The organism is Vibrio sp. FE10 (assembly GCF_030297155.1).
Lineage (GTDB): Bacteria > Pseudomonadota > Gammaproteobacteria > Enterobacterales > Vibrionaceae > Vibrio > Vibrio apostichopi.
In genome coordinates, this window is record NZ_AP028067.1 from 1,441,785 (window position 1) to 1,499,455 (window position 57,671).

Genomic DNA, 57,671 nt, shown 5'->3' on the forward strand with positions numbered 1-57,671 from the left:
CGTCTGAGAATAATGTCGTAGAGAAAGGTAATAGCTGGACGATCTAATAGCAGAAAGCAAAAACATAAAACACATATAACGAGAAAGCTAAGCTAACTCAGGACAAATAAAAACGGAGCACTAGGCTCCGTTTTTCAATTCAACTGGTTATCAGTTCATGTGTTTTCAGTTCTGTCTTCGCAGATTAGAACTGAGAGTATTTCTCGTAACGTGAATCACGAAGTGACTCTTTCACACGCTTTAGGTTCTCTCTGAAGCCAGAACCACGACGAAGCGTAAAGCCTGTCGCTAACACGTCGATAACAGTCATCTGAACAACGCGGCTTGCCATTGGCATGTAAACGTCAGTGTCTTCTGGAACATCCAGAGAAATAGACAACGAGCTCGCTTTATCTAGAGGAGAATCTTTTGCTGTGATAGCAATAACGGTCGCGCCGTTTTCACGAGCCAGGTTCGCAATCTCAACTTGGCTTTTAGTACGGCCAGTGTGAGAGATAAGAACAATAACATCGTTATCACTGCAGTTAATGCAGCTCATTCGTTGCATCACAATGTCTTCAAAACACGTGATTGGGATATTAAAACGAATAAACTTGTTTTGAGCGTCTTTCGCTACGGCAGAAGATGCACCCAGGCCAAAAAACGAAATGCGTTTTGCTTGAGTTAGCAAGTCAACAGCTCGGTTTACTTGCATCGCGTCTAGACTGTTTTTAGCAACATCCAGACAAGCCATAGTCGATTCGAAAATCTTATGTGTATAAGCATCAGGGCCATCGTCTTCTTCAACATTACGGTTCACGTAAGGTGTACCGTTCGCCAAGCTTTGAGCTAGGTGAAGTTTAAAGTCAGGGAAGCCCTTTGTGTCTAAACGACGACAGAAGCGGTTAACTGTAGGCTCACTTACGTCAGCCATTTTAGCTAAGGTAGCAATGCTAGAATGAATTGCAGTTTGAGGGGAAGCCATAATTACTTCGGCTACTTTACGCTCAGACTTGCTGAAATTTTCCAGGTTTTTTTGTATTTTTTCTAATGTATTCATAGTGTTCACGAGGGTATAGAGAACAACTTGCTAGTTAATATCGTTTACCAGGGGGTATGGCTGAAGCAAATATCAGTAAAACAGAACCTAAAACAATGAGAGGTTTGTAATTACTGCTGCGTCAAATGGATATCAAGCTAACTAGCACCATAGAGTCAGTATAAACCCAACATACTATTAACTAATACAAAAACACGGCATGAATGCTTAAGAATATGACAAACCTCAACAAAATTTTAGAAAACTACAGAATTGGAAGAGAGTTTGAGCAAAAAGAATGCAAATTGAGTATGAACTGACAGCTTAGTTACATCAAAAAGAAAGAAATTTTCAAATTGATGCAACTAAAATTGAATGACTATGCGTTGATTTGCGTAACCAGTTTATTGATTTTGCCCATCAGGTTTGGTGCAAGTTTAGAGATTGCACGCTGTTCTTCAAGAACAGAGGTGAGTATCTCGTTGCCTGTAAGCGGGTTTGCCAATACAACACGGAAAACAATGATCGGCTGATGTGACCAAGCTTCTGGATTCAAGCGGGTTCTGGAAACAAAAGACTTGCCAGTTTCACGCTGTTTCTTCTGAATAAATTTAGTGAGCTCATTGAGTAACTCATTCAATTCAACACGTTGTTGAGCACCAGCTTTTAGCAAGGCGGCTTTTACTGATTCAGGGAGATAGCGATACGTCAGTAGGCACAGCTCTGGCTCGGACACTAACTCAAAATCACTTTGTTCTTTAATCAGGTCAGCGAAATAACGTGCTTTGTTGATGCTTTGGTCGATCAGCAGCTCATAGCCAGGGCGGCTGATGATATGCATTGACGCATAAACGAGCATCGCCATACCGGAACGAGAGCCTTCTAGAGTGTGGCTACCTAGGTCTTTCGAACCCTTACGCAATATGTATTGAGCATGATGTTCAATCGCTGTCATCGCGTCTGGCTTCTTAAACAAAACCATACCCGCACCCATAGGGATGTAGAGCTGTTTATGCGCGTCTATTGTGACAGAGTCCGCTAACTCAATACCATCAAGTAAATGACGGTGATTGTTCGACATCAGCGTTGCGCCCCCCCAAGCTGCATCCACGTGGAAGTGGCAGTCAGACTCGGCACATACCTCTGCAATTTCTCTTAGAGGGTCGATATTGCCAGTTTCGGTCGTACCCGCTACGCCAATCACGGCAAAAGGCTTAATCTTGTTCTGCTTAAGCTGCTCGATCTTGAGTCTCAGGTCGTCAGTGCAAATACGGTTATTGTTATCCGTTTTTACTGAAACAAGGCCTTCTTGGCCAATACCGAGTACATCGGCTGCTTTTTTCAAAGAGTAGTGACCGCGTTCAGAAACCAAGATAGCGAGACCTTCGTAGTCGTAGTGCTTCATGGCTTTGAACAAGCCTTCTTTCTCTACACCTTTGAACGAGCCTTGCGCTTTCAATGCATTATTACGAGCAACCCAAAGCGCAGTAATGTTCGCGATGGTACCGCCAGAACAAAACGCACCTAAAGAGTGGTTGGCGCTGTGCATCCAACGAGAATAAAACTGGTCGCTGTCTTGATAGATCAAACGGTGCAACATCCCCAAAACTTGGCGTTCAAGAGGAGTGAAAGCTTTTGACGTTTCGATTTTTACTAGATTCTGATTCAACGCAATCATGATTTTAGACAGCGGCATCAGGAAATAGGGTAGTGCAGACGTCATGTGGCCAATAAAACTTGGCGACGACGTATGTACAGAATGAGATACGAGAGAATCGAGGAGATGCTCGGTATGTTCTGAAACAAACTCAGGCTGCTCAGGGATATGAGCATTCGAAAAATCTTTCTCAATCTCACGCAATGGCTTTTCTTCAGCCACAATGTGTTCACGTAAGAATTGATTCAGGTTTCGTGAAAGTTTGTCTTCGATTTGAGTGAGTGTTGAATCTGGGCCTTCAGGTACTGTAAAGATACGTAGAAGACTGTCGAAGCTAACATCTGCTGTTTTTTGTTCCGTAACCATAGCAAGCGAGTTATTTTTCTTATATTGACGCGAGCGGGACAATTTAAACGAAAACGGGAACAATGTCCCGTCTTAATTATGAAATCCAACTTCCCACAAAAGCATAGTAAATCAAGGGTTATTTACACTTGATCGCTTCAAGTTTAGCAATCGACTGGTTGTAACGCTGCAGTGCAGTATCGATTTGCTTAGGGTGGCTCAGTAGCTCAGCAAACGCTGAACGTAGCTCGTAGTTTTGAGCGTGAGGGGTTGATTGACGGTCATCGAACGTCTGCTTAGCAATTTTGCCAAGCTCATCATCACGTGTTGAAAGCGTTTTAATATCGTGCTGTTCTAGTTGTAACCAACCTTCAACCGACTGTGCTGTCGCAACTTTGCTTGAATCATTCACTAAGTAGTAGTTTACCGCAGCGCGGTTGAGTTCAAAATGGTGTTTACGACCTTCTAGGAACCACTCACTTACTTCTTTGAGCTCTGGATATTGCTCAGACGTTAATGCAGCAAGATCAGCATACCAATTCAAAGAAGCGTCGATGTATGCATCATACTTTGTTGATTGGCATTGGTTTGTTTCAGACATTGAATCTGCTGCAAAAGAGAAAGTAGAAGTTGAAGCTAGCAGTAATGCGACGCAAAGGCGTTTCATAGTGGTTCCTTTTGTAAGTTTATTCTTTTTAGAACTTTGTCGTTACAGAGTACCGTGATCATTATTTGTTGAGCAATGACACTTAGTGTCTTTTTATTTCGGTAACTGTATCGGTATCTTGGGCTTTGGTACTAAGAAATGCATTCTAATCTAAAACAATCGCTATTCCTGCGATCTAGTTAGCAAGAGATACAAAGAACAACATCATAATCGGGACGAGAAGACTCAATATAAACCCGCTGACGATGGCGATAGGGACACATCGAACGCCGCCTGTTGTTTGAATGACAGGCAAGGTGAAGTCCATTGCGGTTGCACCAGCATAGCCAATAGAAGTACACGGATAACTGCGAATCAGCACCGGGATCAGCACTAGGGCCACCAACTCTCTTAGTAGCTCAAGCATGAACGATGCACCACCATAGACTGGGCCAAAAGCGTCACCCATTAGAATGCCTGCCAGGGAATACCAACCGAATCCGGATGACATTGCTAAAGCTTTAAAGAGGGGTATATCAAGTAAGTAAGCGGCAATCACGCCACCGATCATTGAGGTCACGATAATCGTAAGAGCGATCACCATGCCGTGTTTGTTCAGTAAGATTTGTCTGAGGGTCAATCCGCTATTGCGCAGTTGAATGCCAATAAAGAACAGAAGAACGAATAGAATCCATTCACTTGCAGTGTCGACCCAATCAAGCCCTATTGGGAGAACTAAGCCCGCAATGAGGCCAGAACCGACCACCAGAATCAATTTTGCAGATTCCATCGCCATTGATGATAGGGGGAGCTTTTTCTGGCTGCTGTCAGTTTTAAGCGGCAGTAATTTATCGATTGCTGGCAGCGCCATTAGGTTGCATACGCTTAAACAGACAAAGAAAGTGACAGTATAAAGAAGGATTGTCTGTAGATTACTGCCTAGGTTATCGAGCGCGGCTAAGCTCAGCCCCATAAGCGATAGGATTACGTAGATCAGCCTAGACGTCGAGCGATTAATGAACTCTAACGTCTGAGTGTTTGATATAGAAAAAAGATACCCCACGACGAGTGGCGCAAATATAAAGATCATCCCTGTAAACATGCTTTCCCTTTTGCATTTACTTACTATTACAACTACTTAGCAATTTTACGATGGCTTAGAAGCCGCTAGCGTTGATAACGTCGCTTAGCTTTGCATTAAAATCATTTTTACTCAAGTTGCTTAGTTTATAAAGAACTTCGGCACCCGTGACATTAAGCTCCACTTCATGTTCATCGATGTTTTCATCCTTGTTTCTAAACATCAAAAGGTGATTGGCAATTCGTGCAATATCAAGATAAGACACTTCGCGCTCTTCTTGCTGATTGATGGTGTTACTACACACATCAATGAAGTCACTGTCGAATCCCCAACGTCTAAGAACTAGCTTACTGGTTGCAGAGCATTGGCCTTGGAATATTTGCAGAGCGATATCGTGGTCTAGGTAGTTCCCATTTTCGAGATAGAGATGATACTCACTTACTAGGCAGAACAAACCAATATCGGCTAATAGCCCGACGAGTAGAGATTTCTCATGCTCGAGGTAGCGATATTCGATAGGGGACAGTTCTTTGAAGCTATTGGTAACCAGTACCATCGTCGCGCCAAGTTCTTTTGAGATAGAAGCGCTTTGCACCAAAACCTGATTACATTCGTGGTTTAGATTCACAGAATGCTTAAGCTGTTCGATAGCTTGGGCAGTGACGATATCTCTTACTCTCAATATCCCTAAGCGTGATACTGCCGTCATAATGTCGACACAGGTGATATTCCGTCTGTTAAATACCACAGAATTAGCAACGCGAATCACAATAGCCGTTAGGCCAGGGTCTTCAAGTAAGCACTCAGCAACCTCGGCAATGCCCGTTGAATCTTGGGTGCATAATTTTTGAATTTTTAAAACGACTTCAGGGATAGGAGGAAGGGTTATTTTTCCCGCTGAGATAGAATGGCCAACAAGTTGGGCAAACTCGGATTCTAGACCCTTTAAGAGAAGAGCCTTATTTTGTGGTAGCCAGAAAAACGATAAATGATTCATATAAAAAGTAAAAAATGTATGTGGACCTATTTTACAAGCCGCGATGCTGCGAGGCAATACTCATCGGGCCTCATAAACCTAGAAAACTTGAACCGATGTATCACCAAACATCAAAAACCATTCATATTTTGATGTTTTACTGTGATGTCAATCATGAAAAACCAGAATACTCAATTGATGGATGTGAACTAAGTCCAGACTTATTTTTCTTTTCAAAGTATCATTTATTTAAAGGTGAAAAACGAAATCATAATATTCACCTAAACAATAAAAAATAGATTTAACATTTTTCGCATAAAAAAGCTGCTTGTCTGGTGATCAACCTAATCGGGGTAATTTGATTAAGGATCAACGGATATGACCGAGACAGCATTTATTAATTACGTGAATCAATTTGGTGAGCATCAAAAACGTTCTATGTTCGGAGGTATTGGCCTCTTTCAAAATGACGCTATGTTCGCTTTGTTGAGTGAAGGTTGTTTATTTATTAGAGGTGGCAAGTCATTAGATAAAAAACTGACGGATCTTGATTGTGAAAAGTATCGTCATGTGAAAAAGCAGACAACAGCAACCGTAAATTACTACGATATTACGGATCTGTTTACATGTGAACATCCTGAATTGGATAGCATTATTCGTACTTCAATCGATAATTCAATTCAACAACGTAGCTTCAAAAAATCATCCGCTAGCCGTAGATTGAGAGATCTTCCAAACATGCAACTCACATTAGAGCGCATGGTGAAAAAAGCAGGTGTTGATGATGTTTCAATGTTTATGCAGTTAGGCGCGCCTGAAGTGTTTAATAAGGTTCGCGAAGCGTACGGCAATGATGTTGACCTAAAACTACTTTGGAAATTTGCGGGCGCAATTGATGGTATCCACTGGAAACTATTGCAAGAACCACGCAAGCAGCAATTATTGAAGAGCTGCCACTAAAGAAGTCATCCCTCTATGCTTAAGATTACTGTTAATAAATAAAAACCGAGGAATATCCTCGGTTTTTTTGTTTCTGTTTTAGCCGGATTTCTTAAAAGACTAAGTATCAAAAGGCTAAGAGCTCATGGAGAGCTTATTTGCTAGGGCTGTCTCGCTAAGTATTAGTACTTGAAACGAGCAGTGAACATAAGTTGATCACCGTAGAAGTCGTTGATACGAGCTTCAGCACCTAGAGAGAATAGCTCTGTAGAGTGGAAACGAGCGTAAACAGAACCTGTCCAATCATCGTTGTCATCGATTGAAACGTAACCACCTTTACCGCCCACTTCTAGTTGTGGACCAAGCCATTGGCGAACACCAACGTTGATTTCCATACCGATATCAGTAGAGCTTGAGTTTTCAGGCTGAACGATACGCGCTAGCATTTCACCAGTTAGGTCAGCCCAGTTGTTTAATGGAGCGTGGAAACCAAGTCCTACAGCTGAGTCGTAATCGCCTTCAAATTCTGAATCGATACGTGCTATAGCGTGAGCATTCGGGTGAATTGACTTACTGAACGCACCACCAAATGTTACTGGGCTAGCACCGATACGTGCTTCAAAGTAATCGTAGTTAAAGTTACTCATTACTTGTGGTTGTTCATCAACAGCTAGTGCTGGGCTAGAAGCCAATAGCATAGCGGTAGTAAGTAGAATTTTGCGCATAACGACCGTAAACCTTTAATTAGTGTTAATTCCTTTGGTTTGAGAAAAATCAGGCAAACCATAAACATTGAGACAGTTTAATCTAACTCACGGAAAAGTAATCCATAAAAATGCGAATCATTTGTCAATTAGCCAAAAAATGAGCAAATTATGTATCACTCTGTAACTGAGATCTCATGTTTTCGGGCGATTCACAAAAAATTAAGCGTTACTCTCCAAAACTTGTCCGTTTATTCGCCATCGCGGTAAGGATACGTTCGGTATCTAAGACTGACGTCCAGTTCAATAACTGCTTGTCATTGGCAATCACGAAGTCGGTTAGCTGTTGTGTGATCGTGTCTCTGAGCTGGTCGCCTCGCCAAGGCTTAGAGATATAGAAATCAAGTGCAGCATTATTGATGGCCGTTACTGTGTCTTCAAGCCCGGCTTGGCCTGTGAGCAGCAGTTTGCGCGTTGGTTGCGTCGAGTCGTGCTGGTTTAGCTCGATGAGAAAATCGATGCCCGTTTTGTCAGGCATGATGTGGTCACACAAAATTAAGGCGAGCTTAATACCATCTTGTCCCATTTCTTTAATCACTTGCTTGGCTTCATCGACCGATTCGGCTCCTTCAACAATAAAGTTTTCTTCAAATGGCGCTAAGTCTTGAAGGACACTGTTGAGAACTTCAGGTTCATCATCGACACATAAAATTAGGTACTTATTCATGAGGTGCTCCTTCTTGTTTGAACGGAAGCCACACTTGCATGTGAGTATGGCTACCTACCTCAGACTCGACCAAAATAAAACCTTGATGAGCCGAAACGATTTGTTGAGAAATGGATAACCCAATCCCTAAGCCAAAGTTGCCTTCTTTTTTGGTGGTGAAGTTTGGGTTGAAAATAGTGTTGATGTCTTCCTTGGCGATGCCGTGGCCAGTGTCTGATATTTGCACCACTAAAAAAGTGTCGTCTCCCTCTGTTTGTTGAGAGGTGGTGATAGAGACTGTTCCTCGCTCTGAAAGCGCATCCAGTGCATTGGAGATAAGGTTTGTCCAAACTTGTTGTAATGCGAGTGACTGGCACAATAAAGGCGGAAGGTCGGTGTCGTAGTGTTTTTCGAGTTGATGATGTTTAAGTCTGTTTTCAAAGATCACTAAGGTGTCTTCTAGTCCTTCATGGATATCCGCGTAGTGACGCACTTCTTCATCTTCTCGGGCGTAGCTTTTTAGGCTTTTCACCATATCGGCAATGCGCTTGCTGCACACTTGAATCGAACGAATAGAGTTTCCTACATAATGGTAATGCTCTAAGTCGTTAAGCAGTTCTTTGCCCGCAATAGGGGAGTCTTTTAAGGTATCTAAAACCACAGAGTCTTGGCTCAAGTTCAGTCTCACGGCTTTTTTAGCGAGCGTACGATCATCGATAGTCGATGAGAGGTGCTTAACGAGTTGTCTCTCTTGCGCCGTGGATAGAGGCTTAGCCAATTTTGAGTGTGCTAATACTTCCGTCCCTTTATTCGATTCTGGGAGTGACGAGTTTTCGAGTATCTGGTCGAGATGTTCAGATAAGGTTTCAATACTTCGCAAGATCGCTGCAATCGGGTTGTTCAACTCATGAGCAACACCCGCTACAAGCTGACCCAGCATCGCCATCTTCTCTTTCTCAATCAATTGTTGATGGGCTGATTCCAATGATTCCAGTGTTTGTTGCAGCTTGATCTTATTGGTGATGCTTCGTTGCAAACGGCGATTAAAGTGACGGAGTAACAGGTTAGTAAAGAGCGGGAGCAGGGTATTGTTTGAATGCATAACCTGAGCAAAGCTATCTTTATCGAGCTTGATCACTCGTGTCTGGGTTAGGGTGATCGCAGTAGAGAATGAAGGTTCACCTGTCACGAATGACATCCCGCCAACAATGTTGCCCTTAGAGTGACGCACAACTTCGCGTTGTTGCCCCAGCTCATCTTTTTTATAGAGAGCGGCTTCACCTTCAATGATTAACCAAAGAAAGCGATTGTCTTCACCTTCTACAGTCAGCAGATGTTCTGGCGAGTAATCACGAATGGCTTTGGTTTTGTCGTCTTTCGAAAAGACATCCTGCAAAGCATTGACGACACGCTCAGCAAGGGCGTTGTCAGAAAGCTGGTGGTAATCGTGAATGAACCCAGATTGGAACGAATGAATCTTTTGTTCGATGTGTGCTCTTAGTAAGCGTTGTTGATCCAACGCATCACTGTAAGACAAAAGGTTTTCTGGGTCGTACTCGATGACAAAAGAAGTCAGCTCTTTTTGTGCTGATTTGAAGAGAACCTGATCTTGAACCGGTTTGGTTAGGCAGTGGTTGAGCCTACCTTCGTTCACTGCGGTTAGAATGGATTGAATGTCTGACGAGGCGCTCACCAATATCGTTCTTGCGGTATTACTATGAGGCAGCTGTTCAAGTTCAATCAGAAATTGCACACCATTGAATTCAGAATGATGGTGAGAGATCACCAAGGCGACGGTTTGGTGATTGTCGTGGATATCTTCTAATGCGTGATGCGCGTCTTCTAAGTTCTCAGCAGTATAAATGTCGAATACATAAGACAACGGAGCCAGCTCCGAGCGTATTCTTTCAATGCTCACCGGATTATTGTCCAAACAAATAACAGCGTATTGATTCACGGTTCAACCTTAGTAGTAGCGACGCTTCTAGCCTACCAAGAAGCGCTTAATAAGGATGAGAGCTAGCCGTTAATTTGTTGAGGGAATTGAAGTATCGAGCAATAGACTGATTTAACTCAATGTTTCTTGTTTGCTACTGATGGGTTAGACTAAAAAAAACAGACTAGTGTAGAAAGAGAACTCATGGAACAGTTAAGAAAAATTGGCGCAATTGGCGGAGCAATCGCATTGGCACTTTGTTGGCCACTTGCGGTTGGGCAAATTGGACAAAACGCAATTACAGATGGCGTTGCAAAGCTTAACAATTCAAGCATTCAAGCTGAGATCGTGGAATACGATAGAGGTTATCTTTCTTCTAATGTAACCACTCGCGTAACTGTGACGGATGAGAGCTTGAAAGAGCAACTTGCGCTCGACGGCTTACCAAGTGAGTTTGTCATTAATAGTGCAGTTAGCCATGGTTTGGTGAGCTTAAACGCGCTGTCGACGTTTGAGAATACTGATATTTTACCTCTTACTCTGACTACCAGCACTGAGCTAAACGGCAACACGGATTTCAACTTCGAGTTAAGCCAGTTCAATCACCAAGGCTCAGAAGAAAATGGCACCTCGGTCTCTATCACGAAGTCGAATCTGTCTGGCCATGCCACTGTATTAGGGCAGGTCGATTACGAGCTTTCTATCCCATCGGTTCAAATTGATTTTGAAACGGGTGAAGAGGTGACACTATCTAACCTAAAAGGTATTGGTTCAGGCCAGCAAGCGAAAGGTTACTGGTTAGGCACGCAGAATTTTACTATTGATAGCTTCTTGATTTCAGATTCTGCAATGCAGCCATTCATGACCATCGAAAACTCTAAGTACGATTTTGAATCGCATCTAGATGAAGCGACTAAGCGCTTGAGCAGCAGCCTTAAGCTCGATATCGCCAACATCGAAACCAACGAAGGCCAGTTGAACAATCTAAACGTCGATTTTGAAATGTCGAAACTAGATAGCCAGTCGTTTGAGAAAATCTTTGAAATTTACCAGGCGAATCCTGTTCTGACGCAAGAAGATGTGGCTGAGATCATTCCGTTCATCGATGTACTGTTTGCTAAAGGCTTCGACCTTTCAATGAACAATATGTCGTTAGAATTAGGCAAGGGTCAGTTTGAATCTAAGTGGTTGGTGAGCGTACCGGAAGGCACAGAGAACATCAGCAGCAACCCTTCAATGATTGTTCCTGCATTAACCGGTAATGTTCAATCTAGCTTCTCAAATGAACTTGTCGAAGAATACCCATTCATCCGTGAAGGGATCGACGAATTGATCGTGATGGAAATGATCAAGCAAACAGAAAGTGGTTATGAAATCACGGCTGACCTAGAGAATGGAAATCTAGTGTTTGAAAATGGACAAGAAATTCCATTAATTGCACTGCTTATGCCGGCTTTTGTTCAATAAAAAGAGTCGGGCTTAATACTGATAGGGCGATCTAACGGGTTAAGTTAAACATTTTGTACGGTACGAAACAAAAGAGGTCTTAAGACCTCTTTTGTTGTTTTTATGTTGGGTAAAACATGGTATTACTTGCATAGTTATTATTTAGCAGGAGCAATCATCCCCATGGAACTTACATTAGATAACGTATTCAACTTTAGTGCTGGCCCAGCGGCACTGCCTAAACCGGTAATGAAACAAGCACAAGCGGACTTCATTGATTGGAATGGTTTAGGCACTTCCGTTATGGAAATCAGCCATCGCAGCAAAGAGTTTATTCAAGTTGCCGATGAGTCTGAGCAAGACCTACGTGATCTTCTGAACATCCCAGACAACTATAAAGTGCTTTTCTGTCAGGGGGGCGCTCGTGCTCAATTCGCTGCTGTTCCTCTAAACCTTCTAGGCGACGCGACGAAAGCAACTTACATTGATGCGGGTTACTGGGCTGAAAGTGCGGTGACTGAAGCAAGTAAGTACTGCGAAATCGACGTATTTAATGCTAAGACATCGATTGATGGCAAAGCGGCTGTTGTTCCGGCTAAAGATTGGAAAATTGACCCAGAAGCGGCATACGTGCACTTTTGTCCAAATGAAACCATCGATGGCATCGAAATCAGTGAGCTTCCGCAAACAGATAAGCCAATCGTTGCTGACATGTCATCTAACATCTTGTCTCGCAAAATCGATGTTTCTCAGTATGGTGTTATTTACGCGGGCGCTCAAAAGAACATTGGCCCTGCAGGCATCTGCATTGCTATCGTGCGTGATGACCTACTAGAACTAGCAAACGACGTGCTGCCGAGCATTCTGAACTACAAAGTGCTTGCTGAAAAAGACTCAATGTTCAACACGCCACCAACCTACGCATGGTACTTATCTGGCTTAGTTTTCAAATGGTTGAAAGCTCAAGGTGGTGTTGAAGCGATGGAACGTGTTAACCAAGAAAAAGCAGCGCTACTTTACAACGCGATTGATGATTCTGCTTTCTACAAAAACGACGTTCATACAGCAAACCGTTCAAGAATGAACGTGCCTTTCCAATTAGCGAAACCAGAACTAGACGCTAAGTTTTTAGAACTGGCTGACGCTGCTGGTCTGAAATCGCTAAAAGGTCACAGAGCGGTAGGCGGAATGAGAGCTTCACTTTACAACGCGATGTCTTTGGAAGGCGTGCAAGTACTAGTCAGCTTCATGAAAGACTTCGAAGATAAATACGCTTAATCAATAACAGAAGTTTGAACAATAAATAGCATCCTTGCTTTGGATTGTGTCAGATGTACTAAACGAGATGAATGCCGCTTTTGCGGCATTTTTTTTTTGCCTAAAAAAGCATAAAGGGTATGATATGTTGCACTGTGTTGTTCAGAGTTAAGCTGAACAAAAAGGTTTGGTTGTTATCGGAGGAGGGCAACTCGTATCGATAGAAAAATGAACAGATAGCTTGGTTTTTCTGTTTATTACTGACCTTTTACTATATAACGTCTTGCCCCAAAGTAACGACGAACCCCAACAGCCAATATCATCACCATTCTTGATGATTTCTGGCGTCATTCGAGACATGATACTTTTCGCCATGAGGAATTAGGTGTGAGATTTTTGAGTATATTAGCGGCGTTGTTCCCCGTGGTTACTTGCGCCTCTACGCTCGAAATATGGGCAGGTATCAATTACGAAACCGCTGATTATGTTAAAGAACACATCGAATCGATGACTGATCACCGTGTCGAAATACGACCATTTGATATCAACAGTATCCGCTCAGAGCTTCTTGTCGCAGACCCTCGAGACAATACCTTTCCTGATGTCATTTGGGTGCCTTCTGATTTCTTGGGGCTTACTGAGTATATCGAGTTAGCAACGTTACCTTCCGCTTGGGTCGATACTTCGCGCTATGAGAAAAAAGCCCTTGATGCAGTGGTGATTAATGGTGAACTTAAGGCGTTACCAGTCGGAATTGGTAACCAGTTAGTTCTGTATTCGAACAAGCCACAAGACCGTGCCATTACTTGGGAAGAGTTGATTCAACTCTCATCTGTTTCGAAGCGTGCCAGTGTTTTGTTCCCAAATCCAAACATGTACTTCTATCTGGCGTTCTTCCAACTGTTTTCTCAAGACATGCTTTCATCAAGAAACATTGATGGGGAAGGTTTGGTCTCAATTTTTGAGTTCATCGATAAGCTTGAGAAAGCCAAAACCATTGAAGCATCTTGCAATGAGACATGTGCGAGGCAACGTTTCATTGCTGGTGAAGTCGAGTTTTTGATTGATGGCGATTGGGCTTTTAGCGAACTAGATCTGGCGTATGGCGAGCACTTACATGTGAACTCTTTACCTACCTATCGCGACAAGGCGATGTCTTCATTTAGTGGTGCCAAGATTTTCGCGATCACAAAGAAAGGGATGAACAACCCAGAGAAAAGAGAAGCATTAAAAGAAGTTGTTCAGTACTTACAATCGAACAGTTTTACTTATTTGGCGCATTCAAACGCGATGATCTCGCCATTTCGTGAGGTGAACCAACGCCGTGTTGAAGAAGGGAACACCACTTTCTCTAATATGTACGATGAATTTCAATCATCGCAAATGATGTCGAGTGACTACAAAATGGCGATCGTATGGGAAGCTACGGCACGAGCGTATGAGCGATATAAGTCGGGAATGCCGAAGCAAGAGCTGAACAAATTTTACGATGACTTTGTAAGTTACTATTCAGCGAACATGAGGTCTGGCGATTGAAACTTTCATTGAAATACTCCATGGGTTTGGTGTTCTTGGCGTGTTCGTTATTCCCAGTTTATCTAGCCGGTCAACTGATACTGAATAAGCAGAATGAAAGCTCTCTCGAACAAAAAGAGATCAAGCTCGCCAACTCAACGGCGGGTATTCAGCAAACGGTGCAAGAGCAGCTCAACCTTACAGCCAGTCTCACGCAGTGGTATTCGCAAGATCGTTCATTGATTAAAGCGGGTGGGAATATCTTTTTCTCTAGTGTTGTGTGGGACAAGATGGAAAGCTTTAACGCACTAGCCGATAGCGTGTCCGCAACCTATATATTGGATAGTCACTGGAAGCCCATTTATGACAGCAAAGGTAGCTTGTATCATTTTGAACAAAGTCAGTTACTTGAGGATTTGAAGCGTCCTGAGTCTGCGTACAAGCAAGGTAAGTTGTTTCATGCTGAGTTTATCGAACCGGAAATCGCCGATAACGCGGATTCAGGTATCGTTTTTGTCGCGCCAATTTTGCCGTATCGGTTGATAGAGGGCTCAAGTTATACGCCGCAAGGCTATCTTGTAGTGCTGATGGGCTACGACCGATTAGAGTCTAAAGTAGCGCCTTTCCTATATGACAATGAGTCAGTGGAGTTTGATTATTTGGCTTCGGTTAGCGATAAAACTGAACAAACAGGCACCCAGTTAATCTCTAACGACAATAAGCTGTTTTCAGAAGCACTAACATTAGCGGTGAAACACCATGTATCGGACAGTGCTCGTTTACGGGAGATGCAGCAATCTCAGGTAGTGTTTGTTCGAATATTATTTGCGACATTAGCCGTCGCAATTGTCTTCGCGTTGATGTTGAATCGCGCCTTTTCGAGACAACTTAATTTGCTCACAGGTTCGGTGGAGTCCTACTCAAACAATCAGCCTCCTGAGCACAATCCAGATAAGCATCGTTTTACTGAGTTCACTGTATTTAGCCGTTTATTGGAAAAGATGTGGTCTCGAATACAGAGTCAATTGAGTGAACTGACGGTACGTAATGATCAGTTGAGATCCGCCTATCAACAGATCAAAGAGAACAACCACAAGCTTGAAAGTTTTAACACACAGCTAGAGCAAACGGTGGAAGATAAAACGAGTAAATTAACGCATTCATTATCCCGTGAAGAGTCTCAGAAAAACCGTATTCTTAAGATCGTTAAGTTTGCTTCTATGAGACAAAGTGTCGAGTATCGCTTGATTCCTGAGTTGGTGAATCAACAGCTGGAATCGTTACTTCCTGACAGCTTAATCCAATTCAGCTTTAACTCTGTTTCTGATGGCGACATTGCTCATGGTGACATTTCTCATGGCGATATTGCTGATAGCGACATGACTAGTCGCTACAAAGATTTAAAAGATTTAAAAGATTTAAAAGATTTAAAAGATTTAAAAGATTTAAAAGATTCAAAAGGCACCACGATTGGTTACTTCTCGTCTCAGGACTTTGGTTTACTGAGTGAGGAAGACTTATTGATTTTCGACCTATACCAAAAACAGTTAGCTGGTTGGATAGAGCTTGAGAACATTACTCGCATCAACATGCCAACAGGGTGCTATAACCGTAAAGCCTTCGACGAGGATCTGGATTTCTCTAAGCAACGTGCTACAGAGTACAAAGAGAGTTTGTCTTTGCTGATCATTGACATTAATGGACTAAAGAGCGCCAATGATCAGTATGGACATGCGGTGGGTGATGAGTTGATCAAAGGCTGTACGGATGTGATTCGTAATCGGTTAAGCCATACCAGTAATCTGTATCGATTAGGTGGTGATGAGTTTGCCATTCTTACTTTGAAGCCTGATGAGCAACACGCGCAAGACCCTCACCAACTCGCTGAGCAGCTGTACACGGATCAAATCGACCAGGCCGTCGAAACGCAAGTCGGCGTTAGCATACCGGTTAGATTCTCGATTGGCGTCGCGTCAACGGAATCGACAGAAGTCGAGCAGCTGTTCTCTCAAGCGGATGAAGATATGTATCGCCAAAAGCGTCGTTATTATCAAGATCTAGCTGAAGTCGCAAAGTAGCGTAAGTCACCCTGTAAATTAGAGTCAGGGCTTAAAGATAGGCTTTTACTACCTTCTTCGACCATTAAATCGAAACTGCTGTGGCGTGACATCAAAAGACGCCTTGAAGGCTTTAATGTAAGACGAGTCGTTTTGATAGCCGACTTGGTCAGCAATACTTTGGATTGAGAACTCTTCATCGAGTAAAGACAACGAATAAATCAGCCGGATTTGTTGTCGCCACAACTGAAATGATGTGTTGAACTCTTTTGAGAATAATCGCGACAAGGTTCGCTCTGATGCACCGACTTTCTCTCCCCACTCCTTTAGCGACAAATCCAATGTTGGCGTCTCTGTCAGCGCTTCAAATATAAGCTTCAAGCGTCGGTCTTCAGGAAGCAACAATTGATATGTCTGAATGTTGTCTTTGATGATCTGATCGTGCAATACCGAGAGTAATCGCGATACCTCTTCATCACTCACTAATCCTTCGCACTGTCTGCGAATTTCCTGCAATAGTGCATTCAAAAACGGCGTCAGGGTAATGGTTCGAACTTGAGGTTCATACTTAATACCAAAGGCTGGATTAAGGTAAATGCCGACAAACGTCGTATGGCTTAATGCGATAGATTCATGTTGAATCCTTGCAGGTACAAACAAAGCAGAAGTATGGGGCACAAGGTGTTGGTAGTGCTCGGTTTTCGTTTGCAGTAGGCCTTTGATCGGGAAGATCACTTGATGCCACGTATGTTGGTGCATTGCATCGACGTATCCCCTGGGCATGTCGATGGTCTTCACCAACGCGGGCGAATTCGGGTTAGCGACCATCATCTCATTTGAGGTGATGATTCCGGAGTGAGAATCTATTTGGCGGGTTGGCATGGTTAACTGTCTTTATATCCCTATTCTGACGTGGCGGGACTAGGCTATCATGCCCGGCAAAGTGAATGAAGTAGAGAGGGCACGCGTATGCGATATCAAGTTGAAATATCGAAAGAAAACCAACTACTATTCAAGGTCGATATTGAAGGCATTAATCAAAACAAGTGTGAAGCATCGCTCGAAACGGTCTTGGTTAAGTTTCCGAAAACAGAAGGTTATCAGCGTCATGTATCGCTTTCGAACAGCGAAACACGTTATCTAAAGAGCACTGAAACCCACATTGAAGTATTAGCATCGGTTCCGGTATTTAAATCACTGGGCGAGCAATAAGTTGGCGTTAGCTCGTATAAAACAGCAAATAAGTTTCAGGTAAGAAGGAAGAGATATGAAGAAGTTAGGCGTAGTAAATAGTGTATTGGCAGGCAAAACCGTTACTTTTGCGCACGGTGCAAATAGCGCTATTGATAAGCAGGTTTTGTCGGAGCGCCAGTACGCTACAGAGCTGGGTTTTACCAATGATGAACAAGGTGATCCTCGCTTTCATGGCGGCATTCAAAAAGCCCTTCATATCTACCCGAGCGAGCACTACCCAGTTTGGCAGCAAGAACTGGGTGATAAAGACATCTTCCAATTTGCAGGCGCATTTGGCGAGAACCTAAGCTCAAGCGGTATTACAGAACAATCCATTTTTTTGAAAGATAAGATTCGTATTGGCTCAACTTTATTGGAAGTCTCACAGGGGCGCATGCCTTGTTGGAAGCTCAATGTACGATTCGATCAAAACGATATGGCAAGAAGACTGCAAGACACACTTCGAACGGGTTGGTACTTCCGAGTCTTGGAAGAAGGCGATATTGGCGCAGGCGATGAGATCATTCTGTGTGAAAGGCCTTACCCAGATTGGTCGTTAGCGCGCATCATGGGCGCGGTGTTTACTGGCAGCCTTGATAGAGAAGAGTTAAGTCAGATGGCTGAACTACCGTTAGTCGAATCTTGGGGCAACCTGGTTGAGCGTCGTCTAGAAACCGGTGAAGTCGAAGATTGGGAGATGCGTTTAGTTGGCCCTACAGCAGCATAAACTCGGATGAGAAAAACAATAAAGCCCACTAATGGAAGTTAGTGGGCTTTATGTTTATACGCTCTGTTTAACTTAAGCCTTAATTGGCAATTAGAGCCAGAAGTTCTTCAAAGGCATCTCAGAGTCAAAGTGATGAGCAATCTGCGCTTGGAGTAGCTCAGCGGTCGCAATAGCATCGGTTAGCGCGTGGTGCGGTGTGTAGTCGGGTAAGTGGTATCGACGACGACTCTGACCCAATCTCACTGAAGCAGGCTTCTTACCTTTTAGCTTATTCCACAAGCCGCCAGCCAGTTTATTCTGGATTTGAGATTCAATCTCGAGGGTGTCGAGGACTGGGAACTCAATGCCTTCTCCGAGTCGTACCTTTAATGCATTATCCAAGAAGTCACGTTCGATACGACGATAGTGAACCACAGGGATATGTCCTGCCATTGATTCTAAGATCTCGCCCAGCACTTCGCTAAGGTCTGGCGCATCAATGATGTCATTGTGAGTGATGCCATGAATCACGACAGACTCTTCTTCCAACTTCTGTTTTGGTCTCAGCGTCCAGTGTTTGGCTTGTCGCAAGTAGATGCGATTGAGCGTAAATGGCACTAAACCAATGGTAATGATGCCGTCCTTGTTTGGGTTTAACCCCGTGGTTTCAAAGTCGACAGCCAAGAAGGTCACTTCTGAAAGTGGCGTATCAGGCGCAGGAAGAGGCTGGCTGTAAAAGTGCTTTAAGCGGTCGTCTCGCGCGCGTTCGAGTTTCTGAGCAAACTTAAATGGCCAATCGACCGCAGGTGATCTGAATAGTTTGTTCATAAGTCCTACTTAAACTTATTGCTAGCTTGATAACGGAACTTAAGGAAGTTTTGCGCATTACTTAAAATTTGGAATGCGTCCTTTAGATTGCGTCGTTCGAAGTCAGATAAGTTCTCTGGTTCAATGTTGTTATCAGGCTCGATATTGTTATCAACATCATGCGCTTGGTGACGAATACGAACCAAAGAGATGAACTCCATGGCGTCTTTCAAATCTTGCGCTCTGCCTTTAGGCAAAATACCGGCATCGATAATATCGTCCAAACGCTCAAATGAGTTCTTCGAACGAGAAGCAACAGCTAACGAGTGAACACGAATCAAGTCTGCGAGTGGCGCGGTGCCACGACGTTTAAGGTTGATCGAGTTGTTGTGACGGCCATCTTTCTCCATTACGAAATCTTTGAAGAAACCCAGAGGCGGTGTGCGGTTGAGCGCGTTACGAGCAAGACACGCCAAGAAGCGGTTGTTCTTACGTGCACGTCTTACGATGAAGCTGTTCAATTGCTCAGCCCATTTCAAGCGGCCATACACGCCATCTAAATCAAAGAAGATAGAGGCGTTCAGCAGTGCCTTCGGGTTTGGATCATCAATCCAATCAGCAAAGCACTCTTCCCATTGTCGACGTGTCATGCGCCAAGTTGGGTTCGTCGCCATGATGTCACCAGTACAGTAAACATAACCACACTGGTCTAAACCGTCACAAATGAACTTTGAAAGCTCTTCAAAGTATTTACCGTGTTTTGCTTCGTCGTAGGTATCATCAAGAATGATGGCGTTATCTTGGTCTGTGACCAGCAACTGCTCGTCACGTCCCATAGAGCCTAATGCAAGGAAACAGTATGGGATTGGTGATTTACCTAACTTCTCTTCACCCAATTCGATAATACGTTGTTTAAAGCTGCGGCCAATCACTGACATCGCGGTGCCAACCATGTGGGCATTGGCATCTTCATTGACCAAGCGTACAAAGCTGTCTTTCACTTGTTCGGAAAGCACTTTTAGGTCTTCGATACTTTGCTGTTGGAAGATACTGCTTACCAATAACAGCGAGTTTTGAGATTCGTAACGTACGATATCGGTCGCTTCGATAATACCAATAGGCTTCTTATCTTTTAGCACGGGTAGGTGATGCACGTTGTAGCGAAGCATGGTCATCATAGCTTCGTATACATAGGCATTATGGTCGAGTGAGATAACCTCTGGTGTCATTACGCTAGAGACTTCATCCGATGGGTCGAGACCTTCAGCCAGTACACGTGTACATAAATCACGGTCGGTGATAATACCGATAACGGGTGTCGAATCATCCTCTTCGTCTTCAACGATATCTGGGTCGATAATCAGTAGGGAAGATACGTTATCTTCGGCCATCATGGTGGCAGCTTGCTGAATCGTACGCGTTTTCTCGATCATCGGTGCTTCACTGGTGAGCAGTGTTTTAACCTTGGATGTCGTTAAATCGTTGGCGTCGTTGCTGTCTAAGTTAGCCTGACGCAGTCGCGCGTTATCTTCTACTTCGACAAAGTCAGCGAATGAATCATAGTTGTCATAAAGTTCTTGGAAAATAGGCTCAGGGATACAGTAGAGCAGAGTGTCTTCTGTTGCCTTAACGGGGAAGCGAACTTTATTGTTGGTGAGTAACCCCATTTGGCCGAACAAGTGGCCTTCATCGAGACGGTTATAGAGCTCACCTTTACGACGGTAGACTTCTACTTCGCCGCTTCGAACAATGTAAAGATCATTAATCTGGTCACCAAAGTGAATGATAGGTGTGTCTTGGCGGTAATAAGAAATTTCCACGCTACTGGTCACTTTCGCCAACATCTCCTCAGGGAGTTCTGTGAAAGGGGGGTATTGTGCCAGAAAGTTTTGAATCTCTAATAACTCAGCATCCATAATGATCATCCATTAGTTTGTATGATTTCATGGTACAACATTTGATAATATTTTGCCGTCACAAATCAATCTGTGAGCTAAAACCTTTTTAAAGTCTTATGGATAGACTAACCTTTCAATTAATGGAGTGACAGTTTAAGGATGATAGGAATGTCGAAGTGGAAGCTTAGTTTTGTATCTGCGGTTTTTATGTTTTCTCCAAGTTTGTGGGCAGCCACTGACGGTGTGGATATTCTTGATTATGACCATATATATGCGACAGCGCATTCGGGCAGTTTGAATGAAGACGCTGGTGGTAATAATAACGCCTCGTCGTTTGGTTTAGGGGTGAGTTACACCATGACGGATGATTGGTTGTTGCTAGGAGACTATAGCGCACGCTTCATTCACCCAGATGAAAGTACCACTCGAATTGATACCTTAATGGCAGGGGCTGGGTATCGTTACAGCATCAAGAAAGACTTGGATATTGTCGCTTCTTACTTGCTGGGTATTACTAAAGGTGAGGTGGAGCTTAACGGTAGCAATGAAACCATTGAATCGGATACTGAATTTGTTCAAGGTGTAAAAGCCGAGCTTAACTATGGTTTTGCAAAGCGTTGGATTGCGAATGGTAGCGTGCAGGTAAATCGAAGTGATTTGTTCGACGAAGAGATTTACCATTTAGGTTTGCGCTATCTCGTGACCAACAAATTTGCGATTGGTGGCTCTTACCAACACCGAGATGGTGAGGGTAGTAAAGGTGGAAGCGAGAGGACGAATGAATTGGGTGTTGAGTTTTTCCTAGAGTACTAACTTAATTAAACCTAATACGTCAAAAACAGACACAAAAAAGCCAGCTTAGTCGCTGGCTTTTGCATATCTATTGGTCTGCAAGTGCAGGTTTCTGGTCTGTAAATATAGGTTTCGCTTTACGATTAAAGAACCGCAGCTAGACCTTTACATAGAGGACCCATGTTTGACTTAGTCATACCAGCAACACTGATACGGCCAGAACCAACAATGTAGATTGCGAATTCATCTTTCAGACGAGTTACTTGCTCTTTGCTTAGGCCAGAGAACGAGAACATGCCGTTTTGACGCTCGATGAATGTGAAATCTGCATCAACACCTTCAGATTTCAGTGTTGTTACGAATAGCTCACGCATCTCTTGGATACGGTCGCGCATTTCTGCTACTTCTGCTTCCCATTCAGCACGTAGGTCAGCATCACCAAGGATGTGAGTAACGACAGCACTGCCGTGCGCTGGTGGGTTAGAGTAGATAGAGCGGATGATGCTCTTAACTTGAGAGAATGCTGTTGTTGCTACATCTACAGACTCTGCAACCAATGTGAATGCCCCAACACGTTCGTTGTACAAACCAAAGTTTTTAGAGAACGAGCTCGCGACTAGAATTTCTTTGTTGTATTGAGCAAAAATACGCAGGCCAGCCGCATCTTCTTCAACGCCTTTTGCAAAACCTTGGTAAGCAAAATCGAATAGAGGAAGCAGTTTCTTCTCAGCAACTAGCTTAGCCAGTGCTTCCCACTCTTCAGTTGTTGGGTCGATACCTGTTGGGTTATGACAGCAGCCGTGAAGAAGAACGATATCGCCAGCAGAAGCTTTCTCTAGGTCAGCAACCATGCCTGCGAAGTCTTTGTCTTTTGTTTCAGCGTTGTAGTAGCTGTATTGAGCTGTCTCGATACCGGCAGCAGCGAAAACGCCGTTGTGGTTAGCCCAAGTTGGGTTACTGATCCAGATTTTTACGTCGCCCAGTTGGCGCTTGATGAATTCACCCGCTACGCGAAGTGCACCTGTACCACCTGGAGCTTGTGCTGTTTTAGCGCGTTGAGATGTTACGATCTCAGCGTCTGAACCGAAAAGAAGTTTTTGAACGGCTAGACCGTATTCAGCTGTACCTTCAATCGTTAGGTAAGATTTGGTTTTTTCGTTTTCAAGAAGTGCAGCTTCTGCTTTCTTTACTGTTTTAAGTACAGGCGTTTGACCATCTTCATTTTTGTAGATGCCAACACCAAGGTTGATTTTCTCTGCACGAGAGTCTTTTTTAAACTCTTCAGTAAGGCCGAGGATAGGATCGGCGGGAGCAGCTAACACTTTTTCAAACATAATCTTCATCCATGTCAATTGAGAGGGGATAGTATCTATGGGTAGTTATACCTGTATGGAATTTTTAAGACAATACGAAGTGAACAGAAAGGCTAAAAAAAATCCATTTCAATCAGATTTATTGACTAAAGAGGGTATTTGATAACAAAACACCCTACGGATTAACCTATAGGGTGCAAGAAGTTAGTGATTTTTGAATAGATTATGCGGGTTGAGCAACAAGGCTTTCGCGTTCGAGTTCACTTGCGATACTTTTGCCATCTTTATAGGTTGCGGCAATCGAAATAAACGCTTGTTCAACGGCTAGAAAGGCGTCGACAACTTGCGGATCAAAATGCGTCCCATTGCCCTCTAAGATAATCTGTTTCGCTTGCTCATGACTAAAGGCTGGCTTGTAGACTCGCTTCGAGATAAGCGCATCATAGACATCGGCTAATGCCATTAAACGACCCGATAACGGAATATCTTCACCAGACAACTGATTTGGATAACCGCTGCCGTTCCATTTCTCGTGGTGAGTGAGAGATATCTCTTTCGCGACTCTTAAGAAAGAGCTACTTCCTAATTGTCTTTCTGCGATAGATAACGCTTCGGCGCCAATAGCAGGGTGACCTTTCATTATCTCAAACTCTTCGTCAGTCAGTTTGCCCGGTTTCAATAACACACTGTCAGGTACGCCAACCTTACCTACATCATGCAGTGGGGCAGACTTATAAAGCAGCTCGATATAGTTGGGTGTTAATAAGGTCGCGTGAGTTTCTGATTTACTGAGCTCTTGCGCGAGAACCTTAACGTATTCCTGAGTTCTTAGGATATGCGCGCCCGTTTCATTGTCTCGAGATTCCGCAAGTGCAGACAAACTCACGATCGCAACGTCGCGTGTGGTCTTAACTTCGTTTTGTGCCGTTTCAAGGCTATCAAGCATAGTGTTGGTCATTGAGGCCATTGACCCCAGCTCGTTGTAACCGAAAATAGGTAAACGAACACCTTGCTCGCCTTTGGTTACTTTGTTCAATGCACACTCTTGGCTAAGCAAAATACGTTTAATCAGCTTGCTCCAAAGTGTCATGATGATGATAGCGTAGCCACCCAGTACCACCGCCAAATAAATGAATTCTTTGATCACGCTGATCTTACCGGTGCCGTCTAATAAACGGTCAGGGTTGTGCTCAAGCCAAAAGATGTCTTTGACGGCAATCATCGTCAACATAGTCGTTAGTGTGACTAAAAGAACGATGACCAAGCCTATCATTTGCTTGACCAGTGAACTTCTCTCACCAATGAGATGAAAATCAAATTGGCCAGTCGCTTCCATTTTATCCATTTGGTTAAGCTTGGCGTTGAGTTGAAGAATGGTTCCAGTAAAGAAACCAAATAAACTCATGCCGAACAGTACTTTCAAATTGCTATCTATGGTGAATTCATAGCTTAGGTTGTAATAGAGCGCGAAAGGGACGCTTGCAGTAAAAAACAATAAGGTATCGAGTTGTGCGAACCGACCTTGTTTGACTAAAGTGTGCTGCGCTAATAGGTAATGACGAACGAGCCATAATAAGACGAAAACGATACTAACGTGCGTGAAAATCTCTAACGTGGTTAAGCTCTCGAGCATAGGACATACTCGGCTGCCGTAGGTGCCAAACAGCACGCCTGCGATGACGTATAACTTAGTCGTTAGCGATTGATTGTAGTTCGAATTATCCATCGATAAGCCTTTATTCTCAGGTTCAAAAATTTGTTTTTAGCTCTACATAGCTGTTATAGATTTATGTAATTTTGTAGATTCATACAATTTTACTGATTCACGATTTGTTGAATTACATGTAATTTGTATAACTGACGCGAATAAGACCGGAAATTCTATCGATAGCTTTCGTGGATTGATACAAGAAACTGGTTTGTGTTAGTGATTTGTTAGCTAGGTGGGGGTTATTACAGCATTTTTATGAAGATACTTGAATAGCCTCAGTTGTGATTAGAGGCTATTAAGTCGGTACACTTGAGCGAATTAAACCAAGTTACTTTTTAAGATTGATTTCAGCTTCAATAGAACTGGTTTCAATATCAGGATGAGACGCCAGTTTGTCAGTTGCCCACTGGTTTAAGTGCTTAAGAATTGCAGACACCGCGTGTTTCTCTGTCGGCGCTTGATCTTGCTCTACATCGATCTTCTGTTTTGGGTGTGAACCTGTCGCATCTTCAGCGATATGAAGCCAGTCTGGGTGCCAGTAATATGGTTGGCCACTCGGTGTTGTCCAACTATGAACACCGTTTGACTCTCCTTTATAACTTAATTGGTCTGCTTTTATTTTTGTCATTGTTATCTCGCATGTATTTGGGTTACATCAAATTATTGAAGCAGAAAGCCAACTTAGCTCCTGCCTTGGATACAAACTTAGCAAAGCTTACAAAGTTAACTGTGAACCAATTCACACTATTATAGAAATTAGCTGCAATCATATGGATAGCAGCAATAGTTGATAACGTTAGTGATAAAATCTCCGGCTTATAAATTTATCTAGGTAGTACAATTAGATGGCGCGTTATGAAGAGCTTGCAAAGGATATTCGAACTCAGATTGCTAACAACACTTGGCGATCCGGGGAGAAGATCCCTTCTGTGCGCATGAGTTGTCGTAATTACAACGTCAGCAATAGTACTGTCTTACAAGCCTACCAGTTGCTTGAAAGCGAAGGGTGGATCATCGCTAAGCCTCAGTCTGGCTATTTTGTCGCCCCGCGAGTAGACGGTGTTGATCTTGATTCAACACCAGTGCATCAAAAGAAAGCGATTAATGATCGCCTGTTTGATTTTTTGAAATCGAGTTCTGCAGAAGGTGTTATTCCTTTTGGCTCCGCATTCCCAGACCCCGACCTTTTCCCGTTACCGACTTTAACTCGAAACCTTGCCAGTGCCGGGAGGAAAATGACCGGTGCTAGTGTGATCAATAATCTGCCACCGGGCAGTGAGTCTCTCAGAAGACAAATTGCGCAGCGTTATCTGCAGCAAGGGATCACAGTTAATCACCAAGACATTGTGATTACGTCTGGCGCGATGGAAGCGCTTAACTTGAGCCTACAAACGGTCACCAAGTCGGGTGACAATGTTGTGATTGAATCTCCAGCTTTCTATGGTGCTTTACAGGCCGTGGAGAGGTTAGGGCTTAACCCGATTGAAGTCGATGTTTGTCCAGTTAATGGGCTGAACATTGAACAGTTTGAACATGCCCTAAAAAACCAAGACGTGAAAGCGTGCTGGTTGATGACGACTTTTCAAAACCCGACAGGAACGAGTTTGTCGGAAGAAGCAAAGCGCCGCGTTGTAGAGATTGCTGAACAACACAAGACCTACATTATTGAAGATGACGTGTACGGCGACCTATATTACGAAGGGCATAAACCTAAGCCGCTAAAGGCCTTTGATAAAACCGACTCTGTTTTGCTTTGTGGCTCGTATTCAAAAAGCCTGTGTCCCGGTTATCGAGTAGGCTGGGTAGTGAACACACGTTTCAACGATGCGATTCAAAAGCTTCAGCTGCTTTCTACATTATCGAGTAGTGCACCTGTTCAACTTGGTGTTGCACACTTTCTGACTCATGAAAGCTACGACAATCACCTTCGTAAACTGCGTAAAAACCTCTTGGTCAGAAAAGAACGGTTTATCAGTGCTATCCGACAGTACTTCCCCCAATCAATCGAGATAGAAGAACCTGCTGGTGGTTATTTCATTTGGGTTCGTTTCTCTGCAAATTTCGACAGCCAACAATTCCATCAACTCGCGATTGCACAAGGTATTAGCGTTGCATCGGGCGATCTATTTAGTGAGCAGGGCAAAGTAGATAACGCGATTCGATTGAATTTCTCTTATGAACTGACAGAAGAGAAAGAACAAGCGCTGATCCTACTTGGCAAGCTCGCGCATAAACTGACTCACTCGTAATAAACGTATTCCTGAGCTGTCTGATGTTTTGAGCGTTTAAGCACTTTAGTTCAAAGCGAGCACATGGCTTAGTCGTCACAAATCCTTAAGTCACTCATAAAAAAGACAATGATTACAACTGTACGGGTTGTTTGTGGTGCAACTGTACGCCTTATAAAGCAAAGAGTTGTGCTTCAATAACGGTAGATTAAATATTGGAGATACCGTTATGTTGAAAATGACTATGGGAAACGAAGTTAAGCTGATCATCGTTGCTATTGTATGTGCTCTTCTGCTTATTCTCGGCCACGTCTTGCTGGCAAAAGCATTCGCTGATATGGCTTGGGCAGAATACACCACTGCCGCAATCCCATTCGTTATGATGGCAATCTGCGGTCTCGCGATAAAATACGCTATCGACCAAGATGTCGATTAAGCAGCGTTATTTATACTGATGATTTTTTAAGCCCTGCCACTATTTGGCAGGGCTTTTTCGTTTATAACTTTGGTATTAAACACTATTTGATAGTACTTCCACCCTATAAACCATACTCAATGTAAGTCTATGTAAGCGTCTGAACATGCTTATTTGGAATATGCATCACCTTTAGTCAAAAGCTTGGCTTATGAGTCTTGTTAGAAATCACCATGTTCTATCTTTAGTTGTCATATATTTGCGTCAATTATTGGTCGTTCTGGGGAGTAAAGCCGTTCCAACAAAGCTTACAGGGCCTTACAGGTTAAAATTACTCATATCTTACAATTGGTTATGACTAATTGAGAGGTGAGGGTATGAGATTGAAATACGTAAAAACAAACCTGTGTATGTTGGCGTTGTTGAGCTCGAATGTTTCAGCGAGCGAGATTCATGTTGATTTGAATAACCTAAGCAACATTTCTGAAGTAGGTAGCAATACACTATCCATTACCAATGAATTTATCGGCTATGAGCTTGATGAAGGCCAGTATCGTTATGCAAGAGATGTAGATTTAAACGGCTTGGATTGGGCTTTTTTATACGGTAAGCATCAAAGAATAGGTAAACAAAATACTGACTTAATAAGTGACGTGACAGTACTTGGTGAATTTAAACAGATCGAGAATGCTAATAGCGAAAATGCATTTGGGAATCGTTATTTCTGGCAAGGTGGAGATTCTACCGACTACAACCACGAATTGGCTTTTGCTGGTTTAGTTAAAGATTCCGGTGGCTTTAGTTTTGACGTTAAACCAAATAAACCAGGGCGATTTGTCGTAGAGCTTTACTCACACAACTGGTTATCTTCTGCTGACGTAAGAGCTTGTATCAAGGCGCAATGCGTCACTATCAAAAATGATATTTCCTTTCATATGACGAGCGTGAAAAACACGGTCACTTTTGAAACTCAATCTGCTGATGACACCGTTGAAGTCTTTTATTTTCGCCAACATAGGCAGTTTGATTTTGAATCGGAACAAGGCTACCACGCTATTGAAGCTATCCAGTTGAGAGAGGTTGAGTAACATGAAAAGAATTATTTTAGCATCAGCAATTGTAACGACTTTTTCTGCTCACTCAGGTCTCGGGAAAATGGATCGTTCGGTCACTCAACACAAAACGTTCGCACTACAAACTCAGTTCGATTTTGCCTGTCATATGAATGCGGGTTCCGCGACCTTAATTGACCCTTACTGGGTGATAACGGCAAATCACGTATCAGGCTCTAAAAGTGAAGGGTATGAAAATGCAGTAACTTGTTCTTCTTATGAAAAAGATGAGAACGGTAAGTTCAACGTTATTCATACATCACGTGCGACAACTGACCCTGATGGTGAGTGGGGGGAGTATGAATTTACCGATGGCATTTATGATTTCGCTCTGGTGCGTTTAGACACGCCAATAACCGGTATGAAGCCTGCGAAGTTACCAGAGAAAGGGATGTTCGATCATTCAGAGGTTTATGAAGTAAATAGCGTTGGCTTTGGTAACTATAACGGCCGTAATGGCGGGAAGAAATTTGTTAAGTACAATGACACAGATAAGAAATGGTTAGCTGAATATAAATATAACCCGGTGATCATGCCTCAAAGTGATTTGCAGTGGCTGATCATCCATGGAGACTCAGGTTCAGGTATTACGATTGAGAGAGAAGGCGAGTTTTATATTATTGGAGAAATTGGCCTTCAATATTATGGCGAGCTTGGTTGGCAAGATACATTCGACGATGTTTTAGGGAGGTTAGACTCTCTAAAAAGCGATATGAGAGAGCATGGGTTTAGTTACACGAATCCAGTAAAGCTCACTGACGTAAAATGGACGCCTACGACACAAAGTGATATCGAAAACCTTCATGCGTTTTACAGCTATTGGAAAGCTGAGAATATGGATTTCAATGGTACTTACTGGACAAAGGAAGGTGGGATACATAATACCGTTAATGCGATAGAAGGTGAAAAGTACACGTTTGAAACCGTGATCCCTGCAAATCCTAAAGCTCCAGCATTTGATGTGTTTGTAAATGGTCGTCAGGTCGCTCACAACATCAAAGCTGACCAAGAAAGCTTGTTTTTGAAAGTAAATACGTTTGAACAGAAGGGTGACCAGATGGTGATTGAGTTTAAGCCATTAAAAAAGTCGAATGAAAAGATAATCCTAGACCACTTCTTAGTCCGCGCTGTTGATTAAACCTGTGTAAAAAATGGTTTATAGATAAAGTCTGCTGCATAAAAAAACCTCCGCAAGTGCGGAGGTTTTTATTTGTTCTTAACTTTTAACTTCGATTAAGGTTCGAATTAGAAGTTCGCAGAGCGTGGTGTACGTGGGAACGGGATAACGTCACGAACGTTGCCCATACCTGTTACGTAAGACACTAGACGCTCAAAACCAAGACCGAAACCAGCGTGTGGCACTGTGCCGTATTTACGTAGGTCGCGGTACCAGCTCATGTGCTCAGGGTCGATACCCATAGCAATCATGCGCTCGTCTAGAATGTCTAGACGCTCTTCACGTTGTGCACCACCGATGATTTCACCGATGCCTGGTGCAAGTACGTCCATAGCTGCAACTGTTTTGCCGTCGTCGTTTAAGCGCATGTAGAAAGCTTTGATGTCTTTCGGGTAGTTCTTAACGATAACAGGAGCTTTAAAGTGCTCTTCAGCTAGGTAACGCTCATGCTCAGAAGACATGTCGATGCCCCACTCAACGTCAAATTCAAACTTCTTACCAGAGTCTAGTAGGATTTGGATTGCGTCAGTGTAGTCAACTTGTGCGAAATCAGCGTCTACGAATTGCTCTAGACGAGTGATTGCCTCTTTGTCGATGCGAGAAGCGAAGAACTCAAGGTCATCACGGCGTTCTTCAAGAACAGCAGCGAAAACGTACTTAAGCATGTCTTCAGCCAGTTTCGCTACATCGTCAAGGTCTGCAAACGCAACTTCAGGCTCAACCATCCAGAACTCAGCTAGGTGGCGGCTTGTGTTTGAGTTTTCAGCACGGAACGTAGGACCGAACGTGTAAACCTTGCTTAGTGCACAAGCGTAAGCTTCAGCATTAAGTTGGCCAGATACTGTTAGGAAAGTTTCTTTACCGAAGAAATCTTCGTTGAAGTCAACTTTGCCTTCGTCAGTGCGAGGTAGGTTTTCCATGTCTAGCGTAGATACGCGGAACATTTCACCAGCGCCTTCTGCATCAGATGCAGTGATAAGCGGAGCTGAAGTCCAGAAGAAACCTTGCTCGTGGTAGAAACGGTGAATCGCTTGAGATAGACAGTTACGTACACGTGCTACTGCGCCGATCACGTTGGTACGTGGGCGTAGGTGAGCAACTTCACGAAGGTATTCGATAGAGTGACGTGTCTTAGCCATTGGGTAAGTATCAGCGTCTTCAACCCAGCCTACAACTTTAACGTCAGTTGCTGCTAGTTCGAAGTCTTGACCTTTCGCAGGAGACTCAACAATCTTACCAGTTACTTCAACAGAGCAGCCAGTTGTTAGCTTTAATACTTCGTCTTCGTAATTATTAAGATTATTAGGAACCACGGCCTGAATCGGGTCGAAACAAGAGCCGTCATAAATGGCAAGGAAAGAGATTCCAGCTTTGGAATCACGACGTGAACGGATCCAGCCGCGAACAGTTACTTCACTGTCTACCGCTAGCTTGCCGCCAAGTACGTCTGTTACAGGCGCGTAAGTCATGTTGATTTCATTCTCCATTGAGGGACAAATTCAACTCAAAGTCTCTAGCATTGCAGCAAATAAACCGTTATTTGAACAATAAGTAGCCGAAACATTGAGTTGTATAAACTTTTTAAATCGATTGAACATATTACCTGTCATACAGACAGCTTCAACCTTTATTCTTGCTCGGCGAAAGAAATATTTTGTCTATCGAGGATAAAAACCAATAAGGGCTGATTTTTTACTCTATTTTCTACATTTCAGCGAAGAGTTGTCCCTTTGGTCTCTCAGTTGAAGACTAATTTTTATGGTGTTCAGAGTTGGAGAGTGTGAATTGATTAATCAGCGACTCGAGATGATCAGACAGTTCTTCCAAATCATGACTGATCCCGCGCGTTTCTCCGGCTGATTGCGAAGTATTATTGGCGTGAGAAGTAATGGTTTCGACTTTGTGTTGAACATCTTTCGTTGCGAGTGTGGTGGACTGTGTTTGCTGTTGGATATTTTGAGCATGTGCCAGCACTTGCTTCATCTCTTCGACCACTCCATTCATGTCGTGAGACAGAGCATCAACATCCGTTGAGCTTTGATGAGCTTGCGCGCAAACACGGTCGGCAGAAGTCAGAGACTCCTCACTGCCTTGTTGGAATTGTTGAATAATCGATTCAATGTTGCCGGTGGCTTCAGCCGTTCGTGAGGCGAGGTGACGAACTTCATCGGCAACGACAGCAAAACCTCGGCCTTGCTCTCCTGCTCGAGCGGCTTCAATGGCAGCATTTAAAGCGAGAAGGTTGGTTTGATCGGCGATGCCTCGAATCACACTCAATATAGAAGACACTTCGCCCGTTTGTTCATTGAGTGTCAGTATCTTGTGTTTCACTTCTTCAATACTGGTCACCAAATTTTTGATTTCGCTGCTCGCACCGTGTGCTTGATTAGCACTTTTACACGCGACATCAGCAGTATGATTGATCAATTCGGATGCGGTTAACGTTGCTTGCTCTACATTCACTTGCTGCGCTTGTATCCCTTCCACATTGTGCTGTACTTCAGCTGTTTCGCTTTGTTGATCGCTGGCGGCTTTTTCCGTGATTTGGGCAACGCTGGTTAACTGGTTGGCAGAAGCATTGAGCTTATGTGAGGTGTCTTGGACCTTGACCAAGCTGTCTGAGACAGTCCCCATAAAGGAGTTAATCGAGCTTGCTAAGGTGCCAATTTCATCGTTACTTTGCTCAGGCAATCGAGTGGATAGGTTTTTATTCTCGCTGACTTGTGTCATGAAATTTGAAGTCTGTTGAAGAGGGCGAACAATAATTTTACGAATTAAGCCCATCGTCAGTACAAAACCAACGAATGAAATCACCGCCATAATGCCAATGGCCGCCATGGTTTGAGTGTTAATCAACGAATTGACATGGTTTAGGTTGTATTCAAGACGTATTGCGCCCAGTACTTCTCCCTCAGGTGCCATATGGCAAGCGACGCAGTTGGTTCCTCGGTAGTTTTCACTCGACTTCATCGGCAGGGCGATAACCAAACCTTTACCCCATTCGGCAGAGAAAGGTTCAATAATGGTTTCACCAGCTAGTGCGCGTTTATCAATATCATCGACCGGTTTCTGATTTTCGTTACCCGGTCCGTAGAGCTTACTGACCGCATCAGCACGCAGCACTCTTACGTTTTCAATCCCTTCTTGAGCTAATGCTTTCTGACGTAAGGTTTCTTTTTGCGCCATCGTGCCAGTGAGCATCATCATATTGAGGCTATCGAAATAGTTACTGGCTTTATCGTGAAGTTGTTCACTCAGGACTGAGTTAACCAGTTGTTTTTGCTGTGAGTATTGAAAATACGTCGATATGACGAGCAGAAACGTGAACACGATGGCGAGAGCCACGAGGATTTTGGCAGTGATTGTTGAGCGCATAGGATAGTCGGTTTTTATTATTTATAATGACGCGCATACTTTAACGGGAAGAACACCTACTCCCTATGGGGTATAACGAATTGTGTGACCATACTCCGGTTGTGGTTATGTTTCTGTGATGTAGCGAGTTTGTGACTGTGTTCTATAGGGTTTGAACGGGAGTCTATCTTTAGATTTTAAGTGTATGAAAGGCCTCAGAAAATCACATGACTTTGAAAACGCCAGTTCTTAAAAGGCACCCAATGGATGCTTTCGCTTAGTATTATTCAATCTGGCATAACAGCGAAGTCGCTATCATTCCAATGATCGGTTAGTTGGTTAGATTTAAGCCCAGTTGAAGTGCCATGCTTAACTCATTGCGTTCAACAATTTCCTCAACGACTTTGCCTTCATCATTGAATCGGAAGTAAGTCAGACTCGTCCAAGTAACGTTCTTGCCATTCAATTGGTAGCCTTTCCACTCATCAGCACCTTTCGCACGGTGAGTGAGCGCAACAACAACTTGATGCCCGTCCTCTACGATTTTTTGAAACGTTGTTTCCAGTGATTCATATCGGTCGGTAACATGAACTTTTAACATTGCTTCGAACTCAATAAGACCGTTTATTATCTTGTTGCAATCTGGTCGATGGATCATTGTATCTTCAGCAAAATATTCGCCGACACGGTGAGTCTGTTTACCGTCGACACAGTGCTTAAAGTAGTCTTTTACGACCTGAACTTTTTTGCTTGTCATTATTCCTATCCTTATGTTTGTTGAGTGCCAACAATCTAATCGAACGCTATCGTCTTGAGTAGAGCCCATTTAGTGGATAGTCTGTCGACAATATGTAAACAGTAGGGTCGGGTCATGAACGTTCTAACGTCCATTAAGTCATTCATTGTGACTGTTGAGGAAGGCAGCTTTACAGGTGGAGCTAAGAAGATCGGAGTATCAAAATCTTTGGTTAGTCGCCATGTAAGAGAATTGGAGACTTACCTGAACACCCGCTTATTGAATCGATCTACCAAGTCACTGTCTTTAACTGAGGCAGGCCGTCGCTATTTCAATGAGGCTCATGGATTGGTCGATCGTATTGAAGACTTAAATGACTCTTTGAGGTTTGATAGTTCTGAAATGGTTGGCTCTTTGAGTGTGATGGCACCCAAAGGTCTCACTGAGATCATGTTAATGCCGTTCATTTTAGAATTTTCTGATAAGTACCCAGATTTGAATATGAACCTTATGCTTTCGGATGGCGTTCAAGATCTCGCGACGGTTGGTTATGATATTGCGATTCGTTCTGGTGACTTGGTTTCGAAAGACTTAGGAATGATCGCGCGTACCATCTTTGTTAATCAGAATTTGGTTTGTGCTTCACCTAAATATTTGGCTAATAGCTCAGACATTAATACTCCTAACGATTTAGTGAATCACCGCATAATTGAAGATCCAAACCTAAAGAATGATGGTGTGTGGCGGTTCGAGCTGGATGAACATTTCCATGATATAAACCTAAAGCCAACCCTTACCGTAAACAGCGTGCAAGCAGTAAAGCTCGCCGTTCGTTCAGGCTATGGTATTGGAATGCTGCCAAGGCAATTGGCTGAAGATGATGTAGAGTCGGGCGCCATTGTGGAAGTCCTGTCCCAGTATGCGCTTAAAGAGAGAACGGTTTATGCACTTTACCGAGAGCGAGTGAATACGCCACGCAAGGTAAAGGTGTTTATTGATGAACTATGTGAGCACTTCTCTTACTGTTGAATATACTGGCCAAGCGTCAATGTAAAAATCCACCTGCCAAAACAGGTGGATTTTTACCTTTACTTTCAGTTGCCGATTGCCTATTGACAGTTAGCTGACAGTTAGCTGATAGTTAGCTGATAGTTAGCTGATAGTTAGCTGATAGTTAGCTGACGGTTGAAAGGGGAATTGTGTCAGAGGTTGATTTCTCTAGTCTGATGGCAATAAATTTCGAGGTAGGGGTAAAGGTTCGTTCACCATAGCTGTCTAAAGGAACCAAAGGGTTGGTTTCAGGATAGTAAGCTGCCGCCTGACCCCGTGGAACGTCATAAGCCACCAAGGTAAACCCTTTCACTTTTCTCGTTACACCATCTTCCCAAAGCGACACCATGTCGACCTTGTCGCCCGGTTCAAAACCGAGCTTCAATATATCAGCTTCATTGATAAACAAAACTTCGCGCATACCAAAGACACCGCGGTACCGATCATTCAAGCCATATAACGTGGTGTTGTATTGGTCATGGGAACGCATGGTTTGTAAGATCAAATCGGGTTTATTAGCACCCTGCAACACCGCTTCATTAATCAGATGTTTTGGCAGTTCATTGGAGCCAAATTGCGCTTTACCACTAAGGGTGTTCCATTGGCGATTTGCGGCAGGATTGACTAAATGAAATCCACCCGGATTTTCCAGTTTCTGATTGAAGTCAGTAAAGCCCGGAATCGTATCTGCAATGAGATCTCGAATATGTCCATAATCTTCAATGACCCAATTCCAATCTATTGGATGGCTGCCCAGTGTGGCATTGGCAATACCCGCGACAATGGCTGGTTCAGAACGTAAATGCTCTGATCGAGGTTCGAGCTGTCCGTAAGAGATGTGAACCATGCTGAAGGTATCTTCGACGGTGATGCCTTGTGGTCCATTAGCTTGTGTATCGATTTCCGTACGTCCTAAACATGGCAGAATCAGGGCATCTTGACCGGTAACAAGGTGAGAGCGATTGAGTTTGGTTGAGATATGAACGGTTAGGTCACAATTTTTCATCGCCAAATGCGTGCGAGGAGTATCGGGCGTGGCTTGCGCAAAATTACCGCCTAAACCAATAAAGACTTTCGAGCGTTTTTCCTCCATCGCTTTAATGGCTTGTATGGTGTTGTGGCCTACATCTCGTGGGACATTGAAATTAAAGCGGCGTTCAATGCTATCTAGAAATTGGTTTGAGGGTTTTTCATCGATACCCATCGTACGATCGCCTTGGACATTACTATGTCCCCTAACCGGTGATAGCCCTGCACCTGGCTTACCGACGTTGCCGCGCAACAATTGCACATTGGCTACTTCTTTGATGGTTTGTACTGAATGACGATGTTGTGTTAGCCCCATCGCCCAACACATGATTACTTTTTCTGAACGGCGGTACATGTCTGCGACCATTTCTATTTCGCTTAAAGCTAACCCCGATTGTTCAGCGATATGCTCCCATGTCGTCGCATCAACTTCTGCTAAGTATTCATCAATACCTGTGGTGTGTTCGCTGATGAATTTACGATCAAATATGGCTTTTCCTTCGGTTGCGAGCGCATCACGTTCCCATTGCAGCAAATATTTGGCCATCCCACGAAAGACCGCCATATCGCCACCTAATGCTGGTCTTAAATAAGCGGTATTGGTTGGTTTTGAACCATTGCTTAACATTTCAACCGGAACTTGAGGGTTTTGGAAACGTTCAAGTCCACGTTCTTTCAATGGGTTGAAACAGATCACCTGCGCACCGCGTTTTACCGCTTCACGCAATGGTTCAAGCATGCGGGGGTGGTTAGTGCCTGGGTTTTGCCCGAGCACAAAGATCGCGTCTGCTTTTTCAAAGTCGTCAAAAATCACGGTTCCTTTGCCGACACCGACCGTATCTTTCATGCCAATTGCACTGGCTTCGTGGCACATGTTTGAACAGTCTGGGAAGTTATTTGTTCCAAACGCACGGACGAAGAGTTGGTACAAGAACGCCGCTTCATTACTGGCGCGACCCGAGGTGTAAAACTCAGCTTGATGTGGTGAATCGAGTTGCTTCAAATGCTTGGCTACGAGCGAGAATGCTTCATCCCACGCAATAGGAATATAGTGGTCGGATGCAGCGTCGTACTTCATCGGATGGGTTATTCGGCCTTGGTATTCCAGCCAGTAATCTGTTTGTGATGACAAGGATGTTACGCTGTGTTCAGCGAAAAAATCAGGATCCACAAATCGATTTGTGGCTTCCCAGTTCACGGCTTTTGCACCGTTCTCACAGAAGTTCACTTTACTGCCGTGTGGGGATTCACCCCATGCGCATCCCGGACAATCAAAACCACCGTTTTGATTCGTTTTAAGCATTGTTCGAATGTTTTTGATGGCGTTTTCGCTGCCCCACCAACTCTTAGTGACGGCTTTTAACGCGCCCCAACCACCAGCAGGACCTTTATACTTTTTTATCTGTTCTTTTTGGCTCAAAACTGCACTCCTCACACGTGGGAACGGCAGTAAACAAGGGAACCGGTAAAAACAGGCGCGTTATAAAAATAAGGCGGGAGTAAAACGGTTTTGATTATTTGGTGTCGATACCTGTTTACTGCTTTGAATATTTAGAAATAGATTGGCTGTTTTTTTTGCCATGATCTAAATCAAAGATTATGTCGTTAAAGGGCGGTGCGTCCAATTGATATTGCCGACTAAGTGATAAATAGAATCTATGATGGCGAGTAAATATGGAAAGTATCGCTTTTGTCACAGTGATAAATAGACTTGTCATAGTGATAAATAAAATTTATTAGCCAGTGCGATATGAGTTCTATTTTTTGAGAGATTCGTCGAGCAGCCTTGATATAGCTGAGTCCTCGATGATAGTTGCTGTCTATCACGCTATAGATAATTTAGATTTGACCTGTATTTAAATTAGGCATACTTTGATTTAAATCAAAAAATACCGTTTTATTTTAGCTGTCGTTTTACAGATAGAGCTATTTCCCGTGATAGCTCTTTTCAATCGTAGAGAACAGTGAATGTACGACAAACGCGAAGACGACGCCTCATTTCAAGGTTTTACTGATCATTCATGGATATAAAACAACTTAAGTATTTAATCGCTTTAGATCAAACGAAACACTTTGGTCAGGCTGCGACACTTTGCCATATTACTCAGCCTACGTTGTCGATGAGGATAAGGCGGTTAGAAGAAGAGTTAGACCTTGAATTGATTTCAAGAAGTCAACGTTTTGAAGGGTTTACCGAAGCGGGCGAACGTATATTGGCTTGGGCAAAGACGGTCTTAGCAGCTCATGACGGTTTACAAGCTGAAGCGGCTAACTGCCGTGGTCAACTGGTTGGCTCGTTAAGAGTTGGCATGGTGCCTTTAGCCAGCCAAAATCCGATGCAGTTGATTAAGCCGTTAGCAGAAAAATTCCCTGAACTTCGTTTTCAAATTTTGTCGATGACATCTGAGCAGATCATAGACCAGCTCAATCGTAATCAACTTGATTTAGGTATGTGTTACACCGACCAGATCAATACGGCTTATTTTGACGTCATAGAAATGAACTCGACGGATTTAGGCATTCTGTATGACAGCCGATTCTTTGATTTTGCTGAGTCGGAAGTCTTATGGGAATCACTCAATAGCATTCCTTTGGGGCTTTTGTCTAAAGGCATGCATTATCGTCATTCGATTGATTTGAGCTTCGGTAGTAAAGGCTTAGTTCCGCAAACTTTGATTGAAAGTAACTCTACGTTTCACCTGATCCAAGCCGTCACCAGTGGCCTGTGCTGTGCTGTTATGCCGCTTAACTCTGGATTAGAAGAGCTTAACGAACAACTGCGTATCGTACCGATAGAAAAAGCCGTGGTGCATTCGCCTCTCGGTCTACTTAAGCGTAAACAAGAACCTTATTCGGCACTCACTGATCAGTGTTTTTCTGAAGCAAAACTCTTGTTAAATCAGTGATGTTTGTTTAACCAGTGATATTTATTTAATCAGTGATATTTATTTAATCAGTAACGTTTTCAGTCTGAGTCGATATCGTCAAGCTGACCGTCTTTCTGGGTGATTTTATGAGATGTATAACTCAATCCTATATTGAACTGCCTGATTTTAATCAAGCGCCTCCACAGCCCAATGCCATGAGCTATCGTGAGCTTACGGGCTATAGCATGGTGGTGGATGCACCTCTGGCAAACGAATCGGCATTGGCGATCAGTTATAACGGGATCAGTCAGGCGGTTATGATGGTGACGCCAGGCCACATGGAAGACTTTGTGCGCGGTTTTAGTTTAAGCACCGGTATCATAAAAAGATTCAGTGAAATTCGTGATATTGAGATTGGTGGCAATGGTGAATCTCATTTCGCGCAAGTAGAAATCAGCAATCGCGCTTTTTGGGAAATGAAAACTCAGCGACGGAACTTGGCTGGAGCCACAGGCTGTGGCTTGTGTGGTGTTGAGGCGCTTGAACAAGCACTTCCGGATTTGGTTCCATTGCCATCGTCATTACCGCCCAGTCCACTGGTTTTTGAGGGGTTGAGAGGGCGAATTGCCGAACATCAAAAAGCAGCCAAAATATCCGGTGCTTTACATGCCGCTTTGTTTGCGAACTCGAAAGGTGAAATTTCACTTTGTCGTGAAGACATCGGCCGCCATAACGCACTGGATAAACTAATAGGGGCGATGGCCGTGAACGAAATCAACCCTAAATCGGGGTTCGCCATTATGACGAGTCGTTGCAGTTTAGAGCTTATTCATAAAGCCGTGCGTGCCGAAATCGCAACCTTGGTTTGTTTGTCGGCTCCGACCTCATTGACGGTCGAATGGGCAAGACGTAATCGCTTGAATCTAATTCACTTACCCAACAGCAGTCCACCTCGTTTATATAGCCCAGCGCCTTAAATGTAATGTTTTCGTTTGGATAAAAAGAGAGACCATTGGGTCTCTCTTTGGTTTTTATTAATAATGATTATTGTTTTACGCGGTTTGGTGGTTAATTTCTGCTCAAACGGCTGTTTTGTTCAATTTAATAGCAGAAATTGTGGTTATAGCGTTGTGTTTCGAGGCTCATTCGATAAGATAAAACGACCTCTAATGCTAGGGGTAGGGCAGCAACGGATACGCTGCTTTAAATACTATGGAATGTGACTCAATTATTGGACACATACATGAAATTCAAGATTACATCGCCGATTATTGAACCTACGGAAGGTTCACCACATCAGTTAACGCTTACTCACGCTTCTCGTTTTACCTCTTTTAAGACAAGCTCCCCTTTGAACGCCCTGTTCGACAACGTCTCTGCACGCTTCTTTACTGCTTATCGCTCCTATTGTTATTCGTTTTATAACTTTATTTCTATCTGAACTCCTTTGTCATCCACTTGATGTACGAAGACTCACACCTATAAAAACTAAACAAATAAGTTAAAAATAATGAATATTAAAATGATGGGTAGCTCCCTAATTATCGCTGGTACCGCTCTCGGTGCTGGTATGCTTGCGATCCCAATGGTATTAGCTCAATTTGGGTTGCTTTACGGCACACTGCTGATGGTTCTGATCTGTTTCGGTACCACTTACGCAGCACTATTACTTTTAGAAGCGACCATCAAAGCCGGTGGCGGTCTAGGGTTGAACTCTATTGCTCGAAAAACTCTGGGCAAACAAGGGCAGTTGATTACCAACGGCCTACTTTACGCGTTATTGATTTGCCTATTAATGGCTTACATTTTGGGTGCGGGTGATTTGCTGAGCAAGTTACTGTCTAACTTTGGCGTTGAGATCACCGCGACCACCAGCCAAATCGTGTTTACCTTGCTTGCAGGTGCCGTTGTCGCGAGTGGTACAGGTGTAATTGATAAGCTGAACCGTGCATTGTTCTTTGTGATGCTTGCCAGCCTGTTTGTCACCATGGCCTTCTTAGCGCCAAACATGACTCAAGATAACCTGTTGCAGGTGACCAGTCATGATCACGTTGATCTAATCAAAACCAGTGCAATCCTGTTTACTAGCTTTGGCTTTATGGTTGTGATTCCAACCTTGGTTTCTTACAACCACGAAGCGACAGACAAACAGTTGCGTAATATGGTGATTGTTGGTTCTCTGATCCCGCTAGTGTGTTACCTGTGTTGGTTGTTTGCGGTAGTCGGTAACTTGAGTGAAGAGCAATTCAGAAGCTTCAAAAATGTCTCTGATTTGATGGCGGCGTTTGAGGCACAGTCTCCTTGGGTGGGTAATGTTCTTTCTACCTTCACTGGTTTGGCACTGTTAACTTCTTTCTTTGGTGTAGCGATGTCGCTGTTCAACCAGAATAGAGATATGTTCAACCAAAACACAGCGGTGACTTACTGCATTAGTTTCATCCTGCCACTCGCGGGTTCACTGCTTGCTGCAGATAAGTTCCTACAAGTGTTGAACTATGCAGGCATCATCTTAGTGTTCTTGGCTGTTTTTGTTCCTTTGATCATGGTTCACAAGCAACGCTTTATGAAAGTCGCGGAAGACAGATACAGCGCTGAAGGTGGCAAGCCAATGATGCTTTTCTCATTGCTATTTGGTTGCTTCTTGCTTATCTCACAAGTGATTTAACAAAACAATTTGGTGAGTTGAATAAATCAGTCACCAAATTTCAGCTACAAAAGCTTCAGATACAAAAAAAGGAACGCATCGGCGTTCCTTTTTATTATTTGTTTGTTAATTCAGATTGATTAACATACAACCTTAACAGCCAAACCACCTTGAGAAGTCTCACGGTATTTAGCGTTCATGTCTTTACCTGTTTCTAGCATAGTTTCGATAACTTTATCTAGAGAAACAGTAGGAGCAGAAGAGCGACGAAGTGCCATACGCGTTGAGTTGATTGCTTTTACTGCAGCAATACCGTTACGCTCGATACATGGTACTTGTACTTGGCCAGCAACTGGGTCACACGTTAGACCTAGGTTGTGCTCCATGCCGATTTCTGCAGCCATACATACTTGCTCAGGGCTACCACCCATAAGCTCAGCAAGACCAGCAGCAGCCATAGAACATGCCACACCAACTTCACCCTGACAGCCAACTTCAGCGCCAGAGATAGAAGCGTTACGCTTGTAAAGACCACCGATCGCGCCAGAAGCTGCGAAGTAACGGATGTAGTCTTTCTCTGTTACCGTTTGAATGAACTTATCGTAGTAAGCCAGTACCGCAGGGATGATGCCACACGCGCCGTTTGTTGGTGCCGTTACTACACGACCGCCCGCAGCATTTTCTTCGTTTACTGCAAAAGCAAACATGTTCACCCAGTCAACAACCGTCATTGGATCGTTGGTTGTTTTTTCTGACGTGATCAGTTGTTGGCGAAGTGCTGCTGCACGGCGAGGTACACGCAGTGGACCAGGCAGGATACCTTCAGTATTCATACCGCGATCCATACACTCACGCATCGTTCTCCAGATGTTAGCGAAGTAAGTACGAGACTCTTCGTCTGAGTGGAACGCTGCTTGGTTTTTCATAACCAGTGTGCTGATAGAAAGACCACTTTCTTTACACTGATTAACCAGCTCTTCAGCTGTTGTGAATTCGTAAGGTGCTTTAATTGGGTTTTCTTCTTCTTTGCCGAAGTTCTCTTCGTCAACGATGAAACCACCACCAATTGAGTAGTACGTTTTTGAGTAAGCGACTTCGTCATCAACCCAAGCATGAATGCTCATGCCATTTTCATGCAATGAAAGGTTCGAAGTATGGAAGTTCATTCCGCCATCTTTAGGGAACGAAACAGTATGACAGTGCATACCAACAGGTAGACGTTCAGTTTCTTCTACTCGAGCAATAAAGCCCGCGATAGAGTCGATATCTACTTTCTCAGGAGTATTGCCAGCAAGACCCATGATGATAGCGATATCTGTGTGGTGACCTTTCCCTGTCAGTGATAGTGATCCATATACGTCCACGGTGATTTTAGTGATGTCGCGCAATTTTCCCATTGAACGTAGGTCATCAATAAATTCTTTACCCGCTTTCATTGGTCCAACTGTGTGTGAGCTCGATGGACCAACACCGATTTTATAGATATCAAATACACTAATCATTGCGATTACCTCAAAAAGAGAGCCTCCCAAGGGGAGTAGGGAGGCTCATTTATTATCATTATATTTTGTGTTTAATCTCGCGATATAAGATGGAAGTCATCTTATAAAAAGTGCTTTAGATTAAAGAGCGCCGTAGATTACAGAACTAATAGCCGCTAGACCACATAAAGCTGTAAAGATTTGCACAGGTGCTGATGTTTTGTACTTAGCCATTGCTGGTACTTTTTGCATCGCGAATACAGGCATTAGGAATAGGATAGCTGCAATCATTGGAGCACCCATTGTTTCAATCATACCTAGGATGCTTGGGTTAACTACCGCAACAATCCAAGTTGTAACAACGATGAACGCTAGAGATGCTTTCTCAATCGTGCTGATTGAAGAACCAGAGCGAGACTTGATTAGACCAACAAGACCTTCATGAGCACCTAGGAAGTGACCGAAGTAGCTAGAAGTGATTGCTGCGAACGCTACTAGAGGACCCATGTAAGAGATAAGTGGAGACTCATGAACGTTAGCTAGGTAAGAAAGAACCGAGATGTTTTGAGATTGTGCTGTTGCTAGTTGCTCTGGAGATAGAGAAAGTACTACAGAGAATACGAAGAACATTACAAAACCCATCAGCATCATTGCTGCGCCACCAGTGATTGCGTCAGTTTTCTTAACTGCGTCTTCACCGTATACACGACGTTGCTCTTTAGAGAACTGTGAAATGATTGGGCTGTGGTTGAAAGAGAACACGATGATTGGAATCGCAAGCCAGATAATAGAAGGCATTGCTGACCATTCTGGGCTTGTTTCCATCATTGAAGTGTTCCAATCAGGAACTAGGTAGAAAGACAATGCTAGTAGGATGAATACTAGTGGGTAAACCATTGCTGAAGTTGCTTTAAGCATCAGCTCTTTACCGAATACAACACCTGCTGTCATAGCAAGGATAAGTGCACCAGAAAGAAGAGGACGAGGAATAGATTCCATGCCCATTTGGTTTACTAGGAAAGAATCAACCGTGTTGGTGATACCAACGCCGTAGATAAGAACGATTGGGTAGATAGCGAAAAAGTAAGCAAAAGTAATAAGGTTTGCGCCAGTCTTACCGAAGTGTTCTTCAACTGTATCTGTAATATCTGCTTCAGGGTTCTTAGAAGACAATACGAAACGAGCTAGAGATTTGTGTGCGAACCAAGTCATTGGCGCCGCGATTAGAGCTAGGATAACTAATGGCCAAAAACCACCCGCACCAGCTTTGATTGGAAGAAATAGTACGCCAGCACCAACTGCTGTACCGAATAGTGATAAACACCAGGTAAAATCTTTGTAGTTAAACTTGCTTGAATCTTTAACGGCATTTGCCGAAGAAGTTGTTGTGTTCATGTTAAATTACTCATTTTTTGGGAACAGGAAATAAGTTGGGGCTAATTCTGCAGAATTTTCTTCTACAAAAAATAGATCTAAATCATGTAATGAAACGGCGTGTCACATGATATGCGAAAAACGGATTTTTGATCACGAAATTGGCGTGCTACAGGTGATTTATGTTCATGTTAGATATTAGTTTTTGTTATGCGAAAGGATGAGTTGCTCAGATTTATACCAGGGAAACGTTTGCGTAAAATTGGATTAATAAATCTGTTCCATGGAAAGGCTGGATTTTGTTAACAGAGATTAAACAAAACGTAGTTGCTATGTAATTTGTTGCACTACGTGTTGCTGCAGAGATTGGATGATTTGAGCCGTAACGCCCCATATTAGGTGCTCTTCGAAGGGCATGGCAAAAACACGGTGTTTGATTTTCTTAAAGTTAACGGTGTGACTATGAAGCTTAGCTTGGTCCAAAACATAGGTGGCAGGAACCTCAAAAATAGAGGCAACTTCGTTCTGATCAATAACCGCTTTGTAATCAGGATCGACCATTGCAACAATCGGCGTCACAGAAAATTTACTAATGGTACTCAATGCTGGTAATTGCCCAACAATTTTAACCTGATCCGATCGAATTCCAACCTCTTCATGCAGTTCTCTTAGTGCAGTAAATTGCATAGAAGGGTCCGATTGTTCATGTTTTCCCCCAGGGAAGCTGATTTGGCCGGGGTGGTGCTTAAGATGTGCTGCTCTTTTAGTAAAAATGACATGTAAACCGTCTTCTCGTTCAACTAAACCAACCACAACTGCAGCCTTACGAAGTTGCTCCCCACTAATATGTGAAACACGCTCTACAGATTCAGGGTGGTAACCAACCGTTGGGTTAAGTTGGAACTGTTGAAGGAAGTTGTCTTTATTCATGTCATGCCAATATATTGATTATTATGATTTTAAGTATAGGCATAACACCGAGTTGAAAGCCAATTTCACTGCTCAGCTCGTTTGGCGTAGTTTTTTTATACTTGACCTGTTTGTTTACTCTCTTATGGGGATGAATAGATAGCATCGCCAATCAATAGAGAAGCTTGATGGGCTTTATCTTAAATTCTCAGGTTTTTGCTATATTCAATATGGGCATATGAGCCTGTAAGCGTTACTCATGTCATAAAATTGAGTGGTTAAACGTAGTTTTTGTCCTTAAGAATTTGATAACACTCACTTAGTGGCTCATTCTAAAAAGAAATAGAAGAAAAGGTATGAGATGAAAGGAATCATATTCACCGAATTTTTGGAACTTGTTGAAGATAAGTTCGGGTTAGAGCTTTTGGAAGAAGTTTTAGAAATGTCAGAAGACGAAGGGATCTACACATCGGTCGGAAGTTACGACCATAAAGATCTCGTTAAGCTCATCATTAACCTCAGTAAGAAGACCGATATCGATGCTGGGAGTTTGCAACGCGTATTTGGCCAGTCGGTATTTAAGAACTTGTTAGCTTCTTTGCCGAACAAAGCCAGCCTTGCACACAGCAATACGACTTTTCAATTTATCCAACACGTAGAGCGCTATATTCATGTAGAAGTGAAGAAGCTCTATCCCGACGCTGAGCCACCAGAATTCAGCTTTCTTACCACTACCGAAGCACAGCTCGTTTTTGACTACAAAAGCGCTAGGTGTATGTCTCATGTTTGTCTGGGGTTAATTGAAGGGTGCGCCGAACATCATGGTGAGTCAATTTTGGTAGAAATGACACCTCAGAATGATGACCAAAGTGTGGTTAGGTTTAATTTAAAAGTCGAAAAGTAATATGGATCTGGCATCTGCCTTAGAAAAGAAGCTTAAACGTCAGGTAGCGGCGCGAAAAGCGGCTGAAGCATTGTTGGAACAAAAGAGCCTTGAACTGTTTGAGGCTAACCAACAGCTTGAACTTGCACTGCGCCAGCTTGAGAAGCGTTCGAATGCGAACATACGTCGTATTGAGTTTCAGGAACAGATCGACAACTTGTTGATTGATTTCGGGCGCGCCTTTCTTAGGAACGATCTCAACGATGTAATGCTTTCAGAGTTAACCACTAACGTGACCAACAGTTACCTGATTGAAGCCAGTCGTTTGATTTTACCTCCCAAGTTACTTCCTCAGTTACAAACCTACGACTATGGTGATGAAATGGTCGAGGTGCTAGAACACGACATTCAAGAACCCCATTGGCAAGGTAATGTGCTGAGTGTGCCATTAGAGGTTGAGAATGTGATTGTCGGCGTCTTAATAGTCCAAGTTAGATTGCTGGACCAAGACTACGAGTTTATTCAGAGCCAACTGTTACTCGTAACCGACCTTATTTGCAGTGCATTAACCCATCAACTGACCATCAACCGAAATATCGAATCTCGCCAACGTGCCGAAGAGTCTGAAAGGGCAACGCGTGACTTTGTGGCGATGATCAACCATGAACTAAGAACCCCGCTTAATGGCTTACTAGGCAGTGCTGAGTTGATCAGTGATACCGAACTGAACAGCTCTCAGCGTGAGATAGTGAATAACCTTAGCCAGTCTGGCGAGTTTCTCAGAACCATCATTAATGACTTACTTGATTACAGTAAGATTAATGCAGGCATGTTGGAGCTTATACCGAAGAAATTTGCCTTACACGATTTAAGAAACACGATTGAGAGTATTTTCGTCAATCGCGCCATTGAAAAGCAGCTTGAATTCAATATCAGTGTTGCTTCCAATGTGCCTTCTCATTTCCAAGGGGATTTAGAACGTATCACTCAACTGTTTGTGAACTTGATCGGTAATGCGATTAAATTTACGGAAGAAGGGCATGTGAATGTTGATATTGAATGGGACAACAAGCAATTCGTTTTCTCGGTGGAGGATACTGGGGTCGGGATTGCTGAGTCTGCCCACAAAACGCTGTTTGAACCGTTTACCCAGGCCGATAACTCAAGTAGTCGAAATTATGAAGGCACAGGGCTGGGTTTAGCGATTTGTCGCAAGTTAGTGGCTCTAATGAATGGCGATATTGGAGTGACCAGTGTTGTGGGGGTCGGTACTCGATTTACCATTTCAATTCCTCTTCAAGTTGTCGACATGCCAACAGAGAGTGATCGAGTCGCGACAGGGTTTGAATCAGAGGGCGAACTGTCTTTACTTAAAGTACTGGTGGTGGACGATATCAAGATGAACCAAATCATCATCCAACAGATGCTGCGCAAATATGAGATAGAGCCGACCATCGCTGGTAATGGGGTGGAAGGGTTGGAACTGGCCTCAGACAATGAATATGACATTGTGTTTATGGATTGCAGGATGCCAGTCATGGACGGTTTTGAAGCGACACAAAAGCTAAGAGAGAAAGGTTACACTAAGTCTATTGTGGCACTCACAGCCGGAACGACGCTTGAAGAGCGTGAGCGTTGCATTAAGTCTGGAATGGATGACATCCTCAGCAAACCCTACACCTCGAACGATCTTAAAGACATGCTCAAGAAGTGGGGTATTGCACCAGCTGCTGTTGTTTAGTGTTAATACATCTGTATTGGCTCTTATCTAAAAACAGAAAACCCTAAGCTATCTTGGATGGCTTAGGGTTTGTTTTATTTGATGACTTAGATTGGCTAACACGCCGCTAGGCTATGTTTGGGTGTTTACGTTTGGGGGTTTACCGATTTAGATTAGCATTCTTCAAGCACTGGCAAGATACGACTCAGTTTATCGAGTGTTTCTTGATACTCAGAGGCACAGTCACTATCAAATACCACGCCACCGCCAGCCCATGCATAAAGGGCATTATCTTCCGCAACTAAGGTACGAATCGTAATACTGGTGTCCATTCTGCCATTACGGCTGATATAACCAATACTGCCGCAATATGCTGAACGTCGATGGGGTTCTAACTCTTCAATGATCTGCATTGCACGAACTTTCGGAGCGCCCGTAATCGAACCTCCTGGGAAGCAGGCTCTCAATAAGTCAGTCGCCGAGTACTGAACATCTAGCTCTGCTCTAATGGTGCTCACTAAGTGGTGCACGGCAGGGAAGCTTTCAATATCAAACAATTTAGGGACGTGAACCGACCCTGGCTTTGCAACTCTACCGATGTCATTGCGCAGTAGGTCGACGATCATCAGGTTTTCAGCCTGATCTTTTTCTGCTGCCGTTAAGTCTTGAGCATTGGCGTTGTCAATCATAGGGTCGTCAGAACGAGGACGTGTGCCTTTGATCGGCTTAGTTTCAATAGTGCCACTATTGAGTTCTAAGAATCGTTCAGGAGAGACACTTAAGATTGCTGAGTGTTCAAGACGAATAAAACCAGAAAACGGCGCCGAATTGTATTGCTCTAACTTTTCATAAGCGAGCCATTCGCTGCCTTGGTAATCGGCACGAAAACGCTGAGCAAGGTTTATCTGATAACAGTCACCCGACAACAAGTACTCTTGAACGCTATCGAACTTATTGGCATAACTCTGTTCTGTCATGTTGGATTGCCATGGGGTGGTTAATCCAAACTTCTGATGAGCTTGTTCGGTTTGTTCGGTTTGTTCGGTTTGCGATGGTTGTTGAGTTAACCAATCCCAATGGGTATCAATGTTTTGTCCAACAAGGAACGCAGTTTTCAGCTTGTGATCAACAATCACAGCCCATTCATACAAGCCAACCGCCATGTCTGGCGCAGAAATATCACGCTTAGCAAGAGAGGGCAGAGCTTCTACTCGTCGCCCTAAATCGTAACTGAAATAGCCTAGAGCGCCGCCAATGAAAGGCAGTTCAGGATGCTCACTGGTTGCGGGTAGCAATTGCTGCTGATATTGGTCGAGTAGTTCGAAAGGGTCTGACTCTGAAACCTCGCACGTCTCATTAACATTAACGGTCGTTTCTGCACCGATTGTCTCGAAGGTGGCGATGGGTTGAGCAACTAAAATGTCGTATCGACTATCGACGTGGCTTTCTGAGGCAGAGCGTAATAGCATTGCCCACGGCACGCTTTCAATATGAGAAAACAGCTGTTTAGCTAAAGTTGATTGATATTCAAGCGGCTTGATTTGGATAGAGCGAAATTCGTTGTTATTCATTTGTTTAATTTGTGACAAAGAGTTCGATCACTGCATGGCGTGTGAGAGGAAGCAAGAGTATCATAAATTGAAAATAAAATGGGTTCTTGATTAGAACGGTGCAAACCACATGGTTTAGTTTAAAGCTATGCAAGCGATTGCTAAAGCAAATAAATACAGCTCAACATAATAAAAAGCTAAGCCAACTAGTCCGGTTAGACAAAACAGTCAAACCAAGAACCCACATGGAACCAGAACAATAAAGAGGCATGCAATGACGGTTATTCGTAAGCAAGATGTGATCAGCAGTGTCGCTGACGCACTTCAGTACATTTCTTATTATCACCCTTTAGACTTTGTCCAAGCCCTAGAAAAAGCGTACGAGAAAGAAGAGAGCCAAGCAGCAAAAGATGCGATCGCTCAGATTCTTATCAACTCACGCATGTCTGCGGAAGGCCATCGTCCAATTTGTCAGGATACAGGTATTGTTACTTGTTTCGTGAACATCGGTATGGATGTCAGGTGGGAAACGGATCAAACAGTACAACAGATGGTTGATGAAGGCGTTCGTCAAGCTTACAACAACCCAGATAACCCATTGCGTGCATCTGTCCTAATGGACCCTGCAGGTAAGCGTATTAATACTAAAGACAACACGCCAGCGGTTGTTCACATTAATATGGTTCCTGGCAACAAAGTTGAAATTCAAATCGCGGCAAAAGGCGGCGGTTCTGAGAACAAAACTAAGATGGTTATGCTGAACCCTTCTGATGATATTGCAGAATGGGTAGAGAAGACGCTGCCAACAATGGGCGCGGGCTGGTGTCCACCGGGCATGCTAGGCATAGGCATTGGTGGTACGGCTGAAAAAGCAGCGGTACTAGCAAAAGAATCTCTGATGGAACACATCGATATTCAAGAGCTTATCGACAAAGGTCCAGAGAACGCTGAAGAAGAGCTTCGTTTAGACATCTTCAACCGTGTAAACAAATTGGGTATTGGCGCACAAGGTCTTGGCGGTCTAACGACTGTAGTTGACGTAAAAATCAAAACAGCACCAACGCACGCAGCGTCTAAACCTGTTTGCTTGATCCCGAACTGTGCGGCAACGCGTCACGTTCACTTCACACTAGATGGCAGCGGCCCTGCAGAGCTAACACCACCTAAGCTAGAAGAGTGGCCAGATATTACTTGGGAAGCAGGCGCAAATACACGCCGTGTTAACCTTGATGAAATTACTAAAGAAGACGTTCAAGAGTGGAAGACCGGCGAAACGGTTCTTCTATCAGGCAAGATCTTAACCGGTCGTGATGCTGCTCATAAGCGTATTCAAGGCATGCTTGAAAGTGGTGAAGGCTTACCAGAAGGCGTCGACCTGAAAGGTAAGTTCATTTACTACGTAGGCCCTGTTGATGCGGTACGCGATGAAGCGGTAGGTCCTGCTGGCCCAACAACGTCTACTCGTATGGATAAGTTCACTGACATGATGCTAGAAGAAACCGGCATTATGGGCATGATTGGTAAAGCAGAGCGTGGTCCTGCAACCGTTGAATCAATCAAACAACATAAGTCAGTTTACCTAATGGCCGTTGGCGGTGCCGCTTATCTTGTTGCAAAAGCAATTAAGAAAGCACGTGTTGTTGCGTTTGAAGATCTCGGTATGGAAGCTATCTACGAATTTGAAGTTGAAGACATGCCAGTAACGGTAGCGGTTGATTCTAATGGCGTGAACGCACACCAAATCGGTCCTGATACCTGGAAAGTGAAAATTGCAGAAGCTGAAAAAGCCAAATAAGAATTGGCATCAGCGTTTGAATCACGACTTTTCATAGAAAGTTAAATACAAAAGTGCAGCATTATCTGCACTTTTGTCTTATTATCAATGATATAGTTATAAACACATCGTTTGATATAAGAACATAGGAGAGAGGAATGCCTCGTTTTATTCAGATCCTACAGATTATCTTGGCAGTGGTGATTGGTAGTTTCATTGGTTACGATTTGATCTTGCACGGAATCAGTATTTTTAACGAAAAGTACGTAACCATCACATGTGTATTATGGTTGATTGCTGAGATAACACTGTTTGTTATCTACAAGTTGATTGAAGACGATTAGTCCGACATCGTATAAAAATTTCAAAGCCCCTGATTATGAATGTAGTCAGGGGCTTTTATTCATCTAGTATTAAGAATGTGTATTGCATACTCACTACTATTAGCAAAAGCAAAAGCAAAAGCAGACAAACTATCCCAACAGGGAAAGAACATAGGCTGCCTCTCTATTATCATAATCAGTTAGCCTAACTATCACGGAGTCGTTCAAATGAAACACCTAACTCAAGAAATGAGTGACTTTATAAGCAGAGGAACGGATTCTCACATTAGAGTAGCGGTCACGGGGCTTTCTCGTGCGGGTAAGACAGCCTTCATCACTTCGCTGGTTAACCAACTTCTTCATACGTCTACTCACAAGAATTTACCGCTCTTTTCATCGTCGAGAGATGGAAGGATTATTGGTGCTAAACGTATCCCACAACACAACATGATGATCTCGCGCTTTTCTTATGATGAAGCGATGGAGTCACTAAACGCGCAGCCACCAGAATGGCCAGTACCGACGCGTGATGTCAGTGAGATTCGCCTAGCTATCAAATATAAACCAGCCAAAGGTGCGAAGAAGCTGCTGAGTAAAAACAGCACCCTTTATCTCGATATTGTCGACTACCCAGGCGAGTGGCTACTTGATTTGCCGTTACTGGATATGGACTTTGATACGTGGAGCCAATCCCAATTCGCAGCATTAAAAGGCGATAGAGAAACCTATTCACAAGAATGGAACGCGATGCGCGGTGACATTGATTTGTTGGCCGATGCCGATGAAAAGAAACTGGTCGCCGTTGCCGATAGTTATACCCAGTATCTACATACTTGTAAGAGTAACGGACTGCACTGGGTACAGCCGGGTCGATTTGTATTACCGGGTGAGCTTGAAGGCGCGCCCGTATTGCAATTTTTCCCGTGTGTAGCACCCGAGGGTAAGTTCTCGAAAACAAGCAACTATGCGGTTTTAAAAGCGCGTTATGAAGAGTATCAACAGAAGGTGGTGAAGGCGTTCTATAAGAATCACTTCGCGACGTTCGATAGACAAATCGTGCTGGTGGACTGCTTACAACCACTTAATGCGGGCTATGACTCTTTCATGGACATGCGTGGTGCGTTAGAACAGTTATTGAAGAGTTTTAAGTACGGTCGAAGCAATATGCTAAGACGCTTGTTTGCCCCGAAGATCGACAAGATTTTGTTTGCCGCAACCAAGGCCGATCACGTGACTCCGGACCAACATCCGAACTTAGTGTCACTGTTACAGCAGATGGTACACCCTGCTTGGCAACAGGCGGCGTTTGAGCATATCGACATGAGTTGCATGAGCATCGCGTCTATTCAAGCGACGAGCGCGGGTTACATCTCGTCAGGTTCAGACAATGTTCCCGCGCTGCAAGGCGTAACCTTGGATAACGTGCCTCAAACCATGTATCCGGGTGAGGTGCCGCGTAAGCTGCCAAACAAACAGTATTGGGAAACTAATCAGTTTGATTTCACGAGCTTTAGGCCAATGGAGCAGCACTCCGATGAGCCCTGTCAGCATCTAAGAGTCGACAAGGTCTTAGAGTATCTCATTGGCGACAAGTTGAAGTAATTGAGGCAATCAATATGAGTGAATTAAAAACAAAGCAGGTCTTTGATGAACCATTGAAGACTTCGTTCGATGAGCCGAATAAGAATGAAGTGAGTCCAGACTTAGGCGCTCAACAGCTGTTTACAGAACAAGAGAAGTTTGTGCCCGTAGCACCACAAGTGGAAACCGACCTTGATGGTGACACTGAGCAGCAATTGGAACAAGTGATTCGACCGAGCAAAAAGAAGAAGTGGTTTGGAACGGGCTTACTTGTCGCTTTCTCCGGTCTGGTGGGCTGGCAGGCGATTGACTCTGTCATTACCGCTATTCAAACCGCTGACTGGTTAGCTTTAGGTTGGGCAGGCTTTATCGCAGCAATTGCTTCATTGGGTTTAGGCGCAATAGGCAAAGAGCTGTGGAAGCTGCGTTCGCTGAAAGACCATTTCAGCGTGCAAGATCAAAGTGAAGAGCTATTACAAAGCCAGAGTGTGGGTAAAGGCAAAGCATTCTGTGAAAACATTGCCAAGCAGGGCGGTATAGTTGCTGAGTCTCCTTCGTACGATAAGTGGCGAAACAGCATTAACCCGGCGCACAGCGATGCTGAAGTGTTGGATATGTACGATGCGTTGGTCGTGAGTCAGCAAGATAAGGTCGCGACTCAAATCGTCACTAAGTTCTCGACTGAATCAGCGGCCTTGGTTGCTGTGAGCCCATTAGCCGCAGCAGATATGTTGCTGGTGGCGTGGCGCAATTTCACCATGATAGACAAGCTTGCCGACGTCTATGGCATTGAGCTCGGCTATTGGTCTCGCATCAAGCTGTTCAAGTTGGTGTTAATCAACATGGCAGCGGCTGGGGCGAGTGAGCTGGCGATTGATGCGAGTATGGACTTAGTCTCGATGGATCTTGCAGGCAAAGTATCAGCGAGAGCAGGGCAAGGCCTTGGTGTTGGTATTCTTACTGCACGACTTGGTTTGAAAGCGATGTCATTGCTTCGACCTATGCCTTGGCACAATGACCGAAAAGTAAAACTATCCGACCTCCGCAAAGCTGTCCTTTCTGAAATAAAGCGCATTACGCTTAAATAAAGCGAACGACTTACCAATAAAACGGTAGACATTGAGTAGTTAGCGAGCGAAGAGTAAACATATGTTTACTCTTCTTCTTGACTGAACTTAGAGCTTAATTCACACTACTGTCAACTTATCCTGACACCTATAATAGGACTATTTGTGCGTCTTGAAGTATTGTGTGAAGACAGACTCGGCTTAACGCGTGAGTTGCTCGATATCTTGGCCTCAAAAAGCATTGATTTAAGAGGAATCGAAATTGATGTTAAAGGCATTATTTACCTAAACTGCCCAGATATTAATTTTGATGCTTTTAGTGAACTTATGGCTGAAATTCGCCGAATTTCAGGTGTGAAGGATGTACGTAAAATCCAATTTATGCCGAGCGAAAGGCATAATACCGAACTGATTGCTCTGCTTGCTAACCTGCCAGACCCCGTGATTGCGATTGACCTTAAAGGCTCAGTCGACATGGCGAACCACGCGGCATTGAACCTATTCGGCAAGCAAGAAGACGAAGTCATCGGTGAGCCGCTAGCGACGTTTGTTCCTAGCTTTAACTTTGCTCGCTGGATCGAAGGCGATGTAACGCGCCATCGTGAAGTCGTAGTGTTAGAAGGTTTGGATTTCTCAATCGAGATACTACCGATTTATCTTGGCGGCGACGTTAACGAAGCGGTATTGGCAAGCGCAGTAATGACGATTCGTTCTTGTAATCAAGAGATGAACTCGCCAGATTCAATCCCTGAACAGAACAACCTAGGTTTTGAACACTTTGTTGGTGTCTCTAATCGTCATAAAGCCTTGATCAGCCAAGCTAAGAAATTGGCTATGCTGGATCAGCCTCTACTTATTGAAGGGGACACAGGTACGGGCAAAGAGATGTTGGCTAAAGCGTGTCATAACCGTTCGAACCGAGCGTCTTTCCCATTCTTGATTCTAAGCTGTGCATCAATGCCTGATGACGTGGCAGAAACTGAGCTGTTTGGTCATGCTCCGGGTTCATTCAATCATGAACAAGGTCATAAGGGCATTTTTGAACAAGCGAATGGCGGCACAGTATTTTTAGATGAGATCGGCGAAATGAGCCCGCATCTTCAAATCAAACTGCTGCGTTTCCTGCAAGACGGTTCATTCCGACGCGTAGGCGAAGAAGAAGAGATGCACGCTGATGTGCGCATTATCGCTTCAACGCGCCATCGTCTTTCTGAATTAGCTGACTCAGGTTCATTCCGTGAAGATTTGTTCTACCGTTTAAACGTTTTGACTCTGTCTATTCCGGCACTGCGTGAACGTTCAAACGATGTAGCACCGTTGTTGGAACTCTTTGTCGCTAAATACGCACAGCAATTGGGTATGTTGAAACCAAAACTGACGGTAGAACTTATCGATCAGTTAGGTAATTACCAATGGCCGGGTAACATCCGTCAACTTGATAACATGGTACTTCGTGCATTAACTGAGCTGGATTCGGATACGTTAACTGTTGAGCAATTCCACTTGCCTCAACTTGAAACCATGACGGCAGGAATGGCGAACTTAAGCTTAGACGGCTCACTCGATGAGATCATGAAAGACTATGAATCTCAGATTCTAGAGAAGCTGTATCAGTCGTTCCCATCGAGCCGTAAGTTAGCAAAACGTCTCAATGTTTCTCACACCTCAATTGCCAACAAACTGCGCGATTACGGTATCAGAAAGAACTGATCGAATAAGAACATGATTATGGAAGATTTGAGCACACCAGAACGTATTTATAAGCGCGATGGAAACCTGATTCTACGCACCGCTGAGATAGACGATGCGAACATGATCAGTGATTACTTTCAAACTAACCGAGACTACCTTAAGCCTTGGGAACCGATTCGTGAAGATGCGTTTTTTGATAGAACGAGTTGGGCTCAACGCCTGATTAAGCTAAACGAGCTTCATAAAATGGGGCTAGGCTATTACTGTTTGCTTATTAATGATGACACCAACGAAATGTTGGGCACCATTTCATTCAGTAATCTATCTCGATTCCCTTTCTATGCGTGTAATGTCGGCTATTCGCTTGCTGAAAGTGCACAAGGTCACGGCTACATGCGCAGAGGTTTGAGCATGGCAAAGGACTATATGTTTGATGTTCAGAACATGCATCGTTTGATGGCGGGTTATATGCCTCATAATGAGCGCAGTGCTGGTGTGTTGGAACATTTAGGTTTTGTACGTGAAGGCTTTGCCAAAGATTATTTGCAGATCAACGGTAAATGGGAAGACCATGTACTGACTGCACTCGTTAACCCGAACTGGGAAGATAGGCGCGCTGTTTAGATACCAATAGTCATTAGGCGTAAGTATCAATTAAACGTAAATACAGATTTAGAGGCAGTGACGAACATAGATAAAATGAAACCGTCACTGTATCAAAAAGAGCATATAGGCATGGAAATCCATAAGCCTAAGAAGAAATTTGAGGAATTTTGATGTCATATACAACTTTGGACGAATACCAAAGAAAATGGATTTTTACTCACCAGTCGATGCCATTACCAGCAGAGGACTTGGAAAAGATTAAACCAATGACACAGGCAAGGGCATCTCAGTTTTGGAAAGAGAACGTAAGCCCTCAAAGTCCTGATGCAGAAAGACTAAGTTCACAAGACTGGCCAAGCAAGGCATCTAACTGGAACGAAGAGATTAGCTGGATGGCAAATTGGGAAGCCGATGAGCCTGAAATGCCAGAAGAGATCCTTAACTTCATTGATTGGCAAGATGACGTAACTGTTTATTTTTGTTATGAAAAATACAATATCCTTGAAACTAAGTGGTCAGTTTTTAAGAAGCACTGGAAGAACTTTTTGTTCTACGATGATGGCCCAATTTTGCTAGGTCGCCGTCGTTCAGAAGCACTTTGGTTTGCAACAAACGGTACCGTTAAAATTGGTAACCGAGCTTAAGTAAGACATTATTTAATCAAACCAATGCTGGACAAAATATTGATAAAAAGCGAGCTCTGAGCTCGCTTTTTTTGTGCCTAAAGATCGTCGAAGATCATTGGTAAATACACGTCATTTGAAGCCGATTTCTGATGAGAGTTTTCGTTAGCTTAGAGCTAGTAATTTTCGAAATTGAGATCGCTATCTCATTGGCTTAGTTGAAGTTTTGTGGGTTTGGGTTATCTTTATAGTACTGCCTTAGTGGAGGTGAAGTATTATGATTTGGGATACTCTCGAACGTGTAAATAAACTTCGCAAGGAAGCAATGGAGGATCCGGATTTTCTGGATTCGGCAAAAATGCATGAGCAATGGCTTTTAAGCGAAACTCATAATCAATCTAAGAATGGAGAAAAAGAGAAGAAACCGAAAAAGTTATCAGATATCTATGAAAACACGGAATTTCCTATTAACCCAACCGGAACGAAACATTAATAATGATTAACAGCAACACGGCTAAGGCTCTTAACCAAAAAGCTATAAGTCGATTAAACATACCAGCCTTAAGCCACCAATAAAAAAGCCACTTTCAACGAACCGAAAGTGGCTTTTTCTTTTCTCGTTAGCTTCTTTACTCATTAACAACGAAAGCTAATCGTTTTAAAGCTAGCTATTAATCAGGCTTAATCCGCTTGGCAATGCATCACCAAACACACGCTTAGACTCGCTCTCAGA

The 57,671-nt window shown here is 43.5% G+C and carries 50 protein-coding genes (2 of these 50 cut by a window edge); 27 read left to right on the plus strand and 23 right to left on the minus strand.

Going from position 1 to position 57,671, the window contains the following annotated elements; all coding sequences use genetic code 11:
* Window positions 1–47, plus strand: the final stretch of a protein-coding gene (locus tag QUF19_RS06505; protein ID WP_286297804.1) for an iron-containing alcohol dehydrogenase. It extends 1,255 nt beyond the left edge of the window; only the last 47 of its 1,302 coding nucleotides appear in the window; its start codon lies beyond the left edge, outside the window; the stop codon is at window positions 45–47.
* Between the two features lie 137 nt (window positions 48–184).
* Here the strand turns inward: QUF19_RS06505 and QUF19_RS06510 are convergent, their stop codons facing one another.
* The 5 genes from QUF19_RS06510 to QUF19_RS06530 all read right to left on the minus strand — a co-directional run bounded on the left by QUF19_RS06510 (window position 185) and on the right by QUF19_RS06530 (window position 5,744).
* Entirely contained in the window at window positions 185–1,039 is an 855-nt protein-coding gene (locus QUF19_RS06510) for a MurR/RpiR family transcriptional regulator (protein WP_004734686.1), read from the minus strand.
* A 358-nt stretch (window positions 1,040–1,397) separates the two neighbouring features.
* Entirely contained in the window at window positions 1,398–3,041 is a 1,644-nt protein-coding gene (panP, locus tag QUF19_RS06515) for a pyridoxal-dependent aspartate 1-decarboxylase PanP (protein ID WP_286297849.1), read from the minus strand.
* A gap of 118 nt (window positions 3,042–3,159) precedes the next feature.
* Window positions 3,160–3,687, minus strand: a complete 528-nt coding sequence (locus QUF19_RS06520; RefSeq protein ID WP_102439048.1) for a hypothetical protein — start codon at window positions 3,685–3,687, stop codon at window positions 3,160–3,162.
* Between the two features lie 175 nt (window positions 3,688–3,862).
* Window positions 3,863–4,768, minus strand: a complete 906-nt coding sequence (locus QUF19_RS06525) for a LysO family transporter (protein ID WP_017111641.1) — start codon at window positions 4,766–4,768, stop codon at window positions 3,863–3,865.
* Between the two features lie 55 nt (window positions 4,769–4,823).
* The gene (locus QUF19_RS06530) at window positions 4,824–5,744 is read right to left on the minus strand and encodes an HDOD domain-containing protein (protein ID WP_286297854.1); all 921 of its coding nucleotides are present in this window, start codon (window positions 5,742–5,744) and stop codon (window positions 4,824–4,826) included.
* Window positions 5,745–6,101: 357 nt separating this feature from the next.
* On the opposite strand from QUF19_RS06530, the gene QUF19_RS06535 reads away from it, so the two are divergent.
* Window positions 6,102–6,683 carry a TfoX/Sxy family DNA transformation protein gene (locus QUF19_RS06535; protein WP_017060401.1) on the plus strand — a complete coding sequence of 194 codons (582 nt, stop codon included), beginning with the start codon at window positions 6,102–6,104 and terminating at the stop codon, window positions 6,681–6,683.
* A 161-nt stretch (window positions 6,684–6,844) separates the two neighbouring features.
* Here QUF19_RS06535 and QUF19_RS06540 read toward each other — a convergent pair whose 3' ends face one another.
* From QUF19_RS06540 to QUF19_RS06550, 3 genes are all read right to left on the minus strand, one after another.
* Complete coding sequence (locus QUF19_RS06540; protein ID WP_017108221.1) at window positions 6,845–7,387, minus strand: hypothetical protein; 543 nt, start codon at window positions 7,385–7,387, stop codon at window positions 6,845–6,847.
* Between the two features lie 208 nt (window positions 7,388–7,595).
* Complete coding sequence (locus QUF19_RS06545; RefSeq protein ID WP_286297861.1) at window positions 7,596–8,093, minus strand: response regulator; 498 nt, start codon at window positions 8,091–8,093, stop codon at window positions 7,596–7,598.
* Complete coding sequence (locus tag QUF19_RS06550; protein WP_286297864.1) at window positions 8,086–10,029, minus strand: ATP-binding protein; 1,944 nt, start codon at window positions 10,027–10,029, stop codon at window positions 8,086–8,088. Before QUF19_RS06550 ends, QUF19_RS06545 begins: the two co-directional genes overlap by 8 nt.
* Window positions 10,030–10,212: 183 nt before the next feature.
* On the opposite strand from QUF19_RS06550, the gene QUF19_RS06555 reads away from it, so the two are divergent.
* The 4 genes from QUF19_RS06555 to QUF19_RS06570 all read left to right on the plus strand — a co-directional run bounded on the left by QUF19_RS06555 (window position 10,213) and on the right by QUF19_RS06570 (window position 16,304).
* Window positions 10,213–11,475 carry a DUF945 family protein gene (locus QUF19_RS06555; protein WP_102439056.1) on the plus strand — a complete coding sequence of 421 codons (1,263 nt, stop codon included), beginning with the start codon at window positions 10,213–10,215 and terminating at the stop codon, window positions 11,473–11,475.
* Between the two features lie 162 nt (window positions 11,476–11,637).
* Complete coding sequence (gene serC, locus QUF19_RS06560; RefSeq protein ID WP_286297867.1) at window positions 11,638–12,732, plus strand: 3-phosphoserine/phosphohydroxythreonine transaminase; 1,095 nt, start codon at window positions 11,638–11,640, stop codon at window positions 12,730–12,732.
* Window positions 12,733–13,098: 366 nt separating this feature from the next.
* Complete coding sequence (locus QUF19_RS06565) at window positions 13,099–14,247, plus strand: sugar ABC transporter substrate-binding protein (protein ID WP_286297869.1); 1,149 nt, start codon at window positions 13,099–13,101, stop codon at window positions 14,245–14,247.
* 20 nt (window positions 14,248–14,267) lie between these two features.
* On the plus strand, window positions 14,268–16,304 hold the full coding sequence (locus QUF19_RS06570; protein WP_286298825.1) for a diguanylate cyclase: 2,037 nt from the start codon (window positions 14,268–14,270) through the stop codon (window positions 16,302–16,304).
* Between the two features lie 48 nt (window positions 16,305–16,352).
* Here the strand turns inward: QUF19_RS06570 and QUF19_RS06575 are convergent, their stop codons facing one another.
* Window positions 16,353–17,165, minus strand: coding sequence for an AraC family transcriptional regulator (locus tag QUF19_RS06575; RefSeq protein WP_286297870.1), 813 nt, complete (start codon window positions 17,163–17,165; stop codon window positions 16,353–16,355).
* An 87-nt stretch (window positions 17,166–17,252) separates the two neighbouring features.
* Between QUF19_RS06575 and QUF19_RS06580 the strand changes: the two genes are divergently transcribed.
* A complete protein-coding gene (locus QUF19_RS06580) occupies window positions 17,253–17,495 on the plus strand; it encodes a hypothetical protein (protein WP_286297871.1) in 243 nt (80 codons plus the stop codon).
* Between the two features lie 55 nt (window positions 17,496–17,550).
* The gene (locus tag QUF19_RS06585; RefSeq protein ID WP_286297872.1) at window positions 17,551–18,243 is read left to right on the plus strand and encodes an MOSC domain-containing protein; all 693 of its coding nucleotides are present in this window, start codon (window positions 17,551–17,553) and stop codon (window positions 18,241–18,243) included.
* A gap of 90 nt (window positions 18,244–18,333) precedes the next feature.
* Here QUF19_RS06585 and QUF19_RS06590 read toward each other — a convergent pair whose 3' ends face one another.
* Both QUF19_RS06590 and QUF19_RS06595 read right to left on the minus strand, forming a co-directional pair.
* On the minus strand, window positions 18,334–19,050 hold the full coding sequence (locus QUF19_RS06590; RefSeq protein ID WP_017108213.1) for a 3'-5' exonuclease: 717 nt from the start codon (window positions 19,048–19,050) through the stop codon (window positions 18,334–18,336).
* 5 nt (window positions 19,051–19,055) lie between these two features.
* Complete coding sequence (locus QUF19_RS06595; protein WP_102439070.1) at window positions 19,056–20,945, minus strand: DUF294 nucleotidyltransferase-like domain-containing protein; 1,890 nt, start codon at window positions 20,943–20,945, stop codon at window positions 19,056–19,058.
* Between the two features lie 150 nt (window positions 20,946–21,095).
* Between QUF19_RS06595 and QUF19_RS06600 the strand changes: the two genes are divergently transcribed.
* On the plus strand, window positions 21,096–21,740 hold the full coding sequence (locus QUF19_RS06600; protein ID WP_286297876.1) for a hypothetical protein: 645 nt from the start codon (window positions 21,096–21,098) through the stop codon (window positions 21,738–21,740).
* Window positions 21,741–21,862: 122 nt separating this feature from the next.
* Here the strand turns inward: QUF19_RS06600 and QUF19_RS06605 are convergent, their stop codons facing one another.
* The 3 genes from QUF19_RS06605 to QUF19_RS06615 form a co-directional block, all read right to left on the minus strand.
* Complete coding sequence (locus QUF19_RS06605) at window positions 21,863–23,053, minus strand: amino acid aminotransferase (protein ID WP_286297878.1); 1,191 nt, start codon at window positions 23,051–23,053, stop codon at window positions 21,863–21,865.
* 202 nt (window positions 23,054–23,255) lie between these two features.
* Window positions 23,256–24,758, minus strand: coding sequence for an HD-GYP domain-containing protein (locus tag QUF19_RS06610; RefSeq protein ID WP_286297880.1), 1,503 nt, complete (start codon window positions 24,756–24,758; stop codon window positions 23,256–23,258).
* Between the two features lie 313 nt (window positions 24,759–25,071).
* The gene (locus QUF19_RS06615; protein WP_016788028.1) at window positions 25,072–25,371 is read right to left on the minus strand and encodes a hypothetical protein; all 300 of its coding nucleotides are present in this window, start codon (window positions 25,369–25,371) and stop codon (window positions 25,072–25,074) included.
* A 217-nt stretch (window positions 25,372–25,588) separates the two neighbouring features.
* Between QUF19_RS06615 and QUF19_RS06620 the strand changes: the two genes are divergently transcribed.
* The 4 genes from QUF19_RS06620 (at window position 25,589) to QUF19_RS06635 (ending at window position 29,636) form a co-directional block, all read left to right on the plus strand.
* Window positions 25,589–26,992: an aminotransferase-like domain-containing protein gene (locus QUF19_RS06620; protein WP_286297884.1), complete on the plus strand. Its 1,404-nt coding sequence runs from the start codon at window positions 25,589–25,591 to the stop codon at window positions 26,990–26,992.
* Between the two features lie 208 nt (window positions 26,993–27,200).
* Window positions 27,201–27,407 (plus strand): hypothetical protein, encoded by a 207-nt coding sequence (locus tag QUF19_RS06625; RefSeq protein ID WP_004734707.1) that lies wholly within the window; start codon window positions 27,201–27,203, stop codon window positions 27,405–27,407.
* 389 nt (window positions 27,408–27,796) lie between these two features.
* Window positions 27,797–28,474: a hypothetical protein gene (locus QUF19_RS06630; RefSeq protein ID WP_286298826.1), complete on the plus strand. Its 678-nt coding sequence runs from the start codon at window positions 27,797–27,799 to the stop codon at window positions 28,472–28,474.
* Window position 28,475: 1 nt separating this feature from the next.
* The gene (locus QUF19_RS06635; RefSeq protein ID WP_286297894.1) at window positions 28,476–29,636 is read left to right on the plus strand and encodes a trypsin-like serine peptidase; all 1,161 of its coding nucleotides are present in this window, start codon (window positions 28,476–28,478) and stop codon (window positions 29,634–29,636) included.
* Window positions 29,637–29,743: 107 nt separating this feature from the next.
* Here the strand turns inward: QUF19_RS06635 and asnS are convergent, their stop codons facing one another.
* The 3 genes from asnS to QUF19_RS06650 form a co-directional block, all read right to left on the minus strand.
* A complete protein-coding gene (gene asnS / locus QUF19_RS06640; RefSeq protein ID WP_017057538.1) occupies window positions 29,744–31,144 on the minus strand; it encodes an asparagine--tRNA ligase in 1,401 nt (466 codons plus the stop codon).
* Between the two features lie 280 nt (window positions 31,145–31,424).
* Window positions 31,425–33,050, minus strand: a complete 1,626-nt coding sequence (locus tag QUF19_RS06645) for a methyl-accepting chemotaxis protein (protein WP_286297900.1) — start codon at window positions 33,048–33,050, stop codon at window positions 31,425–31,427.
* 310 nt (window positions 33,051–33,360) lie between these two features.
* A complete protein-coding gene (locus QUF19_RS06650; RefSeq protein ID WP_286297902.1) occupies window positions 33,361–33,786 on the minus strand; it encodes an ester cyclase in 426 nt (141 codons plus the stop codon).
* Between the two features lie 114 nt (window positions 33,787–33,900).
* Here QUF19_RS06650 and QUF19_RS06655 point away from each other — a divergent pair, with 114 nt between their 5' ends.
* A complete protein-coding gene (locus QUF19_RS06655) occupies window positions 33,901–34,794 on the plus strand; it encodes a LysR family transcriptional regulator (RefSeq protein WP_286297905.1) in 894 nt (297 codons plus the stop codon).
* Window positions 34,795–34,939: 145 nt separating this feature from the next.
* Here QUF19_RS06655 and QUF19_RS06660 read toward each other — a convergent pair whose 3' ends face one another.
* Window positions 34,940–37,264 carry an FdhF/YdeP family oxidoreductase gene (locus tag QUF19_RS06660; protein WP_286297907.1) on the minus strand — a complete coding sequence of 775 codons (2,325 nt, stop codon included), beginning with the start codon at window positions 37,262–37,264 and terminating at the stop codon, window positions 34,940–34,942.
* 601 nt (window positions 37,265–37,865) lie between these two features.
* Between QUF19_RS06660 and QUF19_RS06665 the strand changes: the two genes are divergently transcribed.
* From QUF19_RS06665 to QUF19_RS06675, 3 genes are all read left to right on the plus strand, one after another.
* Window positions 37,866–38,750, plus strand: coding sequence for a LysR family global transcriptional regulator AcsS (locus QUF19_RS06665; RefSeq protein WP_286297909.1), 885 nt, complete (start codon window positions 37,866–37,868; stop codon window positions 38,748–38,750).
* Between the two features lie 107 nt (window positions 38,751–38,857).
* Entirely contained in the window at window positions 38,858–39,688 is an 831-nt protein-coding gene (gene fdhD, locus QUF19_RS06670) for a formate dehydrogenase accessory sulfurtransferase FdhD (RefSeq protein ID WP_286297912.1), read from the plus strand.
* Between the two features lie 545 nt (window positions 39,689–40,233).
* Window positions 40,234–41,376 (plus strand): amino acid permease, encoded by a 1,143-nt coding sequence (locus tag QUF19_RS06675; RefSeq protein ID WP_286298827.1) that lies wholly within the window; start codon window positions 40,234–40,236, stop codon window positions 41,374–41,376.
* Window positions 41,377–41,495: 119 nt separating this feature from the next.
* Here the strand turns inward: QUF19_RS06675 and QUF19_RS06680 are convergent, their stop codons facing one another.
* From QUF19_RS06680 to QUF19_RS06690, 3 genes are all read right to left on the minus strand, one after another.
* Window positions 41,496–42,857: an L-serine ammonia-lyase gene (locus QUF19_RS06680; RefSeq protein WP_017109686.1), complete on the minus strand. Its 1,362-nt coding sequence runs from the start codon at window positions 42,855–42,857 to the stop codon at window positions 41,496–41,498.
* Window positions 42,858–42,977: 120 nt separating this feature from the next.
* Window positions 42,978–44,231 carry an aromatic amino acid transport family protein gene (locus tag QUF19_RS06685; protein WP_286297916.1) on the minus strand — a complete coding sequence of 418 codons (1,254 nt, stop codon included), beginning with the start codon at window positions 44,229–44,231 and terminating at the stop codon, window positions 42,978–42,980.
* Between the two features lie 309 nt (window positions 44,232–44,540).
* Window positions 44,541–45,140 (minus strand): CoA pyrophosphatase, encoded by a 600-nt coding sequence (locus QUF19_RS06690; RefSeq protein WP_017109688.1) that lies wholly within the window; start codon window positions 45,138–45,140, stop codon window positions 44,541–44,543.
* 340 nt (window positions 45,141–45,480) lie between these two features.
* On the opposite strand from QUF19_RS06690, the gene QUF19_RS06695 reads away from it, so the two are divergent.
* Window positions 45,481–46,023, plus strand: a complete 543-nt coding sequence (locus QUF19_RS06695) for a heme NO-binding domain-containing protein (protein WP_286297922.1) — start codon at window positions 45,481–45,483, stop codon at window positions 46,021–46,023.
* A gap of 1 nt (window position 46,024) precedes the next feature.
* Complete coding sequence (locus QUF19_RS06700) at window positions 46,025–47,743, plus strand: ATP-binding protein (protein WP_286297924.1); 1,719 nt, start codon at window positions 46,025–46,027, stop codon at window positions 47,741–47,743.
* Window positions 47,744–47,895: 152 nt separating this feature from the next.
* Here the strand turns inward: QUF19_RS06700 and pabB are convergent, their stop codons facing one another.
* Window positions 47,896–49,293 (minus strand): aminodeoxychorismate synthase component I, encoded by a 1,398-nt coding sequence (gene pabB, locus QUF19_RS06705; RefSeq protein WP_286297926.1) that lies wholly within the window; start codon window positions 49,291–49,293, stop codon window positions 47,896–47,898.
* A gap of 253 nt (window positions 49,294–49,546) precedes the next feature.
* Here pabB and QUF19_RS06710 point away from each other — a divergent pair, with 253 nt between their 5' ends.
* From QUF19_RS06710 to QUF19_RS06745, 8 genes are all read left to right on the plus strand, one after another.
* A complete protein-coding gene (locus QUF19_RS06710; protein ID WP_286297929.1) occupies window positions 49,547–51,067 on the plus strand; it encodes a fumarate hydratase in 1,521 nt (506 codons plus the stop codon).
* Window positions 51,068–51,204: 137 nt separating this feature from the next.
* The gene (locus QUF19_RS06715) at window positions 51,205–51,390 is read left to right on the plus strand and encodes a hypothetical protein (protein ID WP_102433922.1); all 186 of its coding nucleotides are present in this window, start codon (window positions 51,205–51,207) and stop codon (window positions 51,388–51,390) included.
* Between the two features lie 207 nt (window positions 51,391–51,597).
* Complete coding sequence (locus QUF19_RS06720) at window positions 51,598–52,971, plus strand: YcjX family GTP-binding protein (RefSeq protein ID WP_286297933.1); 1,374 nt, start codon at window positions 51,598–51,600, stop codon at window positions 52,969–52,971.
* A gap of 14 nt (window positions 52,972–52,985) precedes the next feature.
* Complete coding sequence (locus QUF19_RS06725; RefSeq protein WP_286297936.1) at window positions 52,986–54,038, plus strand: YcjF family protein; 1,053 nt, start codon at window positions 52,986–52,988, stop codon at window positions 54,036–54,038.
* A gap of 144 nt (window positions 54,039–54,182) precedes the next feature.
* A complete protein-coding gene (tyrR, locus tag QUF19_RS06730) occupies window positions 54,183–55,727 on the plus strand; it encodes a transcriptional regulator TyrR (protein ID WP_017108195.1) in 1,545 nt (514 codons plus the stop codon).
* 18 nt (window positions 55,728–55,745) lie between these two features.
* The gene (rimJ, locus tag QUF19_RS06735; protein WP_286297943.1) at window positions 55,746–56,333 is read left to right on the plus strand and encodes a ribosomal protein S5-alanine N-acetyltransferase; all 588 of its coding nucleotides are present in this window, start codon (window positions 55,746–55,748) and stop codon (window positions 56,331–56,333) included.
* Window positions 56,334–56,485: 152 nt separating this feature from the next.
* The gene (locus QUF19_RS06740; protein ID WP_029223379.1) at window positions 56,486–56,959 is read left to right on the plus strand and encodes a DUF2947 domain-containing protein; all 474 of its coding nucleotides are present in this window, start codon (window positions 56,486–56,488) and stop codon (window positions 56,957–56,959) included.
* 256 nt (window positions 56,960–57,215) lie between these two features.
* Window positions 57,216–57,431: a hypothetical protein gene (locus tag QUF19_RS06745; protein ID WP_017108192.1), complete on the plus strand. Its 216-nt coding sequence runs from the start codon at window positions 57,216–57,218 to the stop codon at window positions 57,429–57,431.
* Window positions 57,432–57,602: 171 nt separating this feature from the next.
* Here the strand turns inward: QUF19_RS06745 and QUF19_RS06750 are convergent, their stop codons facing one another.
* Window positions 57,603–57,671, minus strand: partial view of an Hsp70 family protein gene (locus QUF19_RS06750; RefSeq protein ID WP_286297948.1) — the 3' portion only. 2,772 nt of this gene lie beyond the right edge of the window; 69 of the gene's 2,841 nt are visible here — the last part of the coding sequence; its start codon lies beyond the right edge, outside the window; the stop codon is at window positions 57,603–57,605.

Excerpts from the sequence above, each read along its gene's own strand:
- QUF19_RS06510 (WP_004734686.1), bottom strand. The coding sequence starts at position 1,039 with ATGAATACATTAGAAAAAATACAAAAAAACCTGGAAAATTTCAGCAAG.
- panP (WP_286297849.1), bottom strand. The coding sequence starts at position 3,041 with ATGGTTACGGAACAAAAAACAGCAGATGTTAGCTTCGACAGTCTTCTA.
- QUF19_RS06520 (WP_102439048.1), bottom strand. The coding sequence starts at position 3,687 with ATGAAACGCCTTTGCGTCGCATTACTGCTAGCTTCAACTTCTACTTTC.
- QUF19_RS06525 (WP_017111641.1), bottom strand. The coding sequence starts at position 4,768 with ATGTTTACAGGGATGATCTTTATATTTGCGCCACTCGTCGTGGGGTAT.
- QUF19_RS06530 (WP_286297854.1), bottom strand. The coding sequence starts at position 5,744 with ATGAATCATTTATCGTTTTTCTGGCTACCACAAAATAAGGCTCTTCTC.
- QUF19_RS06535 (WP_017060401.1), top strand. The coding sequence starts at position 6,102 with ATGACCGAGACAGCATTTATTAATTACGTGAATCAATTTGGTGAGCAT.
- QUF19_RS06540 (WP_017108221.1), bottom strand. The coding sequence starts at position 7,387 with ATGCGCAAAATTCTACTTACTACCGCTATGCTATTGGCTTCTAGCCCA.
- QUF19_RS06545 (WP_286297861.1), bottom strand. The coding sequence starts at position 8,093 with ATGAATAAGTACCTAATTTTATGTGTCGATGATGAACCTGAAGTTCTC.
- QUF19_RS06555 (WP_102439056.1), top strand. The coding sequence starts at position 10,213 with ATGGAACAGTTAAGAAAAATTGGCGCAATTGGCGGAGCAATCGCATTG.
- serC (WP_286297867.1), top strand. The coding sequence starts at position 11,638 with ATGGAACTTACATTAGATAACGTATTCAACTTTAGTGCTGGCCCAGCG.
- QUF19_RS06570 (WP_286298825.1), top strand. The coding sequence starts at position 14,268 with ATGGGTTTGGTGTTCTTGGCGTGTTCGTTATTCCCAGTTTATCTAGCC.
- QUF19_RS06575 (WP_286297870.1), bottom strand. The coding sequence starts at position 17,165 with ATGCCAACCCGCCAAATAGATTCTCACTCCGGAATCATCACCTCAAAT.
- QUF19_RS06580 (WP_286297871.1), top strand. The coding sequence starts at position 17,253 with ATGCGATATCAAGTTGAAATATCGAAAGAAAACCAACTACTATTCAAG.
- QUF19_RS06585 (WP_286297872.1), top strand. The coding sequence starts at position 17,551 with ATGAAGAAGTTAGGCGTAGTAAATAGTGTATTGGCAGGCAAAACCGTT.
- QUF19_RS06590 (WP_017108213.1), bottom strand. The coding sequence starts at position 19,050 with ATGAACAAACTATTCAGATCACCTGCGGTCGATTGGCCATTTAAGTTT.
- QUF19_RS06595 (WP_102439070.1), bottom strand. The coding sequence starts at position 20,945 with ATGGATGCTGAGTTATTAGAGATTCAAAACTTTCTGGCACAATACCCC.
- QUF19_RS06600 (WP_286297876.1), top strand. The coding sequence starts at position 21,096 with ATGTCGAAGTGGAAGCTTAGTTTTGTATCTGCGGTTTTTATGTTTTCT.
- QUF19_RS06605 (WP_286297878.1), bottom strand. The coding sequence starts at position 23,053 with ATGTTTGAAAAAGTGTTAGCTGCTCCCGCCGATCCTATCCTCGGCCTT.
- QUF19_RS06610 (WP_286297880.1), bottom strand. The coding sequence starts at position 24,758 with ATGGATAATTCGAACTACAATCAATCGCTAACGACTAAGTTATACGTC.
- QUF19_RS06615 (WP_016788028.1), bottom strand. The coding sequence starts at position 25,371 with ATGACAAAAATAAAAGCAGACCAATTAAGTTATAAAGGAGAGTCAAAC.
- QUF19_RS06620 (WP_286297884.1), top strand. The coding sequence starts at position 25,589 with ATGGCGCGTTATGAAGAGCTTGCAAAGGATATTCGAACTCAGATTGCT.
- QUF19_RS06625 (WP_004734707.1), top strand. The coding sequence starts at position 27,201 with ATGTTGAAAATGACTATGGGAAACGAAGTTAAGCTGATCATCGTTGCT.
- QUF19_RS06630 (WP_286298826.1), top strand. The coding sequence starts at position 27,797 with ATGTTGGCGTTGTTGAGCTCGAATGTTTCAGCGAGCGAGATTCATGTT.
- QUF19_RS06635 (WP_286297894.1), top strand. The coding sequence starts at position 28,476 with ATGAAAAGAATTATTTTAGCATCAGCAATTGTAACGACTTTTTCTGCT.
- asnS (WP_017057538.1), bottom strand. The coding sequence starts at position 31,144 with ATGACTTACGCGCCTGTAACAGACGTACTTGGCGGCAAGCTAGCGGTA.
- QUF19_RS06645 (WP_286297900.1), bottom strand. The coding sequence starts at position 33,050 with ATGCGCTCAACAATCACTGCCAAAATCCTCGTGGCTCTCGCCATCGTG.
- QUF19_RS06650 (WP_286297902.1), bottom strand. The coding sequence starts at position 33,786 with ATGACAAGCAAAAAAGTTCAGGTCGTAAAAGACTACTTTAAGCACTGT.
- QUF19_RS06655 (WP_286297905.1), top strand. The coding sequence starts at position 33,901 with ATGAACGTTCTAACGTCCATTAAGTCATTCATTGTGACTGTTGAGGAA.
- QUF19_RS06665 (WP_286297909.1), top strand. The coding sequence starts at position 37,866 with ATGGATATAAAACAACTTAAGTATTTAATCGCTTTAGATCAAACGAAA.
- fdhD (WP_286297912.1), top strand. The coding sequence starts at position 38,858 with ATGAGATGTATAACTCAATCCTATATTGAACTGCCTGATTTTAATCAA.
- QUF19_RS06675 (WP_286298827.1), top strand. The coding sequence starts at position 40,234 with ATGATGGGTAGCTCCCTAATTATCGCTGGTACCGCTCTCGGTGCTGGT.
- QUF19_RS06680 (WP_017109686.1), bottom strand. The coding sequence starts at position 42,857 with ATGATTAGTGTATTTGATATCTATAAAATCGGTGTTGGTCCATCGAGC.
- QUF19_RS06685 (WP_286297916.1), bottom strand. The coding sequence starts at position 44,231 with ATGAACACAACAACTTCTTCGGCAAATGCCGTTAAAGATTCAAGCAAG.
- QUF19_RS06690 (WP_017109688.1), bottom strand. The coding sequence starts at position 45,140 with ATGAATAAAGACAACTTCCTTCAACAGTTCCAACTTAACCCAACGGTT.
- QUF19_RS06695 (WP_286297922.1), top strand. The coding sequence starts at position 45,481 with ATGAAAGGAATCATATTCACCGAATTTTTGGAACTTGTTGAAGATAAG.
- QUF19_RS06700 (WP_286297924.1), top strand. The coding sequence starts at position 46,025 with ATGGATCTGGCATCTGCCTTAGAAAAGAAGCTTAAACGTCAGGTAGCG.
- pabB (WP_286297926.1), bottom strand. The coding sequence starts at position 49,293 with ATGAATAACAACGAATTTCGCTCTATCCAAATCAAGCCGCTTGAATAT.
- QUF19_RS06710 (WP_286297929.1), top strand. The coding sequence starts at position 49,547 with ATGACGGTTATTCGTAAGCAAGATGTGATCAGCAGTGTCGCTGACGCA.
- QUF19_RS06715 (WP_102433922.1), top strand. The coding sequence starts at position 51,205 with ATGCCTCGTTTTATTCAGATCCTACAGATTATCTTGGCAGTGGTGATT.
- QUF19_RS06720 (WP_286297933.1), top strand. The coding sequence starts at position 51,598 with ATGAAACACCTAACTCAAGAAATGAGTGACTTTATAAGCAGAGGAACG.
- QUF19_RS06725 (WP_286297936.1), top strand. The coding sequence starts at position 52,986 with ATGAGTGAATTAAAAACAAAGCAGGTCTTTGATGAACCATTGAAGACT.
- rimJ (WP_286297943.1), top strand. The coding sequence starts at position 55,746 with ATGGAAGATTTGAGCACACCAGAACGTATTTATAAGCGCGATGGAAAC.
- QUF19_RS06740 (WP_029223379.1), top strand. The coding sequence starts at position 56,486 with ATGTCATATACAACTTTGGACGAATACCAAAGAAAATGGATTTTTACT.
- QUF19_RS06745 (WP_017108192.1), top strand. The coding sequence starts at position 57,216 with ATGATTTGGGATACTCTCGAACGTGTAAATAAACTTCGCAAGGAAGCA.